Annotated in this window: 43 protein-coding genes, 4 tRNA genes, 1 pseudogene and 1 riboswitch (2 of these 49 cut by a window edge); of the genes and pseudogenes, 30 read left to right on the forward strand and 18 right to left on the reverse strand. The window is 74.7% G+C overall.

Annotated features, from left to right (window positions below; all coding sequences use genetic code 11):
• A protein-coding gene (locus ACF9IK_RS18350; protein WP_395295273.1) for a DNA sulfur modification protein DndB crosses the window boundary here: on the forward strand, positions 1 to 642 show its 3' portion. The gene continues 648 nt to the left of window position 1, outside the view; 642 of the gene's 1,290 nt are visible here — the last part of the coding sequence; its start codon lies beyond the left edge, outside the window; its stop codon occupies positions 640 to 642.
• A gap of 159 nt (positions 643 to 801) precedes the next feature.
• On the opposite strand, the pseudogene ACF9IK_RS18355 reads toward ACF9IK_RS18350, so the two are convergent.
• Positions 802 to 1,380: pseudogene (locus tag ACF9IK_RS18355) on the reverse strand (pirin family protein); the annotation flags it as partial.
• 350 nt (positions 1,381 to 1,730) lie between these two features.
• Between ACF9IK_RS18355 and ACF9IK_RS18360 the strand changes: the two are divergent.
• The 4 genes from ACF9IK_RS18360 to ACF9IK_RS18375 all read left to right on the forward strand — a co-directional run bounded on the left by ACF9IK_RS18360 (position 1,731) and on the right by ACF9IK_RS18375 (position 5,078).
• Positions 1,731 to 2,456 carry a WHG domain-containing protein gene (locus ACF9IK_RS18360; RefSeq protein ID WP_395295274.1) on the forward strand — a complete coding sequence of 242 codons (726 nt, stop codon included), beginning with the start codon at positions 1,731 to 1,733 and terminating at the stop codon, positions 2,454 to 2,456.
• 44 nt (positions 2,457 to 2,500) lie between these two features.
• Positions 2,501 to 3,685, forward strand: coding sequence for an MAB_1171c family putative transporter (locus tag ACF9IK_RS18365; protein WP_395295275.1), 1,185 nt, complete (start codon positions 2,501 to 2,503; stop codon positions 3,683 to 3,685).
• A 395-nt stretch (positions 3,686 to 4,080) separates the two neighbouring features.
• On the forward strand, positions 4,081 to 4,521 hold the full coding sequence (locus ACF9IK_RS18370) for a helix-turn-helix domain-containing protein (RefSeq protein WP_238860277.1): 441 nt from the start codon (positions 4,081 to 4,083) through the stop codon (positions 4,519 to 4,521).
• Entirely contained in the window at positions 4,518 to 5,078 is a 561-nt protein-coding gene (locus ACF9IK_RS18375; protein ID WP_395295276.1) for a toxin, read from the forward strand. The genes ACF9IK_RS18370 and ACF9IK_RS18375 overlap by 4 nt, the downstream gene beginning before the upstream one ends.
• A gap of 74 nt (positions 5,079 to 5,152) precedes the next feature.
• Here ACF9IK_RS18375 and ACF9IK_RS18380 read toward each other — a convergent pair whose 3' ends face one another.
• The 4 genes from ACF9IK_RS18380 to ACF9IK_RS18395 all read right to left on the reverse strand — a co-directional run bounded on the left by ACF9IK_RS18380 (position 5,153) and on the right by ACF9IK_RS18395 (position 11,468).
• On the reverse strand, positions 5,153 to 8,752 hold the full coding sequence (locus tag ACF9IK_RS18380; RefSeq protein ID WP_395295277.1) for an aminotransferase class I/II-fold pyridoxal phosphate-dependent enzyme: 3,600 nt from the start codon (positions 8,750 to 8,752) through the stop codon (positions 5,153 to 5,155).
• Positions 8,749 to 9,690, reverse strand: coding sequence for an NAD-dependent epimerase/dehydratase family protein (locus ACF9IK_RS18385; RefSeq protein WP_395295278.1), 942 nt, complete (start codon positions 9,688 to 9,690; stop codon positions 8,749 to 8,751). The genes ACF9IK_RS18380 and ACF9IK_RS18385 overlap by 4 nt, the downstream gene beginning before the upstream one ends.
• Positions 9,691 to 9,820: 130 nt before the next feature.
• Positions 9,821 to 10,600, reverse strand: coding sequence for an alpha/beta fold hydrolase (locus ACF9IK_RS18390; protein WP_395295279.1), 780 nt, complete (start codon positions 10,598 to 10,600; stop codon positions 9,821 to 9,823).
• Between the two features lie 265 nt (positions 10,601 to 10,865).
• On the reverse strand, positions 10,866 to 11,468 hold the full coding sequence (locus ACF9IK_RS18395; protein ID WP_395295280.1) for a TetR/AcrR family transcriptional regulator: 603 nt from the start codon (positions 11,466 to 11,468) through the stop codon (positions 10,866 to 10,868).
• A 260-nt stretch (positions 11,469 to 11,728) separates the two neighbouring features.
• Between ACF9IK_RS18395 and ACF9IK_RS18400 the strand changes: the two genes are divergently transcribed.
• Positions 11,729 to 12,337, forward strand: coding sequence for a hypothetical protein (locus tag ACF9IK_RS18400; protein ID WP_395295281.1), 609 nt, complete (start codon positions 11,729 to 11,731; stop codon positions 12,335 to 12,337).
• Positions 12,338 to 12,394: 57 nt separating this feature from the next.
• Here the strand turns inward: ACF9IK_RS18400 and ACF9IK_RS18405 are convergent, their stop codons facing one another.
• Positions 12,395 to 13,039, reverse strand: a complete 645-nt coding sequence (locus ACF9IK_RS18405) for a response regulator (protein WP_395295282.1) — start codon at positions 13,037 to 13,039, stop codon at positions 12,395 to 12,397.
• Positions 13,036 to 14,304 carry a sensor histidine kinase gene (locus tag ACF9IK_RS18410; RefSeq protein ID WP_395295283.1) on the reverse strand — a complete coding sequence of 423 codons (1,269 nt, stop codon included), beginning with the start codon at positions 14,302 to 14,304 and terminating at the stop codon, positions 13,036 to 13,038. Before ACF9IK_RS18410 ends, ACF9IK_RS18405 begins: the two co-directional genes overlap by 4 nt.
• Before the next feature lie 359 nt (positions 14,305 to 14,663).
• On the opposite strand from ACF9IK_RS18410, the gene ACF9IK_RS18415 reads away from it, so the two are divergent.
• The 4 genes from ACF9IK_RS18415 to ACF9IK_RS18430 all read left to right on the forward strand — a co-directional run bounded on the left by ACF9IK_RS18415 (position 14,664) and on the right by ACF9IK_RS18430 (position 17,968).
• Positions 14,664 to 15,224: a GlcG/HbpS family heme-binding protein gene (locus ACF9IK_RS18415; RefSeq protein WP_395295284.1), complete on the forward strand. Its 561-nt coding sequence runs from the start codon at positions 14,664 to 14,666 to the stop codon at positions 15,222 to 15,224.
• Positions 15,225 to 15,474: 250 nt separating this feature from the next.
• A complete protein-coding gene (locus ACF9IK_RS18420) occupies positions 15,475 to 15,891 on the forward strand; it encodes a PPOX class F420-dependent oxidoreductase (RefSeq protein ID WP_395298611.1) in 417 nt (138 codons plus the stop codon).
• A 42-nt stretch (positions 15,892 to 15,933) separates the two neighbouring features.
• Positions 15,934 to 16,365, forward strand: a complete 432-nt coding sequence (locus ACF9IK_RS18425; protein WP_395295285.1) for a YunG family protein — start codon at positions 15,934 to 15,936, stop codon at positions 16,363 to 16,365.
• 397 nt (positions 16,366 to 16,762) lie between these two features.
• On the forward strand, positions 16,763 to 17,968 hold the full coding sequence (locus ACF9IK_RS18430; protein WP_395295286.1) for an LPXTG cell wall anchor domain-containing protein: 1,206 nt from the start codon (positions 16,763 to 16,765) through the stop codon (positions 17,966 to 17,968).
• 189 nt (positions 17,969 to 18,157) lie between these two features.
• Here ACF9IK_RS18430 and ACF9IK_RS18435 read toward each other — a convergent pair whose 3' ends face one another.
• A complete protein-coding gene (locus ACF9IK_RS18435) occupies positions 18,158 to 18,898 on the reverse strand; it encodes an aquaporin (protein ID WP_395295287.1) in 741 nt (246 codons plus the stop codon).
• 221 nt (positions 18,899 to 19,119) lie between these two features.
• On the opposite strand from ACF9IK_RS18435, the gene ACF9IK_RS18440 reads away from it, so the two are divergent.
• Entirely contained in the window at positions 19,120 to 19,896 is a 777-nt protein-coding gene (locus tag ACF9IK_RS18440) for a MerR family transcriptional regulator (RefSeq protein WP_395295288.1), read from the forward strand.
• A gap of 49 nt (positions 19,897 to 19,945) precedes the next feature.
• Here ACF9IK_RS18440 and ACF9IK_RS18445 read toward each other — a convergent pair whose 3' ends face one another.
• On the reverse strand, positions 19,946 to 21,013 hold the full coding sequence (locus ACF9IK_RS18445; RefSeq protein WP_395295289.1) for a helix-turn-helix domain-containing protein: 1,068 nt from the start codon (positions 21,011 to 21,013) through the stop codon (positions 19,946 to 19,948).
• A gap of 234 nt (positions 21,014 to 21,247) precedes the next feature.
• Between ACF9IK_RS18445 and ACF9IK_RS18450 the strand changes: the two genes are divergently transcribed.
• Complete coding sequence (locus ACF9IK_RS18450; RefSeq protein WP_395295290.1) at positions 21,248 to 21,922, forward strand: RNA polymerase sigma factor; 675 nt, start codon at positions 21,248 to 21,250, stop codon at positions 21,920 to 21,922.
• Positions 21,919 to 23,373 carry a hypothetical protein gene (locus ACF9IK_RS18455; RefSeq protein ID WP_395295291.1) on the forward strand — a complete coding sequence of 485 codons (1,455 nt, stop codon included), beginning with the start codon at positions 21,919 to 21,921 and terminating at the stop codon, positions 23,371 to 23,373. Before ACF9IK_RS18450 ends, ACF9IK_RS18455 begins: the two co-directional genes overlap by 4 nt.
• A gap of 100 nt (positions 23,374 to 23,473) precedes the next feature.
• On the opposite strand, the gene ACF9IK_RS18460 is transcribed toward ACF9IK_RS18455, so the two are convergent.
• Complete coding sequence (locus ACF9IK_RS18460; RefSeq protein WP_395295292.1) at positions 23,474 to 24,973, reverse strand: aminopeptidase P family protein; 1,500 nt, start codon at positions 24,971 to 24,973, stop codon at positions 23,474 to 23,476.
• 218 nt (positions 24,974 to 25,191) lie between these two features.
• On the reverse strand, positions 25,192 to 26,673 hold the full coding sequence (locus tag ACF9IK_RS18465) for a PP2C family protein-serine/threonine phosphatase (protein ID WP_395295293.1): 1,482 nt from the start codon (positions 26,671 to 26,673) through the stop codon (positions 25,192 to 25,194).
• Positions 26,674 to 27,367: 694 nt separating this feature from the next.
• On the opposite strand from ACF9IK_RS18465, the gene ACF9IK_RS18470 reads away from it, so the two are divergent.
• Positions 27,368 to 28,003 (forward strand): bifunctional DNA primase/polymerase, encoded by a 636-nt coding sequence (locus ACF9IK_RS18470; RefSeq protein ID WP_395295294.1) that lies wholly within the window; start codon positions 27,368 to 27,370, stop codon positions 28,001 to 28,003.
• A gap of 259 nt (positions 28,004 to 28,262) precedes the next feature.
• Here ACF9IK_RS18470 and ACF9IK_RS18475 read toward each other — a convergent pair whose 3' ends face one another.
• The 4 genes from ACF9IK_RS18475 to ACF9IK_RS18490 all read right to left on the reverse strand — a co-directional run bounded on the left by ACF9IK_RS18475 (position 28,263) and on the right by ACF9IK_RS18490 (position 32,839).
• Positions 28,263 to 29,249 (reverse strand): DUF5926 family protein, encoded by a 987-nt coding sequence (locus ACF9IK_RS18475; protein ID WP_395295295.1) that lies wholly within the window; start codon positions 29,247 to 29,249, stop codon positions 28,263 to 28,265.
• A 209-nt stretch (positions 29,250 to 29,458) separates the two neighbouring features.
• Positions 29,459 to 29,917: an ATP-binding protein gene (locus ACF9IK_RS18480; RefSeq protein ID WP_395295296.1), complete on the reverse strand. Its 459-nt coding sequence runs from the start codon at positions 29,915 to 29,917 to the stop codon at positions 29,459 to 29,461.
• 483 nt (positions 29,918 to 30,400) lie between these two features.
• Positions 30,401 to 31,303, reverse strand: a complete 903-nt coding sequence (locus ACF9IK_RS18485) for a glycerophosphodiester phosphodiesterase (protein ID WP_395295297.1) — start codon at positions 31,301 to 31,303, stop codon at positions 30,401 to 30,403.
• 84 nt (positions 31,304 to 31,387) lie between these two features.
• Positions 31,388 to 32,839, reverse strand: a complete 1,452-nt coding sequence (locus ACF9IK_RS18490) for a purine-cytosine permease family protein (protein WP_395295298.1) — start codon at positions 32,837 to 32,839, stop codon at positions 31,388 to 31,390.
• A riboswitch (TPP riboswitch) is annotated at positions 32,832 to 32,980 on the reverse strand. Its footprint overlaps the gene before it by 8 nt.
• Positions 32,981 to 33,230: 250 nt before the next feature.
• Here ACF9IK_RS18490 and ACF9IK_RS18495 point away from each other — a divergent pair.
• The 7 genes from ACF9IK_RS18495 (at position 33,231) to ACF9IK_RS18525 (ending at position 41,213) form a co-directional block, all read left to right on the forward strand.
• Positions 33,231 to 34,925 (forward strand): S1C family serine protease, encoded by a 1,695-nt coding sequence (locus ACF9IK_RS18495; protein WP_395295299.1) that lies wholly within the window; start codon positions 33,231 to 33,233, stop codon positions 34,923 to 34,925.
• 62 nt (positions 34,926 to 34,987) lie between these two features.
• Positions 34,988 to 35,075 (forward strand) — tRNA-Ser (locus tag ACF9IK_RS18500).
• Positions 35,076 to 35,271: 196 nt separating this feature from the next.
• The gene (locus ACF9IK_RS18505; protein WP_395295300.1) at positions 35,272 to 36,393 is read left to right on the forward strand and encodes a peptidoglycan-binding protein; all 1,122 of its coding nucleotides are present in this window, start codon (positions 35,272 to 35,274) and stop codon (positions 36,391 to 36,393) included.
• A 79-nt stretch (positions 36,394 to 36,472) separates the two neighbouring features.
• Positions 36,473 to 37,306, forward strand: a complete 834-nt coding sequence (locus ACF9IK_RS18510; protein WP_395295301.1) for a MerR family transcriptional regulator — start codon at positions 36,473 to 36,475, stop codon at positions 37,304 to 37,306.
• A 582-nt stretch (positions 37,307 to 37,888) separates the two neighbouring features.
• Positions 37,889 to 39,253, forward strand: a complete 1,365-nt coding sequence (locus tag ACF9IK_RS18515; RefSeq protein ID WP_395295302.1) for an FAD-binding oxidoreductase — start codon at positions 37,889 to 37,891, stop codon at positions 39,251 to 39,253.
• Positions 39,254 to 39,706: 453 nt separating this feature from the next.
• Complete coding sequence (locus ACF9IK_RS18520) at positions 39,707 to 40,036, forward strand: hypothetical protein (RefSeq protein ID WP_395295303.1); 330 nt, start codon at positions 39,707 to 39,709, stop codon at positions 40,034 to 40,036.
• A gap of 418 nt (positions 40,037 to 40,454) precedes the next feature.
• The gene (locus ACF9IK_RS18525) at positions 40,455 to 41,213 is read left to right on the forward strand and encodes a pyridoxine/pyridoxamine 5'-phosphate oxidase (RefSeq protein ID WP_395295304.1); all 759 of its coding nucleotides are present in this window, start codon (positions 40,455 to 40,457) and stop codon (positions 41,211 to 41,213) included.
• A 59-nt stretch (positions 41,214 to 41,272) separates the two neighbouring features.
• Here ACF9IK_RS18525 and ACF9IK_RS18530 read toward each other — a convergent pair whose 3' ends face one another.
• Positions 41,273 to 42,337 (reverse strand): EamA family transporter, encoded by a 1,065-nt coding sequence (locus ACF9IK_RS18530; RefSeq protein WP_395295305.1) that lies wholly within the window; start codon positions 42,335 to 42,337, stop codon positions 41,273 to 41,275.
• Positions 42,338 to 42,489: 152 nt separating this feature from the next.
• Between ACF9IK_RS18530 and ACF9IK_RS18535 the strand changes: the two genes are divergently transcribed.
• Both ACF9IK_RS18535 and ACF9IK_RS18540 read left to right on the forward strand, forming a co-directional pair.
• Positions 42,490 to 43,359, forward strand: a complete 870-nt coding sequence (locus tag ACF9IK_RS18535) for a DUF1906 domain-containing protein (protein ID WP_395295306.1) — start codon at positions 42,490 to 42,492, stop codon at positions 43,357 to 43,359.
• Positions 43,360 to 43,469: 110 nt separating this feature from the next.
• On the forward strand, positions 43,470 to 44,723 hold the full coding sequence (locus ACF9IK_RS18540) for a hypothetical protein (RefSeq protein ID WP_395295307.1): 1,254 nt from the start codon (positions 43,470 to 43,472) through the stop codon (positions 44,721 to 44,723).
• 112 nt (positions 44,724 to 44,835) lie between these two features.
• Here ACF9IK_RS18540 and ACF9IK_RS18545 read toward each other — a convergent pair whose 3' ends face one another.
• Positions 44,836 to 45,033, reverse strand: a complete 198-nt coding sequence (locus ACF9IK_RS18545; RefSeq protein ID WP_395295308.1) for a hypothetical protein — start codon at positions 45,031 to 45,033, stop codon at positions 44,836 to 44,838.
• Positions 45,034 to 45,216: 183 nt separating this feature from the next.
• Between ACF9IK_RS18545 and ACF9IK_RS18550 the strand changes: the two genes are divergently transcribed.
• On the forward strand, positions 45,217 to 46,878 hold the full coding sequence (locus ACF9IK_RS18550) for a long-chain fatty acid--CoA ligase (protein WP_395295309.1): 1,662 nt from the start codon (positions 45,217 to 45,219) through the stop codon (positions 46,876 to 46,878).
• Positions 46,879 to 46,957: 79 nt separating this feature from the next.
• Here the strand turns inward: ACF9IK_RS18550 and ACF9IK_RS18555 are convergent, their stop codons facing one another.
• A complete protein-coding gene (locus ACF9IK_RS18555; protein WP_395295310.1) occupies positions 46,958 to 50,758 on the reverse strand; it encodes a hybrid sensor histidine kinase/response regulator in 3,801 nt (1,266 codons plus the stop codon).
• A 176-nt stretch (positions 50,759 to 50,934) separates the two neighbouring features.
• Here ACF9IK_RS18555 and ACF9IK_RS18560 point away from each other — a divergent pair.
• The 6 genes from ACF9IK_RS18560 to ACF9IK_RS18585 all read left to right on the forward strand — a co-directional run.
• Positions 50,935 to 51,028 (forward strand) — tRNA-Ser (locus tag ACF9IK_RS18560).
• Between the two features lie 240 nt (positions 51,029 to 51,268).
• Positions 51,269 to 51,344, forward strand: a tRNA-Arg gene (locus ACF9IK_RS18565).
• 33 nt (positions 51,345 to 51,377) lie between these two features.
• Positions 51,378 to 51,453, forward strand: a tRNA-Arg gene (locus tag ACF9IK_RS18570).
• Positions 51,454 to 51,954: 501 nt separating this feature from the next.
• Entirely contained in the window at positions 51,955 to 54,936 is a 2,982-nt protein-coding gene (locus ACF9IK_RS18575) for an Ig-like domain-containing protein (protein WP_395295311.1), read from the forward strand.
• A gap of 185 nt (positions 54,937 to 55,121) precedes the next feature.
• Complete coding sequence (locus ACF9IK_RS18580; RefSeq protein WP_395295312.1) at positions 55,122 to 56,405, forward strand: SPFH domain-containing protein; 1,284 nt, start codon at positions 55,122 to 55,124, stop codon at positions 56,403 to 56,405.
• Positions 56,402 to 56,901: the 5' end (the start) of a C40 family peptidase gene (locus ACF9IK_RS18585; RefSeq protein ID WP_395295313.1), read on the forward strand. It continues 613 nt past the right edge of the window; the window shows 500 of its 1,113 coding nt (coding positions 1-500); the start codon lies at positions 56,402 to 56,404; the stop codon falls past the right edge of the window. Before ACF9IK_RS18580 ends, ACF9IK_RS18585 begins: the two co-directional genes overlap by 4 nt.

The raw sequence follows: 56,901 nt of genomic DNA on the forward strand, positions 1-56,901 counted from the left end.
CAGGACGGGGAGCTCGTGCTGGCCCAGCGCTCCATTACAGCGTCAAGCCCCGCGTGGAGCACGATTGGCGTGCTCTATGACGTCGTCAAGGAGATCGGCTACGACCTCCCCTGCACCAGTGACCAGTCCAACCAGCGAGCAACCGACGACCTCCTCGACCAGAGCTACGAACTCCTCACCGTTCGTCTCCGAGAGTTCCTTGACGCGTGCGGCAACCTGCGTCAGCGCTACCTCGCCTCTGTGTCGCCGAAGGACCTGCGGGCGCCTAAGGGACGGGATGGTGCTGGCCACCCGTTCATGCGGCCGGCGATCCAGGTTCAGGTGGCCAGGGTCGTGCGGCACATCCTGGAGCAGGAGTTGCTGGAGTGGCCGGAGGTCCTGAAGCGCCTGTCGGCCCTCGACTGGAAGATGACCTCGGCGCCGTTCTCGTCGATGTGGATCGAGACGCCCGAAGGCAAGAGCAAGGGCAAGATGGCCAGCGGCAACAACCAGCTCCTGTATGACCTCTTGCAGGTGCACCTCGCGCCGCGTTCCAAGGCCCAGATCACCAGGGCTCTGCGTGCCTATGCCGATGTGATGAAGACCAAGTACCCCGTGCCGGTCGAGGAGCTCTTCGCACTGCTCCCGGTCGACGCAGACTGAGTGAGCGCCTTCTCGGCGGATATCCGTTCAGACGGACGGCGGGGGGGGGGGGGGGGGGGGGACCCACACCCCCCCCCCCCCCCCCCCCCCCCCCCACCCCCCCCCCCCCCCCCCCCCCTCCCCCTCCCCCCCCCCCCCCCCCCCCCCCGGGGTCCGGACCTACTTGGCGTCCGCGGGGATGGTGCCGAGGCGGCCGGCCTGGAAGTCCTCCATGGCCTGCTGGAGCTCGCGGTGGCTGTTCATGACGAACGGGCCGTAGTGGGCGACGGGTTCGCGGATCGGGAGGCCGCCGAGGAGGACGACCTCGAAGTTGTTGTCGCGGGAGTCCTGCTTCTCGTCCGCGCGGATGGTGATCGAGTCGCCGTCGCCGAAGACGACCGCCTGGCCCCGGTGGAACGGACGGTGGTCGGTGCCGGCCGAGCCGCTGCCGGCGAGGTCGTAGGCGAGGGCGTTGAAGTCGGCGCGCCAGGGCAGGGTGATCTGGGCGCCGGGGCTGATCGAGGCGTGGATCATGGTGATCGGGGTGAAGGTGGTGCCCGGGCCCTGGTGGCCGTCCAGCTCGCCGGCGATGACCCGCAGCAGCGCGCCGCCGTCCTCGGTGCTGAGCAGCTTGACGCTGCCGCCGCGGATGTCCTGGTACTTCGGGGTGATCATCTTGTCCGAGGCGGGCAGGCTCACCCAGAGCTGGAGGCCGTGGAAGAGGCCGCTGGACTTCACCAGCGGCTCTGGTCTCCGCTCAGACGGCTCCGGTGCGTGCCAGATCTGTGCCAGAACGGGTGGTGAACGACGGGCAGTAGCGGTCTGCGTCGGGCGTCTGGTGGGTCGACTACGTGGGCATCCGTGCAGGTCAGGGGTGCTTTTCGGCCCGGAGGCCCATAGATTCCCAAGCTTAGAGCGCGAGTTCGATTCTCGTCGCCCGCTCCAGTGGTAGAGCCCCAGGTCGGAGACCTGGGGCTTCTGCGTTTGCCGGGGGCGGTGCAGGCCCTGTGGCGCGTCCGGCGAGCCGGTGGCCGGGATCACAGCGGGCGGCCGGGGCGGCTTCGCCGTCGGCCTTCTGGGGGAGCCGACCGCCGGGTACGGTTTGGCCCATGGATGTTTCCGGAGCAAGCGCCGCCGACCAGGACGGGCTGGCGGCGGCCATCAAGGCCAGTGCGCGTGAACTGCTCGTGAAACTGGGGGCCGGGGGGCTTTCCCTCGACGGCGTCGCCAGAGCGGGCGGCTTCGCCGCCGCCGAGGTGTCGGCCGTCTTCCCGGAGCGGGACGACCTGCTGACCGCGCTGATCATCGACGCCTACAACGAGTCGGCCGCCGCGATGGAACGGGCCGACCAGGACGCCCGGGAGGCGGGCGCGTCGTCGGGTGCGCGGTTCCTCGCGGTCACCCGGGCGCTGCGCGAGTGGTCCTTCGCGAACACCGGTGAGTTCACGCTGATCTACGGTTCGCCCGTGCCGGGGTACCACGCCCCGCAGGACACCGTTCCGGCCGCCGCGCGGACCCCCGCGGTGATGGCCGGCATCGTGCGCTCGGCGCTGGAGGCCGGTGAGCTCACCCCGCCGCGCCGCCCGCTGCCCGGGCCGTCGCTGCTGCTGCCGGAGGCCGTGCAGCTCTTCGGGGGCGCGCCCGGGGCTCCGTTCGCGGACGTCATCGAGCGCGGCATCGTGCTGTGGAGCAACCTCATCGGGCTCCTGGTGTTCCAGGTCTTCAGCCGCACCCACGACAGCGTCCGGGACGAACCGGCGTTCTTCGACTTCGCCATCGCCGTGGCGGCCGAGAGCATCGGGCTCGACGTGCCGCTGGGTGACCACAACGACTAGACCGTCCGTCGGCCGCGGGTGCGGCAGTGGCGGGGAATCAGGCCGTGAATACCACTAGAACCCTCTGTTTCGTCATCGCGGCGCTCTCCTCCTACGCCGCGCTCGCCTACCGGTTGGGCCAGGTCCGGCGCAGCTGGCGGGACGCCGGCTACCGCGTCCTGGTGATCACGCTGCTGCTGCAGTGCCTCACCTTCACGATGGGTGCCGTCGCCATGGGGGGCGGGAGCTTCCTCGGCGTCGGCAACCTCGCGATCCTGTTGATGCACCTGTCGGCGGTCGCCTACTGCGTCTGCGCGCAGATCATCCTGCTGGGGTGGGCGGAGACGGTCGCCGAGGCGGCGGCCCGGAAGACCCGCTACTGGGTGGTCGCGGGCATCGCCCTCAACGTGCTGCTGGTGGTGCTCTTCCTGGTCGCCGACGGCACCCGGCGGCCGGCCACTGACTTCAACACCGGCAGCGGCCAGCCGCTGGTGCTGACCTACCTCCTGGTGTTCATCGTCTCCCAGGCGGTTCCGTGCGTCACCATCTTCCTGCAGTGCGGCCCGTACGCCCGGATGACGGACAACGCGTCCCTGCGGCAGGCCCTGCAGACGCTCTCCGTCGCCACCGTGATCCTGTTCCTCTACTGCACGGCGCGGACGGTCAACATCCTCACCGCCGCGGCGGGGGTCGACATCGGTGTCTGGCAGCTCGCCTCCAACGTCTTCAGCGCGCTGGGCATCGTCACCCTCTCGCTCGGCCTGACCATCACCTCCTGGGGGGCGTCGGCGGCCAAGCTGCTTGATTGGGCCAGGAGTTACCGTTCCTACCGGGTGCTGTACCCGCTCTGGCGGGACCTCTACGAGTCCTCGCCGGACATCGCCCTGGAGCCGCCGCGGCCGGGCGCCACGGTCTCCGACCTCAACTACCGGCTGCACCGGCGGGTGGTCGAGATCCGCGACGGCTGGCGGGAGTTGCGGCCCTACATCGACCGCGCCGTCGGCGGCCCCGACCGCGCCGCCGGCGGCCCCGACCGCGCCGGCACGGGTACGACCGAGGAGGCCCGGCAGGCCCTCGCCGAGGCGGCCCAGATCCGCCAGGCGCTGCGGGCGAAGAGCACCGGCACCATCCCCGCCGACAACAAGGACGCGGGCGACTTCGAGGACCGGGACACCGTCAGTTTCACCGCGGAAGTGGCCTGGCTCACCAAGGTGGCATCCGCCTACAGTAGACTCCGCACCGCGGACTGAGAGCTCCCGCCCGGCCTGAACCCCCGTCAGGCCGGGCGGGTTTCTTCTTCGTTGCCCCCGTTTCGACGGCTCCCCGCACCCCCCGCGGTCGGCCGTCTCCCCCTCGACCGGCTTCCCCGTCCCCAGGTTCCCCCCTGGCGGATCGGCCGCTCGTCCTGTCCGGCCCGGCGGGGACGTCTCCCCCGCCGGGCCGCGCCTGGTCCGGCCCGTCCCCCGAGGGTCGGACCAGGTGGCAGGCCGCAGCCAACTCGGCTACCCCCGTGAGCAAAGTTAGCTGGCAGCTATCTGCGAGGTACACGTTGGCGGAGTCTCGGCCGATTGTCAACTAGCGGCTAATCTGCGAAACTGACGGATAGCTGAGAGCAATACTGGGAGGTGACGGGGGGAGAATCGCAATGTCCGAGACCGACGACCGGCCCGTGTTGGCGGTGCGTCTGGACGACCTCTTCAGAACGGTGCGGCCCAAGGGCCGGCACTGGACCAACGCCGAGGTGGCCGAGGAGCTGAAGCGGGTCAACCCCGAACTCAAGGTCGGGGGTGTCTATCTGTCGCAGCTTCGGACGGGCAAGCGCTCCAACCCCTCACCGGACCTCCTGGCCGCCCTGGCGAAGTTCTTCGGGGTCTCGGTCGCGTACTTCTTCGACGAGCAGGTCGCCGAGTCGGTGCTCAGCCAGGTCGCCGCCATCGAGGCGCTGCGGCAGGCGGGGGTCCGTGCGGTGGCGATGCGGGCCGCCGGGATGAAGAAGGAGAACCTCCAGGCCATCACGGCCATCATGGACCAGTACCGGCAGCTGCAGGGCCTGCCGCCGGTCACCGACCCCGCCAATCCGGAGTGAGGGCCGGCAGGAAGGCCTCGGGGGCGGGGCCGGACCGCCGCAGTCAGCTCAAGCGGCTCCGGAAGGCGGGCGCCGAGAAGATCGCCGAGCTCGGCCTCCCCGAGGTGGCCGACGTGGCCGAACTCTGCCACTACCTCGGGGAGATCCGCGAACGCCCGATCACACTGGTCCCGATGCACATGCCGGCCTCGCACCCGTGCGGCATGTGGGTCGCCGCACGCGACGAAGACCTCATCTTCTACGACGCCAACACGACCAGCACGCATCAGGAGCACATCATCTTGCACGAGCTGGGTCACATCATCTGCTGTCACCGCGGGGCGGGTTGGCTGGACGAGGCGACCGCCCGCCTCCTCTTCCCCAACCTCGACCCCGACCTCGTACGGGACATGCTCCTGCGCGCGACCTACGACGACGTCCAGGAGCAGGAGGCGGAGATCATCGCCTATCTGCTCTCCCAGCGGGTGGGCGGTGTCGCGGAGCCGAGCAGCTCCACGCCGGCCGCCGGGGGCGGGCCGAGCGCGGTGCTCAGCCGGATCGAGCGCACGCTGATCTGAACCCGCGTCGGTCGGACGTCACCCCGCCTGGAACGCCGCTGTTCCGGAACGGACTTGACCCCGAGTCGGGCCGGTCAGGCGTGCACGGCCGCCACCTCCTCGGCGAGGATCGCCACGGCGCGCCGGACGTCGTCCTCGCGGTGCTCGCTGGTGACGAAGAACCGCAGCCTGGAGAGCCCCTCCTCCACGGCGGGGTGGAAGATCGGATCGGCGATGAGGCCCCGCGCGAAGAGCCGGTCCGCGACGCGGAGGGTGTGCGCCGAGTCGCCCAGGATGCACGGCACGATCGGGGTGTGCGCGCTGGAGCCCGTCGCCAGGCCGGCCGCGCGGGCCAGGCCGAGGAACAGCTCGGCGTTGCGCCGCAGGGAGCCGACCCGGCGGGGTTCCGCAGTGATCAGCTCGGTGGCGGCCAGCGCCGCGGCCGCGTTGGCCGGGGTGAGGCCCACGCTGTAGACGAAGCCCGGCAGCGTGTGCCGCAGCCACCGCACCATCCGGGCCGAGCCGCCGAGGTAGCCGCCGCAGCTGGCGAAGGCCTTGGAGAGCGTGCCCATCCACAGGTCCACGTCGGCCCGGTCGACGCCGAAGAACTCGCCCACGCCGCGGCCGCCCGCCCCCACCGTCCCGATGCTGTGCGCTTCGTCGACCAGCAGCAGGGCGCCGTACCGTTTCTTCAGCTCGATCACGGCGGGCAGGTCCACGAGGTCGCCGTCCATGCTGTAGGCGCCCTCGACGGCGATCAGGACCCGCCGGAACCGCGAGCGGTTGAGCCGGAGCATGTGCTCCAGCTGCCCCGTGTCGTTGTGCGCGAACGGGCGCCGTGCGGCCCCGGAGAGCGTGCAGCCCTGCAGGATGCTGTCGTGGGCGAGCGCGTCGTGGATGACGAGGTCACCCGGCCCGACGAGGTGCCCGATCGCGGTGACGTTGGTGGCGTGGCCGCTCACCAGCGTCAGGCAGTCCTGGACGCCGAGGAAGTCGGCCAGCGCCTGCTCCAGCGTCACGGTCAGGTCCCGTTCGCCGGAGAGCACCCGGCTGGCCGAGACCGAGGTGCCGTACCGCTCCACCGCCTCGTGCACGGCCCGGTTGACCGCCGGGTGGCCGGACAGGCCCAGGTAGTTGTAGCTGCCGAAGGACAGGTACGGCCGGCCGCCGATCACCGTGGTGTCGCGGATGTTGCCCTGGTGGACGCGGAAGTACGGCCACTCCGCGCCGCTCGCGGTGATCGTGCCCAGTCGCTCCTCGAACTGCCGCACCTCGGGGAAGTCGTCGACGCTCGCCGTTCCCGGCGACCAGGCCTGCTGAGCCGGCGGTTCCGGCTGCCGGGGCTGGGGCACGTGCATCAGCCGCGGTCGCGGCAGCGGCTCCGGCGGCGGCTCGGACAGTGGCGCCGGCATTGGCCCGCCCGCGGGCGCCGGCAGGTCGGGGTACGGCCGGGTCTCCGGCGTCACGGCCTCCTGCGGCCGGGCCTCCTGCGGACCGTCCAGGTGCGGGCCGACCAGCGCGGACAGGCCCTCGACGGTGACGCCGGGCCCGTAGAGCTCCTCGCTGCGGAAGCCCGGGACGCGCTTGCCGATGTTGACCTCCAGCTCCTGGAGCATCAGGGAGTCGAAGCCGAGGTCGGTCACCAGCGTCATCCGCCCGTCCAGGTCGGAGAGCGGGAAGACGCCGGTCCGCGACACCTCCTCCAGCACGATGGCCGCGGCGGTGGCGTCGGTGGCCCGCACCGGGGCACCGGCCGCCGCAGCCGCGGACCGGGCCACAGGCGCGAGCGGCTCCGCCACGTCGCGCCCCGTCTCCGCCACCACCCAGTGGTGGCGCGGGGCGAGCGGGCTCGGCGGCAGGGTGCTCGGGGGCGTGCGCGCCGTCAGCGGACGGAACCCGGGGCCGGTGACCGCCTGCTCGGCGAGCCCGGCCAGCGCCGCCGTCCGCGCTTCGGCCGGGAGCGAGCCCGGCGCCGGGACGGCCGCCTCGGCCGGCGCGCCGTCCGCGACCGTGCCAGCCAGCTGTCCGGGCCCGAACCTCCCGCTCCGGCCCGACGCCACGGCCTCGGCCGCCGCTACCAGCTTGGCGACGGCGTCCTCGGTGTCCTGCGCCACCAGCGCCAGCCGCTCCGTGAGCGGCGTGCGGCGGGCCAGGGTGTCCGCCACGGCGGCCAGTGGCGGCCGGTCGGCGGTCAGGGTGTCCGCCAGCTCGCGCGCGTAGCGGGCCAGTCCGGCCCGGTCGCGGCCGCTGAGCACCAGCAGCTGCGGCTCGCGGTCCGGCACCGCGGGGGCCGGGGCGGGGGTGCACTCCTCCACCACCAGGTGCACGCCGGTGCCGCCGAAGCCGAAGGCGCTCACGCCCGCCCGGCGCGGCCCACCGGTCGCGGGCCAGCTGCTCGGGACCGTCGCGACGCTCAGCCCCGCGGCGTCCAGCGCGGAGCGGTCGGCCAGGCCGAACTCCGGCTGCGGCGGAACCACTCCGCGGTGCACCGCCAGCACGGTCTTGATCAGCCCGGCGATCCCGGCCGCGTTGAGCGAGTGGCCGAGTACGGCCTTGACCGCGCCGAGGTAGGCGGGTCCGCCGGCGTCGCCGCGAAGTTCGCGCAGGACGCCGATCTCGACCGGGTCGCCGACCGCGGTGCCGGTGCCGTGCGCCTCCAGGTAGCCCACCGAGTCCGGGGTGAGGCCCGCGTCGCGGTAGGCCCGGCGCAGCGCGCGCAGCTGGCCGGCGGCCTGCGGGTGCAGACCGCCCTGCACGGTGCCGTCGTTGGCCGTGCCGACCCCGCGGACCACCGCGTAGACGCGGTCGCCGGCCGCCAGCGCGTCGGCCAGTGGTCGCAGCACCAGGACTCCGGCGCCCTCGCCGAGCACGAAGCCGTCGGCCTCGGCGCCGAACGGCAGGCACTGCCCGCTGCGCGAGACGGCGCCGATCCGGCAGAGCCCGATCAGGAGGTCGGGAGTGAGCATCAGCTGGGCGCCGCCCGCGAGGGCGATCCGGCTGCGGCCCGCGCGCAGGGCGTGCACCGCGTTGGCCACGGCCATCAGCCCGCCGGAGCAGGCGGAGTCCAGCGCGTAGCTCTCGCCGTGCAGGTCGAAGACCGAACTGACGGTGTTGGGGCCCATGTTGAGCAGCAGGCCGGCCACCGAGGAGCCGTGCAGGCCGTCGACCGCGCGGACCGCCTCGCGCAGCCCGGGGTCGGTCGCCCGCGCCCCGAACTCGCCGCCGGCCAGCTGGCGCATCCGGATCTGCATCGCGCTGATGTCGCGGTAGCCGCTCTCGGTGAGCGAGGTGATCACCGAGGTCTCCTCGCGGTCGAAGCCCTCGGCCTCCCACCCCGCGTCCTGGAGCGCCTCGCGGGCGAGGTCGATCAGCAGCCGGTGCTGCGGGTCCATCGACCGGGCGCGGCGCGGCGGGATGCCGTAGTGCGCCGCGTCGAAGTGGCCCACGTCCGGCAGCAGCGCCATCCGGTCGGTGTAGGCCGACGAAGCGTCACGGAAGTTGTCGCTGAGGAAGGCGCCGGCGCGCCACCGGCTGTCCGGCACGGTGGTGAACTGCGCCTGCGGGGCGGTGAGCAACCGCCAGTACTGGTTCAGGTTCCGCGCACCGGGGAACCGGCAGGCCATCCCGACGATCGCGACGTCGTCCCGCCGTGCCGGCCCGGCGCCCGCCGCCTCGTTCGCCGTCGCGCTGCTCATCGGGCGCCGGCCAGGTGCTCTCGCCACCACGCCACGGTCGCCTCGACCTGCTCGGCGACGGGGGTGGGCCGGACCGCGAACTCGGCCTGGTAGGCGGTGGATTCGACGACGAAGGGCGCGTCGAACTGGTAGCGGATCTCCTTGAGTTCGCGCAGCAGCGGGGAGACGAGCCCGGCGAGGCCGAGGACGGCCGGCGGCAGCCGGCGGACGGCCACCGGTCCGGTGCCCGCCTCCGCGGCCAGGCGGTCGACCATCTCCCGGGTGGAGAGCGGGGGTTCGGTCGGGACGTGCCAGGCCCGGCCCCAGGCCCGTTCCTCGCCCGCTATCTCGACCAGGGCGGCGGCGACGTCGGGGAGGTAGGTCCAGCTGTGCGGGGCGTCCGGATCCCCGAGCGTGGAGACCGGCTTGCCGTTCAGCAGCCGGGGCACGACCCGCGCGGCCAGGTGGCCGCCGTCGGTCACGCCGGGCCCGAAGAAGTCGGAGGCCCGTACCTCGACGGCCTTGATCCGGCCCTGTTCGTGCAGACTGCGCGCCTGCTCCCAGACGGCGGTGCGCACCCGGCCCTTGGTGCCGGTGGCCGCGAGCGGCAGTTGCTCGGTGATCGGGCCGGTCACCGGACCGTAGCCGTAGAGGTTGCCGAGCATGACCAGGACGGCCCCGGTCCGCTCGGCCGCCGTGCAGAGGGAGGCGGCCAGCGCCGGCCACTCGTCCGCCCAGCGGTGGTAGGGGGGCGCGGCGCAGCTGTGGATGGCGGTCGCACCCTGCGCGGCCGCGACCAGCCGCTCGGTGTCGGCCGCGTCCACCGCGACGTGTTCGATTCCGGGCTCGGCGCTGCGGCCCGACCTGGTGACGACCCGTACCGAATGACCCTGTTCGGCCAGCAGCCGAGCGGTGGCCGCTCCGGCGGGCCCGAATCCAATGACGACATGAAGGCTCACGCCCGCACACTAACCCGACCGTGTGCAGCTCGTGTCGCAGATGCGTCGGGGCTGTGTGACGGGCTGTCCGGCCGGCGGGGCGGCGGCCGGTGGGGCGGCGGCGCCGGTCGGGGGCGCCGCCCGGCCCGGTTCACGCCGCGGTGAGGAAGTCGCGAACGGTGCTGGCGAAGGCCTCGGCCTGTTCGAACACGACGACGTGGCCGGTGTCGAACTCGGCGTACTCGCTGCCGGCGATGGCCGCGTGCAGGCAGCGGGTGTTCTCCACCGGGATGGTGGCGTCCTGGCGGCAGCCGATCACCAGGGTCGGGGCCTGGACGAGGGGGAGCAGATCGGTGATGTCCAGGCTGAGGTCCAGCGCGATGTGCCGCAGGGTCCCGGGGGTGGGCTGCATGAAGGCGGCGTTGGCCTCGACCGCCTCGCGGCCGATCCGGTTGAGGAAGCCGCGGCTGAAGGCGGTGAGGGTGGCGTAGCGGCCGAAGGCGGCCGGGTCGTCGGCGATGGCCAGCCAGACGGTCATCATGTTGCGCAGGTACTCGTCGGCCGCGTTGATCCAGCCCGCGGCGGCGACCAGCCGGCGGACCTGCTCGGGGCGGCGGGCCGCGGCGGCGGTGGCGACGACCGCGCCCAGCGAGAAGCCGACCAGGTGGACGGGGCCGCGGCCGGCGTCCTCGATGACGGCGTTGACCTGGGCGGCGAGGGTGTCGACGGTCAGCTCGGCGCCGTCGTCCTCGGCGGTCTCGCTGCCGGACAGCTCGGGGAGCAGCACGGTGTAGCGGTCGGTGAAACCGTCCAGCAGGTGGTCCCACATGCCGGAGCCGGGTCCGGTGCCGTGGACGAGGAGCAGGGTCTCGGGGCCGTCGCCCACGATGCGGTAGGGGATGCGGGCGGTGTCGACGGTGACGGCGGGCATGGCGGGTCCTCCGGGAAGGTGGGGCGGGGGGTTCGGCGCGGTCTCGCCGACAAAAGGTAAACTACACGGTGCAGGTTATGGAAGCAACTACACCGTGCAGTGCATGTTTGGTTGCGGCGACCGTCCCGGCATCGAGGGTCGTCGTCGCCGAGGGGCGGGGTGGCCGACCGTCGGGGTGGCGGGGCCCGGATGTGCGGCGAGGGCCGGCCCCGGGGTGGGGTCGGCCCTCGCGGTGGGCGCTGCGGCGCGCGGTCGCGGGTGGGACTCAGCCGTAGAGGCGCAGGAAGGCCTTGATGCCGGCCTTGATGCCGCCCCTCAGGTCCTCCTCGGCGATCGGGACGGCCCCGAAGAAGGTGGCGTCGGCGGCGCCGCTGAAGGTCAGCAGGGTGAACTGGGTCGCGGCCAGGGTGGCGTCCTCGATGTGCAGCAGGCCCTGGTCGGCGAGCCGGCCGAAGTGTGCGGCGAGGTCGCGTTGGGAGGCGAGCGGCCCGGCGTCCAGCCACGCCCGCAGGACGTCCGGGGGGATGTTCGCGGCCTCGGCGCGGATCGTCCGCCCCAGGGCGTAGTGGTCGCCGGCCGTCAGGACGGCCCGGGCGCGGTCGACGGCGAAGGCGGTGAGGTCGGTCTCCAGGTCGACGATCTTGTGCAGGTGCCGGTCGGCCAGGCCGGCGATGACCTCGGTCAGCTCGTCGGCGGTCTCCAGGGCGACGGAGAGGAAGAGCTTCTCCTTGTCGCCGAAGTGGTTGTAGATGGTGCGCTTGGACACCCCGGCCTCGGCGGCGATCGCGTCCACGCTGGCTCGGGTGTAGCCCTCGCGGCCGAAGACCGTGCTCGCGGCGCGGGTGATCGCCTGCCGCTTCGCCGGCATGCGGCGGGAGCCCGCGGCCGGCGCCGGTGCGGTGGGGGTGGTCGGGGCCGCTGAGGTCCCTGAGGTCCCTGGGGTCATCCGGGGGTCGCTCCTTCGCCATTGATTGCACTACCCGGTGCAGTTTACTCTCGGGTCCGGCCGCGGGCGGGTCACGCGTCTGCGCGGGCGGTGGAACTGGCGCCGGGTGCGGTGCCGTCCAGGGAGCAGAAGAAACCGCATGCGGCCCGGGGGTGAACGCCGGGAGAACCACGGAGGTCCCGGTGCAGCCAGGTGGCGCCGAAGCGAACGTCGAGATCCACGCCGGCCGGCCGCGGCGGCCGCTGCGGGCGGCCCCCGTGCCGCCCGCGGAGCCGGTCCACGGCGGGCAGGCCGAGCGGGCCGAGGCCGCCGACCGCTGCGACCGCCTGCTCCGGGACACCCTGGACGCGGTCCGGCCCGAGCTGGCCTGGCGGCAGGGGCCCACCCGGACGGGCACGCGGCTGCTCGCACCCGGATCCGGCCCGGACGACGGAGCCGTGCACTGGTACGTCGCCCGCAGCCTGGACATCGTCACGGTCATCTCGCCCGCGCGCCGGCCGGAGCTGCCGGGCCTGGTGGCGGCGGCCTGGCAGCGCCGGGGCTGGCGGCTCACCTCGGTGAACGCCGGCCGCCCGCTGCCCGGCCTGGCCGCGGTGACCCCGGACGGCTACCGGCTCGGTCTGGAGTTCGGCCCGCTGGGCCGGGCCCGGCTGACGGCGGTCTCGCCGGGGAAGGCCGCCCGGCCGGGCTGGTCCGCCGAGGCCGCCTCCGGTGCTCCGCTCCCGGGAGCCGGCAGTGGCACGGCGGCGCTGCCGCGGATCCGCTGCGCGTTCTGGAGCGCCCTGGGGTGAGCCGGGCGGTACGGCGAGCACGACGCGGGGAGGCGGCGGGAGGTGGCGTCCGCGCGGTCAGCGCAGCAGCCGGCGCTCCTTGGCCACCGCCACCGCGCCCGCGCGGGTGTCGACGCCCAACTTGTCGTAGATCCGCCCCAGATGGGTCTTCACCGTCGCCTCGCTGATGAACAGCGCCCGGGCGATCTCGCGGTTGCCCAGCCCCTGGGCCAGCTGCGCCAGGATGTCCTGCTCCCGATCGGTGAGCTGCGGCAGGGGGGCCCGCATCTGGGCCATCACCCGGGAGGCGACCGGCGGCGAGAGCACGGTACGGCCGCGCGCCGCCGCGTGCACCGCCGCGAACAGTTCCTCCGGCCGCTCGGCCTTGAGCAGGTAACCGGTCGCACCGGCGCCGATCGCGCGCGTGATGTCGGCGTCGGTGTCGTAGGTGGTGAGGACCAGGACGTGCGGGGCGTCGGGGGCCGCGGTGATCCGCCGGGTCGCCTCCACGCCGTCGATGCCCCCGCCGAGCTGCAGGTCCATCAGCACGACCTGGGGAGCCAGCCGGGCGGCCAGCGACACGGCCTCCTCGCCGCTGCTGGCCTCGCCGACCACCTCGATGTCGCCGGCGCTGGCCAGCAGCGCGAGCAGGCCCGCCCGGACGACGGCGTGGTCGTCGCAGACCAGCAGGCGGACGGGCACGGTCACGGGAGCGGTGCTCATCGGGGCTCCAGGGGTTCTCGTCGGGGCTCCAGCGGGACGGCGGCGGAGACCACGGTGCCCTCGCCGGGGGTGCTCTCCACCGTCAGGGTGCCGCCGAGCTGGCGCAGCCGGGCCCGCATCGCGGGCAGCCCGTGGCCGCGCCCGGTCGCGCCGGGCCGGGAGCCGGCCCCGGCTCCCGCTCCTCCGGCGAGTCGGAACCCCCGGCCGTCGTCGGCGATGTCCAGGACGGCCTGGTCGCCGAGGAAGGAGAGGGTCAGCGCGGCCGCCGAGGCGTCCGCGTGCTCCCGGACGTTGGCCAGCGCCCCCTGGGCGATCCGCAGCAGCGCGGACTGCGCGGCGGCGGGCAGCGGCACCGGGGCGCCGTCCAGGTGGAAGCGGACCGGCAGGCCGCTCTCGGCGGACTCCCGTTCGGCGAGCGAGCGCAGCGCCTGGTCCAGCGTCCGGCCGTCGGCGAGCTCGGCCGGGGCGAGGTCGTGGACGAAGCGGCGCGCCTCGGCGAGGTTCCGGGCCGCGACGTCGGCGGCGGTGCGGACGTGCGTGCGGGCCGTCGCCGGGTCGGCGTCCCAGGTCCGGTCCGCCGCCTGGAGCAGCATCTGCTGGCTGGAGAGCCCCTGCGCCAGGGTGTCGTGGATCTCCATCGCCAGCCGCTCGCGCTCGGCCAGGGTGCCCTCCCGCCGCTCGGTCGCGGCGAGTTCGCGCCGGGTGCGGCGCAGGTCGGTGATCAGTGCGCGCTGCCGCTCGGACTGCCGTTCCATGTACAGGAAGACGGCGGTGGCCAGCGCGGCCACCGCGGGCGGCAGCAGCACCAGGTTGGCGTCCACCGGGCCGGGCAGCCGGATCTCGCCGACCACCACCAGCAGGGTCAGCGCCGCCACCAGGGGGATGGCCGCCCGGGCCGGCAGGGTGCGCAGACCCGTGTAGACCAGCGGGACGGCGCACCACGCGAAGCTGGGTGCGAGCAGGACCAGCACCCCCCAGAGCCCGACCACCAGGGCCAGCGGCCAGAGCCGCCGGCGCTGCCCGGGAGCGGGCGGGCGGCGGTGGGCCAGCCAGGAGCCGGCCGGCTGGGCGAGGGCCAGGGCGAGGCTCAGCCCGAGCACCCAGGGGATGCGCGGGTTGTCGGGGTGGTGGCTGAGGAAACGGCTCAGCGAGGTGGCGAGCAGCAGCAGGAAGGCGGAGTCGAGCAGCACGGCCAGCCGGCCCGCGTCCGGGTCGGCGGCGGGCACGTCACCGCTCGCGGCGGCGGTGCGGGGCGGCTGCTCCACGAGGTCGTTCCTCACTCTGCTTCCGGTGCTGCGCGGCCTGGGTGGCCGCTACCGCGGCGGCGTCCGGCGGCTCGGGCGCGTCCGGCCGACGGTGCTCCGCCGGCCGTACCGGCGGCGACGCCGACCTCGCCCGACCCTGCGCCGACCTGCGCCGATCCCTCGATGGTGACCCGGTCGGCCGGGCCGCGCATCAGCCGATCGGTTGACGGGACCGTCATCCATCATGCGCGCCGGCGGCGGCCGGACCGTCGATGCGGCCGAGGGGGCACCGGCCGGAGGATCGACACCGAAGCCGCCGAGCCCGACCCGGCCCCCTGGTTCCGGCCGTGGCCCCGACCGATCCGACGAGGAGCAGGACCATGAAGAAGACCTCCGTGCGCACCCGTGTGCTGACCGGTACCGTCGCCGCCGCCGCGCTGGCCGCCGCCACCGTCGGCGCCGTCTCGGCCAGCGCCGACACCGCGGAGACCCCGGCCGCGGCCTCCGCGGTCAAGGCCGACACCCGGAACGGGAACCTCGCCCAGACCACCGGTCTGACCATCGAGGCCGCCACCAGGGCCGCCCAGGCCACCCTGGACGCGGCCGCCAAGGCCGGCCAGCACGTCTCGGTCGCCGTGGTGGACCGCGACGGCGTGACCCGGGTCCTGCTCAAGGGCGACGGCGCCGGCCCGCAGTCGCCGGAGTCCGCGCAGCGCAAGGCCTTCACCGCCGTCTCCTGGAACGCCCCGACCTCCGAGCTGGCCAGGCGCCTGGCGCAGGCGCCGAACCTCAAGGACATCCCGGGCACGCTCTTCCTGGCCGGCGGTGCGCCGGTGCAGTCGAAGGGCGCTCCGGTCGCCGGGATCGGCGTCGCCGGCGCGCCCGGCGGGGACCTGGACGAGCAGTTCGCGCAGGCCGGCGTCGAGGCGCTCGCGAAGTAGCCGTTCGTCGGGCGGCCGGGCGGTCCGGGACACCCGGTCCTGCCCGGCCGCTTCCGGGTCCGGCTCCGCCCGAGGCGTTCCGGCGGACGGGACCTGGCGAACGGGCGGCGACGAGCGCCGGGACGGGCCCGACCGCCCCGGCGCTCGGGCCCGGCCGGCGGCGCGCAAGAACGCCGCGCTCCGGCGCGCCGCGCCGCTCCGGATCCTGCCGCCGGAGCGCCGCAGCGGCCAGGATGACCCCATGGCACACATGACCGAGGCCGAGTGGCGATCCTTCCTCTCCGCCGGCACCCGCACCGCCAAGATCGCCACCACCCGGGCCGACGGCCGCCCGCACGTCGCGCCGGTCTGGTTCCTGCTGGACGGCGACGAGATCGTCTTCAACACCGGTGCCGCCACCGTGAAGGGCCGCACGCTGGCCCGTGACGGCCGGGTGATGCTCTGCGTGGACGACGACCGACCGCCGTTCTCCTTCGCCCTGGTGCAGGGCACCGCGCGGCTCAGCGACGACCTCACCGAGGTGCGTGCCTGGGCGACCCGGATCGCCGCCCGCTACATGGGCGAGGACCTCGCCGAGCAGTACGGCGCCCGCAACGGCGTCCCGGGCGAACTGCTGGTCCGGGTCGGGATCGAGAAGGTCACCGCGGAACACGGAGTCGCGGACTGAAAACCCGTGCCGCTGTCGGTGGCGCGTGGCAGGCTTCCCGGTATGACGGCGTGGACCCTCAACGACATCGAACGTGCGATCCGCTCCTCCTGGGGCGTCGACACCTGTGCGCCCGAGGACCTGGCCCACTGGCGTCCCGACAATCCCGCCCGCGGACAGTGCGGGGTGACGGCGATGGTGCTGCACGACCTGCTCGGCGGCGAGCTGATGATGGGCGAGGTGCACGTCGGCGGGGTCCGGACGGACCTGCACTGGTGGAACCGGTTCGCGACCGGCTTCGAGGTCGACCTGACCCGGGAGCAGTTCGGCCCGGAGGAACGCGTCGGTCCGGGCCGTCCGGTCGCCCGCCCGCAGCGCCCCGGCCGGCTCCAGGCCCAGTACGAGCTGCTGCGCCGCCGGGTGGTCGCCCAGTTGGAGGCCGACCGGCGTGGCGACGCCCCCGCCGTCGCGCTCGCCCAGCGGGCCTGCGCCTGAGCCGGTGAGCCGGTGAGCCGGGGTCGGCCCCTGGGCCGCGACCGCGACCGGCCCCGGCGGGCCGCGACCGGGCCTGCCGCACGGGCACCGCACCCCGGGCCGAAAGTGCCCGGGTCGGGATCGCGCCACCGGCCGGAGTTCGCGTACTGTTCCGCGGACGTGTACCGGTCATGCCAGGTGCCTGGCGGTCGTGATCAAAAGCCCTTTCTGGTAACAGAGTTGGACCAAACGGACGGGCGTGGGGGTGCGGGCGGGAAACAAGAGGGGTACCCGCCTTCCGGAGTGGCCGATTCCTTCGGTAGTCTCCGTCGGACTTTCAGCTCGCGGGGGGTTTGCTGTTCGGACAGCCGTGCCCGCCGCTTCCCGGGCCGCGCCCGGACTCTCTCGTGAGGTCTCCTTGTCCAAGTCCATACGCCGCAGTTTCGCCCTCGCCGGCGCCGCCGCGCTCGCCTCCTCGATGGTGCTGGCCGGCGCCCAGGGCGCCGTGGCCGCCGGCACCACGGGTTCGTCGGCCGCCGCCGCACCGCAGGCTGACAAGGCCGCGCACAACGCGCTCGACCTGTCCGTCGCCGGGGTGCCGAGCACCTTCATCGCGGGCGGCGAGTCCAAGCAGTTCACCTTCAAGGTCGACAACGCGACCAAGCACGACGTCGTGTTCTACCCCTTCCTCAAGTTCAAGAACCGTCCGGGCAGCCTGGAGGCCGACCACCTCAAGGTCGAGTACCAGCTGCCCGGCGGCTCGTGGCTGCCGGCCGGTGTCGCTCCCGGTGGCGGCGACACCGACGACGACGCGGTGCTCATCATGCTCGCCGGCGTGGACGGCGACGGCAACGTGGACGGCGGCTCCCTGCTCGCGGTCAACCGCGGCAAGAGCCTGAACATCACCGTCCGCGTCTCCTTCACCGACGACGCGCCGCTCGGCAAGGCCGGCGTGGTGCCGGTGGTCTTCTCCGAGCAGCTCGACGACGAGACCGGCGAGGCGGTCGGCAACGGCCACTTCAGCTGCGACGGCATCAAGGGCGCCGGCTTCACCATCAAGTCCGGCGGCGGCAAGCCGAGCCCGACCGGCAAGCCCACCACGGCGAAGCCCACCACCGCCAAGCCGAGCCCGACCGCGACCAAGCCGACCGGCAGCCCGACGGCGAGCCAGTCGCCGACCGCGACCGCCACGCCGAGCGCGTCCACGTCGCCGACCGCCACCGCGACCGCCACGGCGACCACGTCGGCCACCCCGTCGGCCACGGCGACCCCGTCCACCACGGCCTCGCCGTCGGCGACCACCTCGCCGACCACCGCGCCGACCGAGACCGGCCCGGCGACCTCGGCGCCGGCGACCTCCCCGGCCGCCACCGCCCCGGGCGCCACCACCTCGGCCGGCCCGCAGGAGCCGATCGACTTCCCGGTCGCCGTGCCGAACGTGACGCCTCCGAAACTCACCCCGGCCGCCGTCTCCGGGGCCAAGGCCGCCGCGGACAAGGCGCTGGCGACCACCGGTGGCGGTGACAACACCACCGCCATCGCGATCGCCGGCGGTGCCGTCCTCGCGGCCGGTGCCGGCACCCTCCTGGTGCTCCGCCGCCGCAAGTCGACCCAGCAGGGCTGAGCCCGGGCCGCCGCAACCACGGCGGCCCCGGCCCGGGGCCGAGCCCCGTCCCGACCCGCGTGCCCCTGGTGCGTCCGTTCGCCGGACGCGCCAGGGGCACGGTCGTTCCTCCACCGGGCGGACGGCGGGAGTTCCACGACCTGGCCTAGGATGACCGGCCGGGCCGCCCCGCGGGCCGCCGGCGCGCGGCTACCGGGGGCCGGGGACCAGGTCGCGCGCGCCCTCCCGGACGGAGGCCGTCCGGTCGGACCGGCCGAACAGGAGCGCGGCCAGCGCCACACCGGCCGCCGCACCGGCCGCCTGGGCGAGCACGAACCCGGGGACGGAGCCGGCGGCGATCCCGGTGTAGCTGTCGGTCAGGGCCCGCCCCACGGTGACCGCCGGATTGGCGAACCCGCCCGAGGAGGTGGCCCAGCAGGCGGCACCGGCCCAGAGGCCGACCGCGGCCGGCACCGGCCCGCCGCGCCTGCTGCGGTCGAGGCCGGACACCACCAGGAGCAGGGTGCCGGTGGCCACCACCTCGCCGAGCCAGAGCGCACCGCCGTCCCGGGCCTGCCCGGACGGCTCGGCGAACGGCCGCTCGAACATCACGTTGGCCAGGCCCGTCCCGAGCACCGCGCCGGCGGTCTGCGCGGCGGTGTAGGCGCCGAGCTCGCGCAGGCCCGGCCCCTCGCCGGCACGCCGACCGGCCCACCACGCGCCCGCCGTCACCAGCGGGTTGAAGTGCCCGCCGGAGACCGGACCGAGCAGCCCGATCAGTACCGCCAGGGCGATCGCCGAGGCGCCGACGTTGGCGAGGAACCGCACCCCGCCGTCCTCGGTGAGCGCGGCGGCCCGGACGCCCGAGCCGACCACCACGGCGGCCAGCGCCGCCGTGCCGACCGCCTCCGCGGCCAGCCGTCGCCTCAGGGGCGGAGAGATCGTGGTCATGGCGACATGGTCGCGGCCGCAGTCCGGCCCGGCAATTGGCGGCTTCGTCCAATCCGCGTCCGGCCCGGGCACCCCCGCTCGGAGACTCGCACGGGACCGTCGACCGCCGGGGCGGACGGGACCGGTGAAACTGGCTTGACCCTCACGCAGCGGGAGGGCGGAGGCTCGTGGTCAGCACGAAGGGAGCCCCACATGAGGGAGCGGATCGTCGGAGGGTGCGCATGAGCGGCGGCTACTCGGTCGGGCAGGTGGCGGGGATCGCCAGGGTGACCGTCCGGACCCTGCACCACTACGACGAGATCGGACTGCTGTCCCCCGAGGGCCGTACCCGGGCCGGCTACCGCCGGTACCGGGACGCCGACCTCGACCGGCTGCAGCAGATCCTGTTCTACCGCGAGCTCGGGTTCCCCCTGGAAGAGATCGCGGCCATCCTGGACGACCACTCGGTCAGCCCGAGCGAGCACCTGCGGCGCCAGCACCGACTGCTGAGCGAGCGCATCGCCCACCTCCAGGAACTGGCCGCGGCCGTCGAACACGCCATGGAGGCACAGAAGATGGGAATCCAGCTGACCCCGGAGGAGAAGTTCGAGGTCTTCGGCGACGCCTACCGCGAGGGGTGGGAGGCCGAGGCCGAGCAGCGCTGGGGCGACACCGCGGCCTGGGCCCAGTCCCAGCGCCGCACCGCCGGCTACGGCAAGACGGACTGGCAGCGGATCAAGGCCGAGGCGGACGCCCTGAACGACCGCCTGGCCGCCGCGTTCACCGCCGGCGAGCCCGCCGACGGCGGCCCGGCCATGGACCTCGCCGAGGTCCACCGGCAGCACATCGTCGACAACTTCTACGACTGCACCTTCGAGATCCACCGGTGCATCGCGGGGATGTACGTCGCCGACCCCCGGTTCACCGAGGTCTACGAGCAGCTCGCCCCCGGGCTCGCCCGGTGGCTGCACGACGCCATCCTCGCCAACGCGGCCTTCCGCACGGGCGAGCAGGGCTGACGCGGAAGGTCCGCCGCGGCTCGGCTGCGGGACGGGCCGGGCGGCCTGCTCAGGCGACGCCGCGGCCGAACGAGCGGCGGTAGGCGGTGGGGGAGGTCCGCATCACCCGCCCGAAGTGGTGGCGGAAGGTCGCGGCGCTCTCGAAACCGACCGCCACGGCGATCTCCTCCACCGAGCCGTCGGGCGATTCCAGCAGGGGGAGGCTGGCCGCGATGCGCTGGGTGACGACCCAGCGCATCGGGCTGGTGCCGTTGCGCGCGGTGAAGTGGCGCAGGTAGGAGCGGTCGGACATCCGTGCGGCACGGGCGAGCACGGAGACGGTCAGCGGCGACGACAGGTGGTCCAGCGCCCACTGCATCGAGCGCGCGACGCCGTCGTCCTCCTCCTCGACCGGCCGGATCGCGGCCTCGATGAACTGGGCCTGCCCGCCGTCCCGGTGCGGCGGCACGACGAAGCGGCGGGCGACGCTGTTGGCCACCTTGGCGCCGTGGTCGCGGCGGACCAGGTGCAGGCAGAGGTCGATCCCTGCGGCGCTTCCGGCGCTGGTCAGCACCGAGCCGTTGTCCACGTAGAGCACGTCGGGGTTGACCCGCACCGACGGGTACCGCTGTTGCAGCAGTTCCGCGTACCGCCAGTGGGTGGTGGCCTCGTGCCCGTCCAGCAGCCCGGCGGCGGCCAGGGCGAACGCACCCGAGCAGATCGACACGATCCGGGCGCCGCGCTCGTGCGCCGTCCGCAGGGCGGCGACCAGGCCGGGGGAGACTCCCCCGGCCGGGCGGCCGGGAGGTGCCCCCGCGCCGCCGAGGGCGATCGGAACCCCGGGGATCACCACGGTGTCGGCGGCGGCGAGTTCGTCCAGCCCGTGCCGGGCCGTCAGGGAGAAGCCGCCGACCGCGTCGAGCTCGGTGCCGGGCCGGTCGGCGCAGACCTTCAAGCCGTACCAGGGCGCCGCCAGCAGCCCGGTCAGCTCCGGCCGAGCCAGCCCGAACACCTCCACCACCACGCCGAGTTCGAACGGCGTCATGCCGGCGAAGGCGTACACCGCGACGTCGTGAACCGGCTCGGGCCGCCGGCCGATGGCGACGGCCACCGGTCCGGAGTGGCTCTGTCGGGCCATGGGAACCCCCTGCTGACGGGTGGCGGAATGCCGGTGAGTGTAGCCCTTCCGGCCGCCGCGGATTTCCTCGGAACCCGGCTGCAACCTCCGCGCCCCCCACACGTCCATCACTACGGGGGGCGGAAGCGGTCGGAGAACCTGGCGCTGGCATGATTCCGCTGATCACGAACTTGATCAAGGGTTCTGACGGGCCGACGGAAAGCCGATCACGTCCTGGGGGAAAGCAGAACGTACATGTCCATGGCCATCGGTCCGATAGCGGGACCGGGGAGAGGGCGGGGCATCCTCGCCGGAGCGGTCGGGCTGCTGTTCGGCGTCCGGGAGGCCGGCCGGGCGGCCGACCTCCCGGACGGGGAGCCGGAGGCGGCCCAGCGCCGCTCCGGCTTCCGGCTGCTGCGCGGTGGCCGGAAGCAGACCGAGGACCGGCCCACGCTGACCGACCTCTACCACGCGCACCGGCTCGGTCTGGTGCGGATGGCGGTGCTCCTGGTCGACCATCAGGACCTCGCCGAGGACGTCGTGCAGGAAGCCTTCACCCAGCTCTACCAGCGCCACGGAGAGCACCTCGACGATCTGGACAACGCCCTCGGGTACCTGCGGACCTCGGTGGTCAACGGTGCCCGGTCCATGCTGCGCCGCCGCAAGACCGCGCGTGAGTACGTTCCGCCGCACGAGGCGGACGCGCCGTCCGCCGAGGACCACGCCGTCCTCAACGACGAGCACCGGCGGGTGCTCGTGGCGATGCAGGAGCTGACCCCGCGCCAGCGGGAAGTGCTGGTGCTGCGCTACTGGTCCGACATGTCGGAGGCGCAGATCGCCGAGACCCTGGGGCTGTCCCGGGGTGCCGTGAAGTCCACCGCCAGCCGGGCTCTGGACGCCTTGGAGAAGCACCTGGAGAAGGTTCGATGACCGACAAGAATCCCCGCCTGCCCGGCGGCGGTGCCGATCCGGGCGAGAGCCCGATGGAGCGGCTGCTGCGCGAGGCGATGAACGCCCGCGCCGCGCAGATCACCGCGCACGACCTGCGCCCGGCCGATCCTCCCAGCCGAAGAATGCGCAGGCTGCGGCCGGTCTACCTGGCCGTGGTGCCGGCGTTCGCCCTGGCCGCGGCGCTGGCCGTCGGCGTGCTCGGCTTCCGCGCCGAAGACGTCGCCGACCACCGGACGCCGAACCCGGCCGCCACCCTGACCACTTCGTCCGCCAGTCCGTCCCCCACGGCGCCCGCGACCCCGTCCCCCACGGCGACCGTGACCGGTTCCCCGTCGCCGTCCGCCACGGCCGACGAGGAGCCGGACGTTCCGGCCGGCCGGCCCAGCGGCGCCCCGGCGACCGGCTCCTCGACCAGCGCGCCCGCCACCTCCGGGACGGCGACCCAGGTCACCTTCCGCGGCGTGAAGTTCAAGGCCCCGGCGGGCTGGCGGGTCCTGGAGCCGCGAGCGGGCGCCCTGAGCGTGTGCGTGCTGAGCCCGGGAGCACCGCAGCCGGGTACGGAGGACGACTGCATTCCCTACGGGGTGCTCCTGACCTCCTACAACACGGCGGACGAGGTCGACCACGCGCTCTGGCCGTCCCTGTACTTCCTCAGGTCGGACAGCGGATGGTCCCCCCAGCCGTCCTGCCCGGTCTGGGGGAAGCAGTACGTGCCCGTCCCTGCGGACAAGATCACCAGCTCCGCCACCCGCACCAGGGACATCGTGGCCGGCCGGCCCGTCTACAAGACGCAGTGGCAGGTCACCTGCAACGGCGCGGACAGGTTCACCGCCCAGATGTGGGGTCTGGACAAGGACCAGGTCTTCGTCTCCGCGATCGGCCTCAAGTCCGACTACCAGGCCGGCCTGGTCTCGATGCTCGACAGCATCGACCTGAGCGGGCGCCAGGCGCCGTCGGCGCGCGCCAACCAGAACGACATCGGCATCACCGTGGAGGGCCTCGGTACGGGCCAGCAGGTGCCCAACGACGGTACGCCGGTGACCTTCTCGGTGACGTACAAGAACACCAGCCAGACCGACTACGCCAAGGTCCAGCCGTTCGTGATCACCGAGCACTACGCGGGCACGCCGGTCTCCGACGCTCCGGTGGCCGAGAACTCCGGCAAGCTGGAGCGCCAGGACGGTGACACCTGGACGCAGGTGGCGATCTCCGAGGGCAGCGACACGGGCTACGCCGCCGCCGATCCGAAGTCGCTGTTCCCGCTGGCCCCCGGGCAGAGCAGGACGGTCAAGTTCCGCCTCACGATGGACCACGACGCCGGGCCCGGCGTGATGCCGGTGACGGTCAAGGCCACGCTGCCCTACAACGGCAGCGGTGCGTTCACCTCGATCGGCGAGCACAGCATCCCGGTCCGCGTGGTGGCCAAGTAGCGCACGACGCCGGAGCCCGGCCCCCCCACCACGAGGGGAGCCGGGCTCCGGCATGTCCCGGTCGGGACGGGCGACGCGTGACGGGCGACGGACGACGGGCTCAGGCGAGCGAGGCCATCCACGCCTCGACGTCCTCGGCGCGGCGCGGCAGGCCGGCCGAGAGGTTCTCGTTGCCGTCCGCGGTGACCAGGATGTCGTCCTCGATCCGGACGCCGATGCCGCGGTACTCCGCCGGCACGGTCAGGTCGTCCTCCTGGAAGTACAGACCGGGCTCGACGGTGAGCACCATGCCCGGCACCAGCAGGGCGTCGACGTGCTCCTCCCGGCGGGAGTGGGCGCAGTCGTGAACGTCCAGGCCGAGCATGTGGCCGGTGCCGTGCAGGGTCCAGCGGCGCTGCAGGCCGAGCTCCAGCACCTTCTCGACGTCGTACAGCGACGGGTCCAGGAGGCCCCAGGCGAGCAGGCGCTCGGCGAGCACGCGCTGCGAGGCGTCGTGGAAGTCGCGGAACCGGGCGCCGGGCTTCACCGCGGCGATGCCGGCCTCCTGCGCGTCGTAGACGGCCTGGTAGATCTTCCGCTGGAGCTCGGAGAAGCGCCCGTTGATCGGCAGGGTGCGGGTGACGTCGGCGGTGTAGAGGGTGTGCGTCTCCACGCCGGCGTCCAGCAGCAGCAGCTCGCCCGGGCGGACGGCGCCGTCGTTGCGGACCCAGTGCAGCGTGGTGGCGTGCGCGCCGGCCGCGCAGATGGAGCCGTAGCCGACGTCGTTGCCCTCGACCCGCGCGCGGCGCCAGAAGGTGCCCTCGATCCAGCGCTCGGACGTGGCGACGGCCTGGCCCAGCTCGCGGACCACGTCGGTGAAGCCGTTGACGGTGGCGGCGCAGGCGGCACGCAGCTCGCCGATCTCCCACTCGTCCTTGACCAGCCGCAGGCCGCTCAGGAACTCCTTGAACTCGGCGTCCTTGTCGGCGTCCAGCACGTCGGCGAGCGCGGCCTCCAGGCCGGCGTCGTGGCCGCGCACGATCCGGGTCGGGACGGTGCCGGACTTCGCTCGGTCGGCCAGCTCCTCGGCGGCCCGGCGGACGTCGCGGGCCGGCAGGCCGAGCAGCTGTTCCTGCTCGGCGAGGCTGTGCCGGCGGCCGACCCAGAGCTCGCCGTAGCCGTCCAGCCAGAACTCGCCGTTCTCGCGGTCGGAACGCGGCAGCAGGTAGAGGCCGAAGACGTGGCCGGCGTCGCCCGTGGGTTCGGCGACCAGCACCGCGTCCTCGGTCTGGTCGCCGGTGAGGTGCACGTACTCGCTGGCGGCGCGGAAGCTGTAGTCGGAGTCGTTGGCGCGGACCTTCAGGTTGCCGGCCGGGACCACCAGGCGCTCGCCGGGGTAGGCGGCGGAGAGCCGGGCGCGGCGCTCGGCCGCGTACGGGGCCTGGGCGACCGGCTCCAGGCCGTGCAGCTCGGTGTCGGCCCAGCCGGACTTCATCGAGGCGGCCAGTTCGTCGGAGACCCCGGAGTACAGGCCGTTCTTGCGGCCCTTGAACTCCTGCGGCTGCTCCTCGCCCCCGGCCTCGGGGTTCTCGGCCACTGCCGGGGTGCGGTCCTCGGTCACGTACGTCGCCTCCTTGCGCGTGCGGCTGCCCCATGGGGGTGTCCCGGGGGCCGGAGCCCTGGGGCGCGTCGGATCGCGACACGCACGGGCGGCCGTGCGTCCATGGTACGGACGTCCGCCGGCGCGCCCCGGCGGGGGAGCGGCGGGCGCCGGGGCGGACGGCCCGCGCGGGAGCCGAGCCGGGGCGCCCGGGGGCCGCGCACCGCCCGCCAGGAGGACTACCCGAAGCGGGCGGCCAGCAGCATCAGGTCGTCGGTGGCGGCTCCGGTGGCCGGGTCCGGGCAGACGGCCAGCAGGTGGGCGCAGAGCCGGTCCGGGTCGATCCGCACGTCGCGCGGGGCGTCGGCGGCGGCCCGGCGCAGGTTGGCCTGCCCGGCGTGCAGGGTGGGCCCGCAGCGGCGGGCCAGTCCCTCGGTGTAGAGCACCAGGGTGTCGCCGTGGTCGGCGGTGAACTCGACCCCGGGCGCCTCCCAGCAGGCCAGCATGCCGAGCGGGGCGGAGAGCGAGGTCTCCACGAACTCGGCGCCGTGCCGGGTGACCAGCACCGGCGGGCAGTGCCCGGCCCCGGCCAGGGTGATCCGGCGGTCCTCCGGCTCCACCCAGGCGTACACGGCGGTGGCGCTGCGGGTCGGCTCCGTGGTCTTGAGCAGCAGTTCGAGGTCGCCGAGGACGGAGACCGGGTCCTCGCCCTCCAGCACCGCGTACGCCCGCAGCGCCGCCCGGACCCGGCCCATCGCGGCCGCCGCGCCGGGTGCCGAGCCGGGCCCGGCACCGGGCCCGTCGCCGGAGACGCTGCCCACGGTGAGGCCGACGGTGCCGTCCGGCAGCGGGATGGCGTCGTACCAGTCGCTGCCGACGGAGTGGTCCAGGCCGGCCGGGACCAGCCGGGCGGCGAGCCGCAGACCGGCCGGCTGGGGGAGCCGGTCGGGCAGCAGGCCGCGGCGAAGCGCCTCGGTGGTGCGGCGGACCCTGTCGGCGTCCAGCTGCTTGGCGAGCAGCGGGGCGGCGACCTCGCAGTAGCGGTGGGCCAGCTCGCGCTGGCGCTCGGTGGGAGCGGCGGGCTCGTCGTAGAACCAGAGCGCGGCGGCCAGCGGGCCGTCCTCCTCGGTGGCGAGCGGCAGGCCGTAGCAGCCGCCGAGGCCGAGGGAGACGGCGAGCTCGCGCAGCCGGGCGCCGATCGCAGGGTCGTGGGCGAGGTCGCGGCACTCCAGCCGGTCCGGCCGGTCGCGCTCGCGCAGCAGCCGGGCGACCGGGCTCTGGTCGGTCGGCACCGTCTCCAGGGAGCCGAGGCTGGCGCGGTCCAGGCCGTGGCCGACCGGCCGACCGGGGCCGCCGCCGGGTGCGGCGGTGACCAGCAGGGCACGGCTGGCGCCGAGCAGCGCGGTGCCGGAGGCCAGGAGGGCGTCGACCGTGGCGTCCAGGCCGCGGGCGCGGGCGAGCCGTCCGGTGTGCTCGTGCAGGCTGGTGAAATCGGACAGCCGTCCGGCCAAACGGTCCTGCAGCCCGGCCGGGGGCGTGCTCCGGTCGCCGGTGGGGGCCGGCCCGCCGGCGGCCGAGGGCCGGCCGTCGCCGGCTCCGGCCGGGTCGGCCGGGTCCTCGGCCGGGCCGGGGAAGCCCGGATGGTCGAGCACCGAGAGGCCGCTGGCGCTGCCGGGCTCGCCCGGCTCGGCGGACGTCGACGATGCGTGGGACTCGGTCATGCCGCCACTCCTGACGCGGTACGTGTCATACGGAACCCCCCAGGTACGGCCGATTGGAGCGAGGACGGCCAAAAGGCGCGTTCCGCCTCGATTCGCTACTTCTCGTCATTGATCGTCAGCAATGCTACCACTTCTACACAGGCCATTCGGGGCATGTCCAGATCCCTTCCGGTGCCGGTGTCCGGTCCCGCCGCCCCCGGAGCCGGTACCCGTCGGGGTCCGGCGCCGGACCCCGACGGGGTGGCCGGAGTGCGCCCGGGAACCCGCGCGGGGGCGCGTTCCGTTCGAGCGCGCGCCGGGTACTGCTGCGGCCCGACCGGGGGTGTTCCGGCGGCCCGCCGGTGCCGGGCGGAGAGCATGGACCGGCCGGAGAACGGGCAGAACCGTCTGGACGGCCCGGATGGCCTCCGGATCGTATGCTTTCGCCGCCCGGAGGACCGGGCCGGTCGGAAGTCACTCACTCGTACGGTGGAACCAACCGCGCCCGGGCGGCGTCCATCCGGTCGCATGCGGGATTCTCGTTCCAAGGGATGTTCTAGTCCGCGGCCCTTCTCAGGTCGTGCTCCACACCGTGCTCCACCCCTGCCCACGCCGTTCGCCATGCCCACCGCCCCGATCCGGGCCGGTGCGGCGCTCCCCGACGCGGGGCGCGGGCCGGGAGCGAACCGAGCGGTCACGGAAAGGAACGAGTGCCATGCGCGAGAACCCGAGCAACCGTCCGGCGGCCCGTTCGGCCCGGCTGGCCGCGGCCCTGGCGGCCGCCGTCGACCACCGTTGGCCCGTGGTGCCCGGGACGCTGCTCCGCGGCGGGCGGTGTTCCTGCGGGGACCGCGACTGCCCCGTCCCCGGTGCCCATCCGCACGATCCGCCGCTGCTCGCGGCCACCACCGATGCCCGGATGGTGCGTTGGTGGTGGGAGCGGCAGCCGGACGCTCCCGTGCTGGCCGCGACCGGCCGGACCGTCTCGGCGGTCAGCCTGCCCGCGGCGGCCGGCGCCCGGGCGCTCGCCCACCTCGCCGCGCTGCGGCTGCCGCTCGGCCCGGTGCTGGCGATGCCCGGCCGCTACGCGCTGATGGTCGCCCCGTACTCGCTGGAGGTGTTGGGTGAGATGCTCGCCCAACTGCCTTGGGTGCCGGGTTCGTTGCGTTACCACGGGCCGGGCGGCTTCCTGCCGCTGCCGCCCGGCGGCGGGACGGGCATCCGGGTGCGCTGGGTGCTCGCGCCCCACCCGGCGGCCGACGGCGGGGTCTGGCTGCCCCCGGTCGGGCCGCTGCTCGGCGAACTGGTCGAGGCGGCGGTCCGGTTGGACAGCGGTCGCTCGGCGCACTGACGGCCGCGGACGGTCGGGCCGGGGCGCGGCGCACGGGCTGCCGCCGCGGTGCCCGGAACTGATCGGGCACGGTGCAACCGGGGCGCCCCGGCGGAAAACAAAAGATCCGGCCGCTGGCGACGGGGGATGCACCAGCGACCGGACTCTTTAGACAGTAACAAGGATCCGCGGCTACGCCAATTTCCAAGATGCCCTGGCAGTCCGGAAATTGCCGTTCTGACGGGCAATGTGACGCGTATCACCCGGATCCCGGTCGCCTTTAGTTCAAGGTGACCTGACGGTTCACCAGGTTCGCGCGGGCGCGGCGCTCCTCGGCGGTCAGCGGACGCTCGTCGGCGAGGGTCTCGGCGAGCCGCTCGGCGAACTCGGCGGCCGGCTTCTCGCAGTCGGCGGCCGTCATGGCGAGCGGCAGGTCCCAGACCGGCACGGTCAGGCCGTGCGCGCGGAACGAGCCGACCAGGCGGGTGTCCGGTCCGAGCGAGGACCGGTCGGCGGCGGTGAGCCGGGCCAGCGCGTCCAGCAGCTGCTCCTCCGGCACGGTCATCACCCAGCGGAGGTGGTTCTTGTCCGGGGTGCCGCACCAGTACGCGGAGTCGACGCCGCTCAGCTTCTCGGTCGGGATGGCCGAGGCGTTGGCGCGCTCCAGGGAGGCGGCCACCTCGCCGGTGGCGGTCTCGGCGTCCTCCAGCCAGAACTCGAAGCCGGTGTGCACGGCGGGCGCGAACTCGGCCTGCAGGTCCAGCAGGTCCTGCAGGCGGCGGCCGCCCGGGACGGTGCGGCGGGCGGGCACCGGCGAGCCCGGCTCGGCGGCCAGCGCCAGCTCCAGGGCGTCGGCCAGGTCGCGGCTGAGGTCGCCGGAGGAGGACTGGGTCTGCAGGCCGAGCAGGATCGAACCGTCCTGACGGCGCAGGGCCGGCCAGGCCAGCGGCAGCACGGTGGCCAGCGTCACCGACGGCACCTCGCCGGTGGCGGTCTCGGCGACCCCGGTGGCCAGCGTCAGCGGGACGGTCGCGGCCGGCACCAGCTCGCGCAGCGCCACCCAGTCGGCCTCACCCGGCAGGCCCTCGAACGGGCGGTGCACCAGCTCCTGCACGGCGTGCGAGGCCTCGCGGCCGTGGCACGCCTTGTAACGACGGCCCGAACCGCAGGGGCAGTTCTCGCGGGCCCCGACCACGGGGATCTCGCCCGTGACGGCGGTGGTGGACTGGCTGCGCTGCGGCGCCTTCTTGGCGGCCTTCTTGCCCATGGTGCGGCTCTCCCGGGGACGGTGGTGTTGTGCTCCGGGCAGCCTACTGACGTTCCACCGGCGCGTGGGCACACGCCGGGGCACGGGGCGGTGGAGGCTCCCCCGGGCCCGCTCGCCTGCGGCCCGCGGGTCCGCGGCCTTCGGCGTGGCCTGCGGATCGCCCTGACCGCGGGCCGTGGTCGGCCCCGGGTCGGCGAACCGGTCGGCCGTCAGGCGCTGCGGGCATCACCGCCGGTGCGCCGGGCGTGGCGGGCCCGGGCGGGCAGCGCCGCCCACACCGTCACCTCGCCGGGCGCGTCGCGCACGCCCCAGTCACTCGCCAGCTGGTCCACGATGCTCAGGCCGCGGCCGCCGCGCGAGGTCAGCGACGGGCTGGCCGGGGACGGCCGGGTCTGCGCCCCGCCGTCGGTCACCTCCAGGGTGAGGACGCCGTCCGCGTGCATCTGCCAGCGGACGAGGATGCCGCCGTCGTCGGCGCCCGCGTCCTCGCCGTCCCGGGACCGGTCCTGCGGGCGGCCGTCGGATCTGCCCGGTCGGGCCGCGCCGCCGGGCGCGGCCGCCCCGGACGGGACACCGACCAGGACCTGGCCGACGACCTCGGAGCGGGCGCTGCGGCCGAGCACGGGCAGCGGCCCGAGCGGCCGGGCGTAGCGACAGGCGTTGCTCAACAGTTCGGAAAGGATCAGAACAGCATCGTCAATGACCGGTTCCGGTATCTGCCGGTCACCCAGATCTCGACGCAGTCGGCGCCGTGCGACCCCGACACTCGCTGGGCCGTGCGGCACTGCCATGGTCGATGAAGTCGGCACTTCACGCGCCACCATCAACGCCACCCCCGGACCTCCTTCAGCGTATGCCGAGGGATGGATGCCCCTTGGTAATGCGTCGGAAACGACCGCACGGCGATCCCGGCCGGACATTTCGAGCCGCACGACACACGGTGCGCGACAGGTGATTCGCCGCTCACCCTCTGTCGTGAAACGCAAAAACCACGGCAGAAAGCGACGGCGGAAGGTTTGAGTCCCTACCAAGACGATCAACCGACGGGCCTCGTGATGCCGATCGGACGACGGCCCGGGGCGCCCGGGGCGCGCGTGGCGGATGGGGCGCCCGTGGTGCCCCGAGCACCCGGGCGCCCGTCGGCCGGGGCGTCACCGGCCGAGCTGGGCCAGTACCTCCGCCGGGCGGTTGGTGATGATCGCCGACACGCCGAGCTCCAGGCAGAGCTCCACGTCGGCCGGCTCGTCGACGGTCCAGACGTGCACCTCGTGGCCCAGCTCGCGCAGCCGGGTGACCAGCCGGGGCTTGGCCCGCACCAGGTCGATGCCGGGACCGGCGATCCGCGCGCCGCCCGGCAGCGCCGCACCCGGCCGCAGCCGGCCCTGCAGCGGCAGCATCCGCTCGAACAGGAACACCCGCGGGTACTGCGGCGCGGCGGCGGCCACCCGGGCCAGGGCCAGCGAGGAGAAGCTCATGATGCGGGCCCGCGGGCCGTCGGCGGCTCCCTGCGTACTGGCTCTGTGCGTACCGGCCCCCGGCGTACCGGCTCCGTGCGTACCGGCCCCCGGCGTACCGGCTCCGTGGGCGCCGCCGATCCCGAACCGGTCGAGCATCCGCAGCAGCTCGCTCTCGACCCGGCCCCGGAACCGGACCGGGTGCTTGGTCTCGATCGCCAGGTCCACCGGCCGGCCGCAGTCCGCGACCAGCTCCAGCAGGCTCTCCAGCCGCAGCACCTCGCGCAGCTCCGGGTCCCGGCTCGGCACGCCGGTCTTCCAGGCGCCGAAGTCGTGCGCCTCCAGCTGTGCCAGCGTCATCGCGGAGACCGTGCCGCGGCCGTCCGAGACCCGGCCGATCCGGCGGTCGTGGACGCAGACCAGCTGACCGTCGGCGGTCACCCGGACGTCGCACTCGACCGCGTCCGCGCCCTCCTCCAGCGCCCGGCGGTAGGCCGCAAGGGTGTGCTCGGGCAGGGCGTGCGAGGAACCGCGGTGCGCGATCACCTGGACGGGCGGCGCGGTGCGCGCCGCCGCAGGCGAGAGATCAGGGCTGGTCACAGCGTCAACGATAAGCGGCGGAAGTGAAGCGGAAGCGAAGACGGCCCCAATCCGCGGGGCCGTCTTCGGGGTGCGGGCGGGCGGTCAGCGCCGGCCGCGGGTCAGCGGGGCGAGCGCCCAGGTGGCCAGGGCGGGCACCAGGAAGCCGAACAGCGAGGCCGAGGTCCACTCCTGCGGGGTGAAGTGCAGGGCCTCCTGGACGGAGGTCCAGAAGTCCGTCCACCAGCCGGCGATCGCGGTCGGCGCGATCAGCTGGTAGACGGCGAAGCCGAGCGCCCACGGCAGCAGCATCAGCCAGCGGGACGGCGCGTCGGCGGCGAGGTTCCAGCCGCGCCGGCCCGCGCCGAGGAAGTAGTCCACCGCCAGCACCGCGAACATCGGCACGAAGACCGAGCCGATCAGGCCGAGGAAGGCGTAGTACGAGTCGGTGAACTCGGTGATCTGCAGCGCCAGGACGGTGATCAGCAGGCCGGTCGCGCCGGTCAGGACCCGGCGGTCGACCTTCGGCAGCAGGTTGTGGACCGACATCGCGGTCGAGTAGACGTTGGCGAAGGACTGGTCGGTCTCGCGCAGCACCAGCACCAGCAGGAAGAGCCAGCCGGCCCAGACACCCAGGAACGAGTCGAAGATCCTCGTCGCGTCGCCGTCGGCCTGCAGCAGTGCGAACAGGCCGAGCACGTAGCACCAGACCTGGGCGATCGTGTAGCCGGAGAAGCTGCCCCAGAACGCCGCCCGCGGGGTGCGCGAGTGGCGGGTGTAGTCGGCGGCCAGCGGCACGAAGGAGATCGAGACGGCGATCATCGCGTCGGTGGCCCTGAGGAACCCGTGCCAGTTGCCCGCGCCCGGGTCCGGGACGCCGTGGCGGCCCAGCTGGACGGTGAAGTACACCATCGCGACCGCCACCGCCGCGGCGACGAAGCGGCGCAGCACCGCGATCGCGCCCAGCGGCCAGATGGTCAGGGCGGTGGTCACCGCGCCCGCCAGCACGACGAACACCCAGCGGTAGCCCTCGGTGTGCGCCACGGTCTGCGCGCCCATCGCGATGACCAGCAGCTCGTACACGCCCCAGCCGATGCACTGGACGATGTTCAGCACCGTGGGCACGTACGAGAGCCTCGTCCCGAAGAGCCCGCGCAGGTTGGCCATCGCGGGCGCGCCGGTGCGGGCCCCGATCAGCGCGGCGACGCCGAGCATCGCGGTGCCGACCACCGTGCCGACCACGATCGCGGTCACCGCGGCGGCCAGCGACAGCTCGCTGCCGGGCGCGCCGAGCACGGTGGCGGCGGTGGTGAAGCCGATCAGGCTGACGCCGAGGTTCATCCAGAGCGCGAAGTGGTCCCGGAAGCGCAGGGTGCGCGGCGGCTCGGTGTCGAGTACGAGCGGCGCCTCGACCCGCTCGTCCCGCCCCGGACGGTCCAGCACCGCGGTGGAACCGGCGGCGGGGGCCGTGGCGTCGGAGTGAACGGTCGTGGACGACTCGGGGAGATCCTTGGACGCGGGCGCGCCCGAAGAAGAGGATGGCGAAGCAGACGGCATGGCCGATACTCCCTACGCCGGCATTACCCGGACAGGTTCCGGCGGTCTGCGCCCCCTCGACGGTCCGTCCACGGATCCCGTGGCGTACGGTCGACCGGCGCACTCTCAGCCTGGTGGGTCCAAGCTCCCGCGTGTCAGTTTGGAGCGACAGGCTAACCGCCCAGGTGGGGAACGCCAAGGCCGTGGTCCCGGCGGTCCGCATCGCGGGACGGCGCACCGTCGGGGCGGGGGCGCGGCAGGGGGCCGTGCGGGGGCGCCGCGGGTGGCCCCGGCACGTGCTGTTGGGCCGGGCTAAGGATTCTTATGAGTTCTTCAGAAGGGTCCTTACGACAATCGAATCGGGTGTGCGAAAAACTATGGTTGTTGGTCCTGTCAGCTATGGAGGTCGTCCGTGAGCACCGAGCGCGAGGTTGGGTCCACCGGGCCGCAGGGGGAGCCCTCCGGCCAGGGGGTGGGCGGTCCCGCTCCTGACGGTTCGGCGCAGTCCGCGCCCACCCCCGCAGCGGCGCCCGAGGCCGACTACACGCTGGCCGAGGCGGCGCCCGCCGCGCCGGCGGCCGGCGGGTCCACGCCGACGCTGGCGTTCGGCAAGGTCAGCGCCCCCGAGCCGGCCGCTCCGGTCGCCCCGGCCGCTCCCGCCGCCGCCCCGACCGCGGCGGACACCGGGTACATCGACGCCCCGCCCCCGGTCCTGCCGCCCGCCGCGCCGGCCGCCCAGGCCGCGCCCGCCGGCTACCCGTACGCGGCGCCCGCCGTCGCGGCCCACGACCCCTACGCCGCCCCGGGTGCGCCCGGCGCCACCGGCCAGCACCACCCGTTCGGCGCCGGTCAGCCGCTGGGCGGCTGGGGTGCGCACGACGTCACCCCCGGAGCCCCCGGAGCCCCCGGTGGCCCCGGCTACCCGGGCGGCCCGCTCGGCTACCCCGCCGACCACCCCGGCACCCCCGGGCACGGCGCCCCGCGCAAGAAGCGCGGCGGCCTGTTCGCCCTGATCGCCGCGGTCGCCCTCGTCGCCGGTGTGGCCGGCGGCGCGGTGGGCGTGACCGTCGCCGACCGCGACGGCAAGAGCGTCGCCTCCGCGGACGACCACCGGAGCACCACCGTCCAGGCCAGCAGCCCGCAGAAGAACGAGCCCGCCCCCGGCTCGGTGGCCGGCATCGCGCAGAAGGCGCTGCCCAGCGTCGTCACCATCAAGGCCCAGGGCAACGGCGAGTCCGGCACCGGCACCGGCTTCGTCTTCGACACCGAGGGCCACATCCTCACCAACAACCACGTCGTCGCGCCCGCCTCCAACGGCGGCAAGCTGACGGTCAAGTTCGCGGACGGCAGCTCCTACGCCGCCTCCGTGCTCGGCCGCGCCGAGGGCTACGACGTCGCCGTGGTGAAGCTGGACACGCCGCCCAAGGGCAAGCTGACGCCGCTTCCGCTGGCCGACTCCGACAAGGTCAACGTCGGCGACTCCACCATCGCCATCGGTGCCCCGTACGGCCTTGAGTCCACCGTCACCACCGGCATCATCAGCGCCAAGGACCGTCCGGTCGCCTCCGGCGACGAAACCGGGGCCCAGTCCTCGTACATGAACGCCCTTCAGACCGACGCGTCGATCAACCCCGGCAACTCCGGCGGCCCGCTGCTCGACTCCACCGGTGCGGTGGTCGGCATCAACTCGGCGATCCAGTCCAACACCTCCAGCACCGGCCGGGCCGGCAGCATCGGCCTCGGCTTCGCCATCCCGATCAACCAGGCCAAGTGGGTCGGCGAGACCCTGATCAAGACCGGCAAGCCCGTCTACGCCAGGCTCGACGTGCTGCGCAACGACGACTACAAGGGCGAGGGTGCGCAGATCCAGACCCGCGACATCCAGGGCACGCCCGCCGTCACCCCCGGCGGCGCGGCCGACAAGGCCGGCCTCAAGCCGGGCGACGTCATCACCAAGCTCGGCGGCGTCCCGATCGACAACGGCCCCGCCCTGGTGAGCCGCATCTGGACCCACAAGCCCAACGAGACCGTCGACGTCGAGTACACCCGCAACGGCCAGACCTTCAACACCAAGGTCACCCTCAGCGAGCGCGTCGGCGACAACTGACGGCGGCCTCCGGAAACCGTGTGCACCGAATCCCGCCGGAACCGTTAGGCTGACCTCCGCCTGGAGAGCTGCCCGAGCGGCCTAAGGGAACAGTCTTGAAAACTGTCGTGCGGTGACCCCGTACCGTGGGTTCGAATCCCACGCTCTCCGCTGGTAGGAGAACCACCTGCTCAGGGCGGGTGCCGGAAGGATCCGGCACCCGCCTTTTGCGTTCGGTGGGGCCGGAGCGGAGGGCGGAATTCACCTGAACGGGGGGTTTGGGGCCGAGGTGTCCTCGGGGTGGAGCCGGTGTCTCGTGTGTCGGGGGTAAGGGGCGGACTGCCCTGGGCCCGGCGAGGAGAGACAGATGGCCTGGTACCCCGGCGCGGAGAAGATGGAGCTCCAGCCCGAGTCGGACGCGCAGCCGGCGATCGTGCCGACGCAGGTGATCTTCCACAGCATCGCGGCGCCGTGGACGCCGCGGCGGATGTACGAGTACTGGCGGGACTCCACGAACCTGGAGTCGCACTTCGGGGTCGGCTACGACGGGACGGTCGGCCAGTTCATCGGTACGCAGACGCGGGCCGACGCCAACTACCGGGCCAACCGGCGGGCGGACGGGACCGGGGCGGTGAGCGTCGAGTCGGCCAGCAACGACCGGCACACCGATCCGTGGACGGACGCGCAGCTGGCGGCCCTGGTCGCGCTCGGCGCCTGGCTGCACCGGCAGCACGGTATCCCGGTGCGGGTCTGCCGCAGCACGGACGACCCCGGCTTCGGCTACCACCGGCTCTTCCCGGACTGGTCGGACAGCGGTACCGCCTGCCCCGGTGACGCCCGGGTGGGGCAGTTCCACGACGTGGTGCTGCCCGGCATCGCCGCCCTCGTGAGCGGCGGCGGGACGGGCACGCCGCTGCCGCCGCCGCGGGCCGGCGATGCGCCGGCCCGGTACCGGGTGACCGTCAACGGGCTGGAGTACGGGTACGGCGCGCACGGTCCGCAGGTGCAGGAGGTGGGCGAGGCACTGGTGGCGTCGGGGCACGGCTCGCACTACACGGCCGGTCCGGACGAGGAGTGGCGCGACGCCGACACCCTCAACTACCGGGAATACCAGCGCAGTCTGGGCTACACCGGGTCCGACGCGGACGGCGTTCCGGGGGAGGACTCGCTGCGCCGGCTGCTCGGGCGGCTGCCCTCGCCGCGCCGCGTCTCCCTGGCCCACGTCGTCGCGGCGGCCCGGACCGACCCCGGCGCCGAGCAGGGGCACCGGACCTACGGCGGCGAGGTCCGGATCGTCGAGCAGGCGCTGGCCGACGAGGGCTTCCTGGAGCAGCGCTGGGTCGACGGTTCGCTCGGCACCAGGACGGTGCAGGCGTACGCGGCCTTCCAGCGCAGCCTCGGCTACTCGGGCACGGACGCGAACGGCATCCCCGGACAGCGCAGCCTGCGGGAGCTGGGTCAGCGCCGGGGGTTCGACGTGACCGACTGAGCCTGCCCCGGGGCCCGGGGCCGGGCGCGGATCCGGTGCTTGACCATGACACCGTGTGAGGCGCTGCACTGGAGGCATCATGTTCAACATCGGAGACTTCGCCAAGCACGGCCGGGTGTCGGTCCGCATGCTGCGCCACTACGACGCGATCGGGCTGCTGCGCCCGGCCCGGGTCGACCCGGTCAGCGGCTACCGCTCCTACGAGGCCGCCCAACTCGCCCGGCTCAACCGCGTCATCGCGCTCAAGGACCTCGGCCTCACGCTGCAGCAGGTGCTGGACGTCCTGGACGAGCGGGTGGACGCGGGTGAGCTGCGCGGGATGCTGCGGCTGCGGCGGGCCGAGCTCGCCGCAGCGATGGCGGCCGACGCCCAGCGGCTGGCCCGGGTCGAGGCGAGGCTCCGGACGATCGAGAGTGAGGGAAGCATGCCCGAGCAGGATGTCGTGGTGAAGCGGGTGCCGCCGGTCCGGGTGGCGGAGCTGACGGCCGTGGCGGCCAGCTACGAGCCGGAGGACGTCACGCCGGTGATCGGCCCGCTGTTCGCGGAGCTCTGCCGGCGAGTGGAGGAGGCCGGGGTGGCCGGGACCGGCCCGTCGGTGGCCCGGTACGAGGACACGCCGGAGGGGGACGGTTCGGTGCTGGTCCGGGTGGCGGTCCCGATCGGTGCGTCGGTGGAGCCCTCGGCGGAGCACGGCTTCGCCGTCGTCGACCTGCCGGAGATCGAGGAGGCGGCGACCGTCGTCCACCGCGGCTCGATGGACGACGCGCTGGGCGCCTTCCAGACGCTCGCCCGGTTCATCGACGAGAACGGCTACCGCTCGACGGGGTACGCGCGGGAGCTGTACCTGGAGTGCCCGGAGTCCACGGCGGACTGGGTGACCGAGCTCCAGGAGCCGGTGGTCCGCGCCGGGTAGGGCTCGGGCGGGCCGCGCCGGTGCTCGGCGGCGCGGTGCCGGGTGCGGCGGTGGCGGTCGCGGGAGGGGTGGTGCTCGGCGCGGGCGCGGGTCTGCTCGCCTGCACCCGGGTCCGCTGGTGCTGGGGGCCGCGCCGATCACCCACCTCTCCCGGGTGCAGGCCCTGTTGACGCTGGTGCAGAGCGGAGCGCTGGTGCTCTCCACCGGTCTGCTCGGGGTCCTCGCGGACGCGGCGGGTGCCCGTCCGCCGGTCCTGTTCTACGCGCTGGCCACCGGCGCGGCGGGCCTGGGGGAGCTCGCCTCCCCGACGCTGCGCCGGGCCCGAACCGCGGCCCGGTGGGCCCTGCGGTCCGTCCGGGGCGGAGCACCGGTCGCCGGCGGGGCACCCTTCCCGGGCGCCCCGTCCGGGACGGCGTACTTGCCGGTCGTGCACCTGCCGGGCAGAGTGCCACCGAAGGCGATGGGCCGCGTACGACCGGGCCGCGCACGCGTGGCGCGCCCGCGGCCCGACGGCGTACGGACTGGGCGGCGCCGGCCCGGGCGACCACCGGGCGCCGCGGCGCCGGACGAGCGGAGGCGGCGATGAGTGATCTGACGGACCGGCTGGCACAGGGCCTCCCGCCCGGTGCGCTGGTGGTGGACCCGGACGTGACGGCCGCCTACAGCCACGACATGGCCGGCTTCTGCACGGCCGGGACCCCGGCGGTGGTGGTGTTCCCGGAGACGGTCGAGCAGGTGCAGCACATCCTGCGGACGGCGACCGACCTGCGCGTCCCGGTGGTGCCGCAGGGCGCCCGGACCGGTCTCTCCGGCGCGGCCAACGCCGTGGACGGCTGCATCGTGCTGTCCATGGTGAAGATGAACCGCATCCTGGAGCTCGACCCCGTGAACCGGATCGCGGTCGTCGAGCCCGGGGTGGTGAACGCCGAACTCTCGCGGGCCGCGGCAGGCCTGGGTCTCTCCTACCCGCCGGACCCGTCCAGCTGGGAGTCCTGCACGATCGGGGGCAACATCGGTACCGGCGCGGGCGGGCTCTGCTGCGTCAAGTACGGCGTCACCGCCGAGTACGTGCTCGGGCTGGACGTGGTGCTGGCGGACGGGCGGCTGCTCTCCACCGGCCGCCGGACGGCGAAGGGCGTGGCGGGCTACGACCTGACCCGGTTGCTGGTCGGCTCGGAGGGCACGCTGGGCGTGGTGGTCCGGGCGGTGGTGGCCCTGCGGCCCGCACCCGCGCCCCAGCTGGCGCTGGCCGCGGAGTTCCCGAGCGCGGACGCGGCCGGGGCGGCGGTCTGCGAGGTGATGGCGCGGGGCCTGACGCCGTCGCTGATGGAGCTGATGGACGCGGTGACCGTCCGGGCCGTCAACGAGCTCGGGCAGATGGGCCTGCCGGAGTCGACCCAGGCGCTGCTGCTGGTCGCCTTCGACGGGCCTGACCCTGCGGGCGAGCTGGCCGCGGTGGGGGAGATCTGCCGGGCGGCCGGGGCGACCGAGGTGGTGCCGGCCGAGGACCAGGCGGAGTCGGAGCTCCTCCTGGAGGCGCGCCGGCTGGCGCTGCCGGCGCTGGACCGGCTGGGCACCACGATGATCGACGACGTGGCGGTGCCGCGCTCCCGGCTGGCCGAGATGCTGGCCGGAGTGGCGGAGATCGCCGAACGGCACGCGCTGACCATCGGTGTGGTGAGCCACGCCGGCGACGGCAACACCCACCCGATCGTCATCTTCGACGCGGACGACCCCGCGGAGTCGGCCCGGGCCCAGCGCTCCTTCGACGAGATCATGGCGCTGGGGCTGGAGCTCGGCGGCACGATCACCGGGGAGCACGGGGTCGGCCTGCTGAAGCGGGAGTGGCTGGCGCGCGAGCTGGGGCCGGTGGCCCTGGAGCTCCAGAGGCAGCTGAAGGCGGTCTTCGACCCGCTGGGCATCCTCAACCCGGGCAAGGCGGTCTGAGGCCCTTTCTCCAAGTGAGCTAAATAGGATTGTGGAACAGTCATGGAATGGCTGGACCTATCGACACGGGAAGGTGACCCTCCCCCGAGGGGGAGCTTTCGTCGCGGTGCCGCGCCAGGGTGGTGCGCCCGGTCGTGCGTGTGCCTTTCGTGCGCCCCGCCCAAAGCTCGTGCGGACCCGGCCGTCCAGACGGAATCCCTGGTCAGCGCCAGCATGGTGCGCGCTTTCCGCTGCGGGGCCGTTATTCGCCGGCGCCCTGGATATCACGCTAAAGGGCGAAAGCGCTGCGACGTGGTGGCGCTTTGTCGATTTGTTGCGGAAGTCTGTCCCTCGGCGTCGCAGCCCGCAGGTGTTCGTCTGGCCGGCGAACTCCCGCACCGCATACCGGAACGCATCACCTTGCACGATCGAACGATCACGCAATCACGATTGACAGCTTCTTGGAGGACATCCATGGCTCGCATCCGCACCCGCCGGTCGGCCGGTCTCCTGTGCGCCGCTCCGCTCGCGGTCGGTCTGCTGCTCGCGGGGGCCGGCTCGGCCGCCGCCGACAACGGCGCGGCGGCCAACGACGGCTCCACCAGCAGCGTGGTGTCGAACGTCGGGACGGGCAACGTCTTCGGCTCGGTCGACGGCAACTACGTCTCCACCCAGCAGACGGCCACCGGCTCCGGTGCCTCGAACCAGGCCAACACCCTCGCGGTGAAGGACAACTCGGGTGCCCTCCTGGTGGGCCAGGCCAACAAGAACGTCAACGTCGTCTTCGCCCCGGTCTTCAACTGACCGGAACGGGTCCCACCGACGGCGGGGGCGCCTGAGGTGGAACGGCCGCGGGTGGGCTGAACATCCGCGGCGGGCTCGTGGCGGCTCCGAGCGGCCGGAAGGCGCTCGCGGAACCGCGGCAGGGGGCGATCCGACGCAGGGAACGATCCGGGGCGGCGGAAAGGGTCACCGCGAAACCGGCCTCGTGGGCGGTGCCGTCGACGGCACCGCCCACGAGTGCGTCCGGGGTCCGTGCGTTCGGGCGGAACGCCCGGTGCCGCCGGGCAGGTGCGCCGCCCGTGGCCGACCGGCCAGGGTGGACGCGGCGCCGTCACCCCGCGGCGGTACGGTTGCGCTCCGACAGCGCAAAACCCGCGCCCGGGCCCGACGGTCGGGCCGTCGCGGGGCTGCGGCCGCGGCAACCGGAAGGAAGGGCGCGATGGCAGCGGAGGAGGCGGGCCTGAACGGCCCGGGCGAGGCCAGGCCTGAGCCGGGGCCCGGGGCGAGGTCCGAGGCCGCACCCGCAGCCAGGTCCGTGCCCGAGCTGTTGCTCGGCCGCCCGCCGATGGCCCGTCCGCTGCCCTCCTTCGACGCCGAGGCGGCGCCCGGCGAGCCCGGCCCGCTCTTCGTCGACTGGCTGGCCACCGCCCTCGTGGCCGGTGTGCTGGACCCGCAGGTCGCCACGCTCTCCACGGTCGACGCCGACGGCATGCCGGACGCCCGCGTCCTGGTGCTGCGCGACGTGGACGCCGCCGGCACGGGCTGGGTCTTCTCGGCCGCCGCCGACAGCCCGAAGGGACGGCAGCTCGCCGATCACCCGGCCGCCGCGCTCACCCTCTACTGGCCCCAGCTCGGCCGCCAGGTGCGGGTCCGGGGGACGGTCGAGCGGGCCGCGGACCAGGTCGCCGGGGCGGAGTTCGCCACCCGCTCCCCGGCCGCCCGGGTCGGTGCACTGGTCGGCCGGCAGAGCGAGCCGCTGGGCTCGCTGGCCGAGTACGACGACGCGGTCGCGGTCGCCCGCCGCCGTCTGGAGGCCACCCCGGACGCCGTGGCGGCCGGGCACGCGGTGTACACGCTCTGGGCGAACGAGGTGGAGTTCTGGCAGGGCGACGCGGACCGCCGCCACGTCCGGCTCCGCTTCACCCGGACGGGCCCGGTGCGTGCCCCGGAGTGGTCGCGCACGCTGCTCTGGCCGTAGGACACCGGGGCGGGCGCGTTCCCGCGGACCACCCGCCCCCGTCCCGCCCCGACCGGGCGTCAGCGCCGCCCGGTCAGCGTGGCGCCCACGCTGGCGGCCACCACGCAGCCGATCCCGGCCAGCTGGGCCGCGCCCAGCAGCTGGCCCAGCACGACCAGGCCGACCAGCGCGCTGACCGCCGGCTCCAGGCTGACCAGCACGCTGAACACCCGCTGCGGCATCCGCCGCAGCGCCGTCATCTCCAGCGCGTACGGGATCACCGGCACCAGCAGCGAGACGCCCGCGACCGAGAGCAACAGCACCAGCGGTGAGGCGCCCGGCGCGGTCAGCCCGCCCCAGGCCTGGCCGAGCCCGAACGGCGCCAGCGCGAGCGCACCCACCGTCATCGACACCGCCAGCCCCTGGAAGCCCTGGAACGCGGCGCCGACCTTGTCGGTGAACAGGATGTACGCGGCGTAGCAGGCGGCCGCCCCGAAGGCGTAGGCCAGGCCGACCGGGTCGAGCGACGACCCGCCGCCGTCCTCGCCGAGCAGCGTCAGCAGCGCCACGCCGCCGGCAGCCAGCAGGGCCCAGACCAGGTGGCTGGCCCGCCGGGCGAAGACCAGTGCCACGGCGAGCGGGCCGAGGAACTCGATGGTCGCGGCGGTGCCCATGGGCAGCCGGTCGATCGCCCCGGCGAACAGCAACGTCATCCCCGCGGAGGCCACACCGAGCAGGGCGGCGGCGGCCAGGTCGCGCGGGCGGCGCCCGCGCAGCGTCGGCCGGGTGGCGGCGAGCAGCACCACCGCGGCGAAGCCCAGCCGGAGGAAGGTCGTTCCGCTGACGCCGAGCGGGCCGAACAGCGGCTTGGACAGCGCGATCCCGAGCTGGACCAGCAGCATCGCGGCCAGACAGAGAAGCGGCGCCGGGATCCGCTCCGGGCGCCGCAGGAACTTCGGGGACCGCCGGCCGGTCGGCCCGGCGGGCGGTGCTTCCGGCGGCGGCTCGGAGCCGGGCGCCCCGCCTCGTCGCCAGCCACCGCGCTCGCCGGCGGGCTCGCCCTTGGGGGCGGGCGGCATGGCAAGAGCCTCGGCGGCGGAGGCCGGCGCCGGGGCGGTGGTTTCGCTGAGGTGGGGCGTGGGCATGCTGGCGAGTCTGCCGTAAGGAGTGAGCCAGGGGCAAGCTCGTTACAAGCGTCGGGACGAATCCGGACGGGTGCCCCCGAAAGGGTGAGCCTCTCCGGCGGGCTCGGCGCGGCTGCCGCAATCGTCGGACGGTCCGTCAGTATCAAGGCCGGGTGCGCTATCTCCGCTCGACGGCCATGGCCGCCGCCTCCCTCGTCCTGCTGCTCGCCGTCGACGGAGCGGGCGCAGGCGCCGCGGAGACCGTCGCGGTCGCCGTCGTCCCCCGCATCCGGACCACCGTCCTGCCGGACCGGGCCGGTCCCCCCGCCGCCCGCGACACCTACCGCGGCGCCGCCTTCGACGCGTGCACCGCACCGCCGCTGGAGACCCTGCGGGCCTGGTACGGAGCCTCCCCGTACGGGGCGCTCGGCATCTACACCAGCGGGAGCCGGCGCGCCTGCCCCCAGCCGCAGCTGACCGCGGGGTGGGTCCGCCAGGCGCGCGCGATGGGCTGGCGGTTCCTCCCGGTGCACGTCGGGCTGCAGGCGCCGTGCGGTGATCTCGGGAGCAAGCCGCCGCGGATCGACCCGGCCCGCGCCGTTTGGCAGGGGCGCCAGGAGGCCGCCGAGGCGGTTCGCGGCCTGCGCGCCGTCGGTCTGGGCGCGGGCAGCCCGGTCTTCCTCGACATCGAGGCCTACCCTCGGCACGATCCGGCCTGTGGCCAGGCCGTCGTCGACTTCGCGCTCGGCTGGACCCAGGGTCTGCACGCCGAGGGCTTCCGGTCCGGCTTCTACTCCAGCCTCGACTCCGGCATCGCCGATCTCGCCGCAGGGGCCCGCGCCGGGAGCTCCCCGCTGCCGGACACGCTCTGGTACGCGCGCTGGAACGACCGCGCCGACACGGCCGGCGAGGGCCCGCTCACCCCGGACCTCTGGGCGAACCGCCGGCGCGTCCACCAGTACCGCGGCAACGTCGAGGAGACGTACGGCGGCGCCACGCTCGTCATCGACCGGAACGAGGTCGACGCCCCGCTGGCGAGTTGACGGGCCGACGGGCCGGGGCGGGTCCCGGCGGGGCGGATAGGGTGGCCCGTCGACTCGGTCGGGGTCGACTCGGTCGGGGACGAGGACGGGGACGGGGACGGGGGACGGGCATGACGGACCAGGGGTACGGCGGAAGGACAGGCGGGCACGGCGGCGCGCCGCAACCGAACCCGTACGACCGGTCCGACCCCTACGCCCAGCGGGCGCCGAACCCCTACGCCCGGCCGGCGCCGGCCCCGTACCCGGCCGACCCTCACGCGCAGCCGGTCCCCTCGCAGCGGGTCCCACCGCAGGCGGCCCCCTCGCAGCCGGTGCCTCTCGCCGGGTCCGCGCCGCAAGGCCCGGCCCCGGGCGGCTCCGGCGGCCACCCCGGCCCGGCGCCGCGGCGCAACCCGGTCGCCGTGCTGCTGCAGTTCACCCTGCAGTGGATCTACGCGCCGCTCTGGATCGCCGCCCTGGTGGCGCTGTTCGCGCTCCTGCTCTGGAGCGGGAGCAGCGGCCCGTCCGCGCCCTCCTCGGACGCCTGGCTGAAGGTCAACCGCACCTTCATCCCGCCGCGCCGGCTCAAGGCCGAACTCACCGGCAGGCCGGAGGACTGGGAGCGCTACGTTACCCCGATCGTGGAGCGTCGGATCCGCGACGCCGAGCAGAAGCACGCGTTCGGCGACGGCTCGGTCGGGGAGGACTTCTCCCGCGTGATGCACGTCGGGCTCCCGCTGCGCCTCTACCGGGGGCTCGGGGCGGCCGGTGTGGTGCGGATCGCCGAGCGCTACGGCTGGCAGGGCGGGGCGAGCGACGAGGGCAGGGTCCGGCTCCGCCGGGTCTTCCCGGCACCGGCCCCGGTGGCCGCGCCCGGTCCGCCGGACCCGCCGGCGGCCCCCGGTACGCCGTGGGGACCGCAGCCGAGCCGGCCGGCGGTGCTGCTGCCCTTCATGCTGGTACTGCAGATCGCCTACGTGCCGCTCTGCGGCCTGCTCGGCCTGCTGTTCTTCCCGGGGAGCCGCGCCCGGCCGGACTACTGGGACCGCTGGGGTGCGCGCTGGGCGGTCGGCCCGCGGGCCTTCTGGGCGGAGCTGACCGGCGGCTCCGCGGCCTGGGAGCGCCACATCCGGCGCATCCTGAAGCCGGGCCGGGGCGCGAGCACGAAGAAGGCCGACGGGCCCGGGGCGCCCTCACCCGCCGTCCGGCCGGTCGGGCCGGCCCGGACCCGGGTCAACCTCGCCACCTACCGCGGCGCCGGCGCCCAGGCGGTGCTGCGGATCGCCGCTGAGCAGGGCTGGGTGCTCGACCCGGCGTACACGCCCGAGCCGGAGGCCTGCGTCCGCCTCTACCGGCCGCACCGGGCGCCTGACCGGGCGGCCTGACCGGGCCGCCGCACCAGGCCGTGACCGGGCGGCCCGACCGGCCGCCGAGCCGGTCCCGCCCGGGGCCCGGCGGACGAATCCGGCAGGGCCCCGGACCGCTGCCGGAGGGGAGTCAGCCCCGGAGGCCGAGGGAGAGCCAGCCGCTCCCCGCGCAGTCCCGGCAGGTCTCCGGGATGTGGCCGGTCCCCGACCGGTCCGACCGCACACCCAGCCGGGCCCGGGTCCGCACGCCGCCGGAGCAGCACGGGCAGGGCACCTTGAACCCGGTCGGCCCCGGGTCGACCCGACGGTCGTCACGACTGTCACTCATGCGGCCCAGTATTCCGTGCCGCCGCCCGGCCGAGGGCGCCGCAGCGAATCCGTGATCGGCCCAACGGGACCGGGATGCTGACAGCGGCGAGGTGGGAGGGGCAGAATCGGGCTCGACTGCCCGCGTTACCCATCAGTAGCAGGTGCCGTCGCAGCCGCAGTGCCGCCCGGTCAAGGAGGACCCGTGTTCAGCACGATGCAGGACGTACCGCTCACCGTCGCCAGGATCCTCACCCACGGCACGACCGTCCACGGGCGCTCGACCGTCACGACCTGGGACGGGACGGGGCCGGCGGTCCGGACGTACGCCGAGGTCGGGGCGCGCGCCGCGCAGCTGGCGTACGCCCTGCGGGACGAGCTCGGCGTCACCGGGGACGACCGGGTGGCCACGTTGATGTGGAACAACGCCGAGCACCTGGAGGCGTACCTCGCGGTGCCGTCGATGGGCGCGGTGCTGCACACGCTGAACCTGCGGCTGCCGGGGCACCAGCTGTCGTTCATCGTGAACCACGCCGCCGACCGCGTGATCATCGTCAACGGCACGGTGCTCCCGCTGCTGGCCGCGGTGCTGCCCCGGCTCAAGCCGACGCTGAAGCACATCGTGGTCACCGGCCCCGGCGACCGGTCCGTCCTGGACGGTTTCGCGGGCACCGTGCACGACTACGAGGAGCTCATCGCCGACCGGCCGACCGAGTACCCCTGGGCGACCGACATCGACGAGCGCCGGGCTGCCGCGCTCTGCTACACCTCCGGCACCACCGGCGACCCGAAGGGCGTGCTCTACAGTCACCGGTCGGTCTACCTGCACTGCCTGCAGGTCAACACCGGCGACAACTTCGCCCTCACCCCGCGCGACACCGCGCTGCCGGTGGTCCCGATGTTCCACGTCAACGCCTGGGGCCTGCCGCACGCCGCCTTCATGTCCGGCGCCAACCTGCTCATGCCGGACCGCTTCCTCCAGCCCAAGCCGATGGCGGAGATGATCTCCGCGCTCAAGCCCACCGTCAGTGCCGCCGTGCCGACCATCTGGAGCGGCCTGCTGGACGAGCTGGACGCGGGCGACTACGACGCCTCCAGCCTGCGGATGGTGGTCATCGGCGGCTCGGCCTGCCCGCCGTCGCTGATGAAGGGCTTCGAGGAGCGCCACGGCATCCGGGTCGTGCACGCCTGGGGCATGACCGAGACCTCGCCGCTCGGCTCCTTCGCCCAGCCGCCCGGCGGCCTCACGCCGGAGGAGGAGTGGCCGTACCGGGTCACCCAGGGCATCTTCCCGGCGTCCGTCGAGGCCCGGCTGATCGGCCCGGCGGGCGAGCGGATGCCGCACGACGGGGTCGCGGCGGGCGAGCTGGAGGTGCGCGGGCCGTGGATCGCCGGGGCGTACTACGGCGGCGCCGGCAACGACCCGGAGCGCCCGGACGACAAGTTCTCCGAGGACGGCTGGCTCCGCACCGGAGACGTCGGCACGATCACCCCGGACGGCTACCTCACCCTCACCGACCGGGCCAAGGACGTGATCAAGTCCGGCGGTGAGTGGATCTCCTCGGTGGACCTGGAGAACCACCTGATGGCACATCCGGAGGTCGCCGAGGCGGCCGTGGTGGCGGTGCCGGACGAGAAGTGGGGCGAGCGCCCGCTGGCCACCGTGGTGCTGCGGCCGGGTGCCACGGCCGGGCTGGCGGAGCTGCGCGCCTTCCTGGCCGGGCGGGTCGCCTCCTGGCAGCTGCCGGAGCGTTGGTCGATCGTCGAGTCGGTGCCGAAGACCTCGGTGGGCAAGTTCGACAAGAAGGTGATCCGCGCCAGCTACGCGGCGGACGAGCTGACCGTCACGCTGCTCGGCAAGGAGTAGCCCGCAGGACGGGCCCGAGGGCCGGCCACCCCGGGAGGGGCGGCCGGCCCTCGGCCTTTCCGCATCCGTGCCGCGACCGTCAGCCCGCGGCGACGACGCCCGCCTCGCCCATGGCGCCGATCCGCCCGAGCAGGTCCACGATCCGTGACTGCACGTCCGCCGTGGTCGAGCGCTCGGCGAGGAACAGCACCGTCTCGCCGGTGCGCAGCCGGGGCAGCTCGCGCGGGTCGAGGTCCACCGAGGTGTAGACGACCAGCGGAGTGCGGTGCAGCCGGTCGTTGGCGCGCAGCCAGTCCAGCAGGCCGACCCGGCGGCGGCGGATCTGGAACAGGTCCATCACCACCAGGTTGGGCTGCACGCTGCTGGCGCGGGCGACGGCGTCGTTCTCGTCCGCCGCGTGCTCGACGTGCATGCCGCGCCGCTCCAGGCTGCTGATCATGGCGGCGGCGATGTCCGGGTCGCCCTCGACCAGCAGCACGCGCGGGGCGTGGTTCTCGCCGTCGCGCGGGGCGAGCGCGCGCAGCAGGACGGCCGGGTCCGCGCCGTACGCGGCGTCCCGGGTGGCCTGGCCGAGGCCGGCGGTGACCAGCACCGGGACCCGGCTGTTGAGTGCGGCCGTGCGCAGCGACTGCAGCGCGGTCCGGGTGATCGGTCCGGTCAGCGGGTCGACGAAGAGCGCGGCGGGGAAGCCGGCCACCTGGGCGTCGACCTCCTCGCGGGAGCGGACGATCACCGGGTGGTAGCCGCGCTCCTGCAGCGCCTGCCGGGTGGCCGGGTCGGGCTCGGGCCAGACCAGCAGCCGGCGCCCGCCGTCCTCGGTGGCGGTCGCGGCGGGCGCCGTCGCGGGGTGTTCCGGGGCCTCGCTGCGGCCGGCGGCGGGCAGCTCGGCCACCGGGCGCGGCGCCGTACGGGCCTCCTGCCCGGTGGACGGCTGCGGCACGCCGGCCGCGGGCACCGGCAGGGGCGCGCCGGTGCCCTGGAGCGGGACCGGTGCGGGCGGCAGCGGTGCGGGCGGGAGCGCGGCCGGGAAGCCCGCCTGGTCGGGCCCGCCGTGCCGGTCGCGGCCGGCGCCGTCCTGCTGGTCGCCCGGGACGGCGGGCGAGTGCAGCGGGCGCGGCGGCACCAGCTCGGCCAGCCCGCTGGCGACCGGCTGCGGACCGGCCTCGCGGCCGTCCGGCACCGCACCGGGGGCGGGCAGTGCGGGGCGCGCGGGTGCCAGCGCGGTGCCGGAGCCCGCGGAGGCTTCCTGCGGTTCGGCGCCGGGGCCGGGCGGGACGGCCAGTCGTCGGCGGCGACCGGTCGGTGCGGCGGCCGGCTCGGGCGGGGCCGGGGCCGGCCCGGCGGGCAGGGCGTGCTCCAGACCGGGGTAGTGCGGGGCACCGGCGTCCGGAACGCCGGGGAGCGCGAACCCGCCGGACGAGTCCTCGGCGTCGGGCAGCGCACGGCGGCGCCGCGAGGGCTTGGCCTCCGGTGCGCCGGCCGCCTCCGGGCCGGTCTCGACGCCGGCCTGCGTGCCGCCCGCGGGAGTGCCGTCGGCCGGCGTGCCCTCGGCGGGGATCTCGGGTGCCGGGGCGCCGCCGGCGGGGGCGTCGGAGGGGGCGGGGCCCAGTGCGAGCGGGCCGCGCGGGGCCGGGCGCGCCTCGGCGGCGGCCCGGTCCTCCGGGAGACCGTCGACGGGGACGGCGTACGCGGTGCCGGACCGGCCGTCGTCCTTGCCCCACGGGTCGGCCGCCTGCGGGGTGGGGCCACCGAGGCCCCGGCGCCCGTAGGCGGCGTCGTTGCCGGTGCCGTTCCACTGCTCGGGGACGGCGCGCTCGACCCGGGCCGGCGCATGCGGCCACTGCTCGGCGGCATCGAGGGTGGCCGCGGCACCGGCGGCGACCGGGGCCGGGCCGAGTGCGATCGGGGCGCCCGCGTCGCCGGCGCCGTCCGTCGCACCCGCGCCGCTCGGGCTGCTCGGGCCGTCCGCAGGGCCCGTGCCGTCGCCGGACGGCCGGGCCTCCGGCGACTGCTGCTCGGAGGCCGGCCGGCCGCGGCGCCCGCGGCGCTCGCCGGCCGGCTTCTCGGCGGGGTCGCCGTCCGCGGGCCGGTCCGCGGGATCGGCGGCCGAGGCCGCACCGTCCGACGGTCCCTCGGCACCGTCCTCGGGCCGCTGCGCGGTGGGCAGCTGCGGGATCCCGGGCAGCTCGGGCAGGACGGCGGAGTCGCTCTCCTTGGGCCGGTCCGACCGGCCCTCGGCGCCGGCACGCTCGGCGGCGGCCTTCGCCGCGGCCGGGTCGAGCGGCAGCTCGACGACGTACGTGGTGCCGGCCTTGCCGGGCAGCTCGTGCGGCTGGAGCACGCCGCCGTGCCGCTCGACCACCGCGCGGGCGATCGGCAGGTGGACCGGACTGCCGCCGCGGCCGGGGCCGCGGATCTCCACCCGGGCGACGTCGCCGCGCTGGGCGGCGGCGAGCACCACCATCGGAACCTCCGCCTCGGCCGGCGCCTGCGCGGCCCCGCCGGTGGCGGGCAGACCCGGGGTCAGGCCGGGAGACGGCAGGCCGGGGGCGGCGTCCAGAGAGAGGGTGACGCCGCTGACGTCGGCCACCAGGTGGGCCAGCGCCTGGGCGAGCCGCGGCTCGTCGGCGATCACCTCGACGGCGGCGGCGTGCACCGAGAACCGCACCCGCCCGGCGCCGACCAGCTCGCCCGCGTGCTCGACCGCCCGCCGGACCACCTTGTCCAGGGCGACCGGGACGCGCTCGGCGGACTTCCTGCCGGTCCGCCCCTCGCCCGCGTCCCCGCCGGGGCCCCCGGACGCCCCCTCTCCGGCCTCGGACCGCTGGTGGGCGAGCACCCCGTCGATCAGCTTGCCGAACCGGCGGCATTCGTCGGCCAGTCGCCGCAGCGTCCAGTTGGCCTCGGGCCAGAGCTGGCCGGCCGGGTCGGCGGCGAGCGCGTCGATCCGCCGGTGCAGTGCGGTCAGGGCACCGCCCAGCTCGCTCTCCAGGACGGCGGTGAGGTGCTCGTTGCGGGCGACCAGTGCCAGCTCGCGGCTGCGGTCGGTGAAGGTCATCACGGCGCCGACCAACTGGTCGCCGTCCCGGACCGGGGCGGTGGTGAGGTCGACGGTGACCGGCCGGCCGTCCTTGCGCCAGAGCACGGTGCCGCGCACCCGGTGCTTGCGACCGGAGGTCAGGGTGTCCAGCAGCGCGGACTCCTCCAGCGCCAGCGGGGTGCCGTCGGCCCGGGAGTGCTGGATCAGCGGGTGCAGCTCGCGCCCGCCGAGCTCGCTGGCCCGGTACTCCAGGATGTGCGCGGCGGCCGGGTTGACCAGCACGCAGCGGCCTTCCAGGTCGACGCCGAGGACACCCTCGGCGGCGGCCCGCAGGATCATCTCGGTCTGCTTGTGCTGGCGGCGCAGCTCCGCCTCGACGCCGAGCCGGCTGGAGAGGTCGCGGACCAGCAGCAGGAGCAGGTCGCTCGCGGAGGACCGGGAGCCCTCGCGGTAGGGGTCGTAGGGGACGAGCGGTGAGAGCGCGTAGCCGCGGCCGTCACTGGAGGACGCCCCGTCGTCGGCGAAGTCGTTGCCGGAGACCTCGACCGGGAAGGTGGTGCCGTCCGTGCGGCAGGCGGTCATCCGGACCGGGCGGTCCAGCGCGTCGTCCTCGCGGGCCGCCGGGCGCATCGAGCCGGGGATCCGGCTCGGATCGAACTCGGGTAGGAGGTCCAGTACGCCCATGCCGACCAGCGAGGTGCCGGGCGCCTGAAGGGCGTGGACGGCGGCATTGTTGGCATCGACGACGGTGCCGTTGCTGTTCACCAGCAGCAACGCGTCGGGCAGGGCGTCGAGTATGGCGGCGAGGCGAGCAGCGCCTCGGATCGGCCTGCTGCTCACGTCGACAGGTCTCCTCGGCTCAGGGCAGCTCCTCCGGAGACGGCAGTATCTCATTCTTCTTTGCGGTGGGGACGACCCGCCTAGTAACGTGGTCGGTGGTTGGTGCCGAGCCCGCGGGTTGTGGCATCATCACAGGCACACGGAACGGGTCCGCCCTGCGGGTCCGATCTTTGTGGGGAGGCTTCGCCTAGTCCGGTCTATGGCGCCGCACTGCTAATGCGGTTTGGGTCTTAAAGCCCATCGAGGGTTCAAATCCCTCAGCCTCCGCCAACCGGGAGCCCCGTCGACGATCTTGTCGGCGGGGCTTCTCGCATGTCCGGGCCGGTTCCGCGGCCGCCGGCGGGACCGGCCGCGCGAGCGGGCCGGGGCGCGAACCGGCCCGCGGTGGGGCCGGATCCGGGCGGGGTCGGCGGGCGGGCGGGCAAGGCCCGGATCAATCGATTTCGCCCCGCGTCGCAGGTCATGTAATGTTGTCCCCGCACCGCCCCGGTGGCACGTTCACCAGGGCGAGCGCTCATAGCTCAACGGATAGAGCACTTGACTACGGATCAAGAGGTTGCAGGTTCGAATCCTGCTGAGCGCACCAAAACCCCGCAAGACCGGGCCCAGCCCGGCACTTGCGCTCATAGCTCAACGGATAGAGCACTTGACTACGGATCAAGAGGTTGCAGGTTCGAATCCTGCTGAGCGCACCAACGAGAAGCCCCCGGCCAGCCGCCGGGGGCTTCTCCCGTTCCCGGGTGGCGGAGGTCACCCCGGCGGCCGGCCGTCCCGGGCCGGTGGCGCCGGGCACCCCCGGCGCTGAGGGTGCCGGTCGGCGGCGTCGGTACCGCCGCCGAGCGCGCGGGCCTTTCGAGCCGGTCCGCCCGAGCCGGTCCGCCCGAGCCGGTCCGCCCGAGCCGGTCCGCCCGAGCCGGTCCGCCCGATGAGTGATCAGGTGCCTTACTGCGGCATTCGTTTGCATTCGAGGGGATTCTCGGTGATTCCCGACGTTACGCCGCCCAATGGATGAAATGCGTCTCTTTCGGGTACGTCCCGGCCTGCCGGTCGGATGCCCGCCAATCGGGTGGGAGACGGTCGTCCGCGCAGGTGTCGCGGTATGACCGGCCCAGGATCGTGATTCCGTTTTGTCGGATCTTGTGCCCAGACTGCCCGGCCGTCGGCCGCCCCGGCAGCCGATACCGAAGGAGAGCCGGATGAGCCGACAGTTCTCCCGCGAGGCCGCCCCGTCCGCTCCGGCCCCGGACCGGCACGCTGCCCCGGCAGCCCGGGGGCGACGGCTGCGCCCGGCGGCCGCCGGCGCCTCGGCGGCGCTGGCCGCCGGGCTGCTGATCGGCTGGAATCCGCCGCCGTCGGCGGCCCAGCAGTCGCCCGGCGGCTGGTCCGGGGAACACCGTGCGGTCCTTCCCTCCGGTCTCACCGTGCAGCTCGACTTCGCCGCCGCGCCGGGCACGGCCGTCATCGCCGAACCGGGGGGACTGGCCGACCGTGCCGGAGGCGGCCGGGCGGCCGCGCTCTACACCGACGGAGTGCGGCCCGGAGATCCCGCGCAGGTTTTCCGGATCACCCCCGAGCGCCCTCAGGCGGACGGCTCCTGGCGCACGGTGGGGACGCTCCAGCTCACCTTCTCCCGGGCCGTCCGGAATCCCCGGCTCCACCTCTCCGGGCTCGCCGCAACGGTCACCGGGAAGGGCGGCGGTACGAGCACCGCGACCCGGCTGACCCTGACCGGTGGCTCGCCGAGTGCCCCCACCCTGGTCAACCGGACCGACTGGCCCGGCTGGACGGTCGACGGCAACGCCCTCGCCCCGGCCGGCGCCGACGACCCCTCGGCCGGCTCCGCCGCGGAGGGCAGCCTGGAGCTGGTCGGCACCTTCCGCACCGCCGTCTTCCGGGTCGAGCTGCGCTCCACCGCCCGGGCCGGCAGCAGCACCGCGCCTGAGCCCCTGGACCAGGCGTACACCGTGACCCTGGACGAGGGCGTCAGCACCGCCCCGCAGGGCTACGGCAACGCCTCCCACCTGCTCTCCGACCTCTTCCTCGGTGCGGACGCGGGCTCCTCGGGCCCGAACGGCCGGCGGCCCGCGACCGGCGACGGGACGGCGCCGACGGCGGTCCCCGCCGGGATGCCGGCGGGAGCCGGCGGTGAACCGCTGGTCCAGCTCGACCACGGGGCCGGCCGGCACAGCGTCTGGTCCAGCCCCGCGCCCCCGCAGCTCCAGCCCGGACACGGCGACTACCAGGGTGCCGATCCGGCCGTCAGCTACCCCGCCGAGGCGGCGATCGGCAGCTACTACCGGCTCAGCGTCCCGGTCTCGGTCGGCGGCGCGCCGGCGACTCTGGCCGGCTGGATCGACTTCGACCGCAACGGACGCTTCGACGCCACCGAGCGGGTGCAGGCCGAGATCCAGCCCGGGGCGGACAGCGCGACCCTGGAGTGGACCGTCCCCTCCAGCGCCTCGTCCGGGGAGACCTGGGCCCGGCTGCGGATCGGGCGGGACGCCGCCCAGCTGGTGCCGGCCGGCGGCTTCGCCGACTCCGGACAGGTCTCCGACCAGCGGATCCGTCTGACGGTGGGCGCGGCCCGCCCGGAGATCGTCGCCCCGGTCGACGGCGCCGTGGTCGCCGACGCCCGCCCACAGGTGCGCGGCGAGGGCGCGGTCACGGGTGCGACGGTCGAGGTCCGGGAGGGCGACGCGGTGCTCTGCCGGACCCGGGGCGAGCGGAGCGGTGACTGGTCCTGTCGGCCGGGCGGCCCGCTCGGGGCGGGGCCGCACAGCCTGACCCCGGTCGAGACCACCGGCGGCGGCCTCGTGCTGCGCGGCGAGCCGGTCCGGATCACGGTGAAGACCGCGCCGCCCGCCGCCCCGGTGCTCACCGTCCCCGAGTTCACCAACGACCCCGGCCTCCAGCTGACCGGGACCGGCGAGCCGGGCAGCACCGTGTCGGTGGTCGACGAGCCGGCAGGCGCCCGCAGCGGCCCCGCCGTCGAGCTCTGCAGCACGGCGGTGGGCGCCGACGGCGCGTGGTCCTGCCTGCCGGTGGAGAACCTGCCGGACGGGCGCCACCGGCTCACCCCGACCGCGGTGGACGCGGCGGGCAACCGGACGGCCGGCCGGGCCGTGGGGCTGGTGGTCGACACCGTTCCGCCGGACAGGCCGGTGCTGACCGTGCCGGCCGCGGGGGAGACCGTCCGGGTGGCCCGGCCGAAGCTGGCCGGGCGCGCGGAACCGGGGGCCACGGTGATCGTCACCGCCCGCTCGGGCAGTGCGGCCTCGGCCGAGCGGATCGTGGCCTGCGGGGCCACCGCCGCGATCGACGGCAGCTGGGTCTGCACGGCCAACCGGGATCTGGTGGACGGCGAGCAGTGGCTGATCGTCACGGCGACCGACCAGGCGGGCAACGGGACGGCGGCCGACGCGGTGACCGTCGCGGTCCGGGCGGCGGTCCCGGTGGTCCCGGCGGTCCCGGCGGCCACCGATCCGGCCGAGACCGCGGCGCCGGCCACCCCGGCCGGGGAGCCGGTGCCGGTACCCGTGCCCGTGCCGCCGGGGCTGCTGCCGGTCACGGTCCCCCCGGCCACCGGACCCGCCAGCCCTGTGGCCTCCGCCCCCGCGGCGCCCGCCGGCGGGAGCACCCCCTCGCCGCTGCCGTCCCGGCCGCCGTCGGCCGCCGCCCCCTCCCCGTCGGCCTCCCCGTCCGCCGTGTCGTCGCCGTCCGTATCCTCGTCGGCCTCCCCGTCCGCTGTGTCGTCGCCGTCCGTATCCTCGTCGGCCTCACCGTCCGCCGTGTCGTCGCTGTCCGTATCCCCGTCGGCGACTCCGTCCGTCGGCCCGGTCTCGTCGTCCGCCTTCCCGTCGGCGACCCCGTCCGGGTCGCGGTCCGCGGCTCCGTCCACGGCTCCGGCCGCCGTCACCACCCATTCGGTCACTCCCGCCGCCTCCGGGACGGCGGCAGTGGCGGCCGGCCGGACGGCGGCCGATCCCTCCCGGGCACTGGCCGCGCCGCCCGCCGATCGGCCCACCCGACCGGGGGTGGAGGCGACGCAGACGGCGTCCGACCACTTCCGGTCGGACGGCTGGCGCGGTGGCCTCGCCGGTGTCCTGCTGCTGCTCGCCGGGGCCGGGCTGATCGCCCGCCGGGTCTTCGCCCGGGGCCCCGGCCGGCGGCGGCGCTGAACAACTCCGACCATCCGCTCATGTGTCTGTGTGTTAGGTACGGCTTCGGATGATTCGTCAGTAAATGTCGACACGCACTGTCGTAAATGTCGCATTTGATGACGTATGAACTTAGCCTGACTCTGGCACTGCCCGTCAGATCCGGGCCGCCCGTTGCGCGACACACTGAACCCGAGGATCCGTGCATGGACGTCACCCGCGACTCATCGCAGCGACCCGACAACCCGTCCAAGGCGTTGGCCCCGGCCCTGCCGGAACGTTCCGCCTCGGGCTCCAGCCCGATGGCCAAGGTGGCCGCCGCCGCCCTGAACGGCACGGCGCGCCGGGTGGCCGAGCCGCTCGACGGCGGGCCGGCCACCACCCCGCTGGCCTTGGTCACCGGCTCGGCGGTCACCCCCCTCGACCTGCGCGATCCGCTGGAAGCGGCGAGCCCGGAGACGGTGGAGCCGCCGGAGGCCACCCCGGGAGGTGTCGTCATCGCCGCCACCTCCCGCCGTCCCCCGCGCGCCGACCAGGCGCTGCGTGAGCACGCCGCCGCCACGCTTCCCGGCTGGATCGCCCTGGTGGCGGTGCTGCTCGGGGCGGCCGCCGTACTGCTGGTGCTGCTGCACGACGGCGTCATCCCGTACTGGGGCGCGCTGCCCGACCTGCGCGGCGTCACCGTCCGGGCCGGCGGCAGAGCGGGGATGGACGCGAGGTCGATCGCCTCGGTCTCCGCCGCAGGCCTGCTGGTCGTCGGCGCACTGGCCGGTCTGCTGGCCAACGCGGGCGGCGAGACCCGGGTGCTCACCCGTTGGGGCCGCTACCGCGGCACCGTCCGCCGGACCGGCCTGGTCTGGGTCAATCCGCTGCTGCGCCGCAGCCGGGCGGACGTCCGGCTGCGGCACTGGCGCAGCGAGCCGGTCAAGGTGGTCGACCGGACCGGTACGCCGATCGTGGTCCGGCTGCTGATCGTCTGGCGGGTCAAGGACACCGCCCGGGCGCTGCTGGCGATCGAGGACCACGAGAGCTACCTGCGCGAGCAGGTGCAGGCGGTGCTGACCCGGACGGCCTCCACCCTGCCGTGCGACAGCAATGCGGCGCCCGGCCCCGCACTGCGCGACGGCCAGTGGTTCGCCGACGAGCTGACCCGGGCGCTGGCCGCCGAGGTCGCCCCGGCCGGTCTGGAGGTCTACTCGGCACAGCCGCTGGCGCTGGACTACGCGCCGGAGGTGGCCGAGTCGATGCGCCGCCGCCGGCTGGCCGATCTGGACGCGGGCCTGCGCACCGTGCTGGTGGACGACGCGGTGGAGGCCGCCGCGCTCGCCGTCCGGCGGCTGGAGCGGGCCACCGCGCACGAACTGGACGAGGCCGCCCGCAGCGCCCTGATGGAGCAGCTGCTGGTCGCCTTCGTCGCCCCGGCCGGAGTGACCGCTTCGGTACCGCCCCCGGCCGCCCGGGCCGGGCGGAAGGAAGGACGACCGGCATGAGGATAGCCACCGGCACGGAAGCCGACCTCGACAGCGGGATCGCGTACACGTTCGGGACGGACCCCGCGCCCGACCTCCCGGACGCGTTCGCGGAGGAGGTCGGGCGGGACATCGCCGCCCTCGACGCCGACGCCGCGCTGATCGGCTTCGAGGAGAGCCTCGGCAGCGTTCCCGCCGTCGCGGGCTGCGGCTGCCCGAACTGCGCCGCCCGGCCGCGTACCGCGCGCCCTGCGGCGGCGGCCGGTGGCGGGCGAATAAACCGCGCGGTGCGAGGTACCTGCCTGGCCACCACCGTGCTGGCCGGCGCCGGCGTGGTCGGTGTGACGGCCGGGGCCGGAACGGCACACGCCGCCCCCGGCAAGCAGGGCTGGGACGGTTCGAAGTACTGGTTCAGGAACGCCAAGGGCGAGTGGCGCTACACCAGCCACTACAGCGTCTACGCCGACCGCACCGGCAAATCCGGTACCTCCGGCGGCTCCGGGCAGCCCACCGCTGC

The sequence above is a fragment of the Kitasatospora hibisci genome, assembly GCF_043950205.1.
GTDB lineage: Bacteria > Actinomycetota > Actinomycetes > Streptomycetales > Streptomycetaceae > Kitasatospora > Kitasatospora hibisci.

What these genes read in the sequence shown, in the direction of transcription:
- ACF9IK_RS18425 (WP_395295285.1), top strand. Translation starts at nt 15,934, where the DNA reads ATGACGGCGTGGACCCTCAACGACATCGAACGTGCGATCCGCTCCTCC.
- ACF9IK_RS18445 (WP_395295289.1), bottom strand. Translation starts at nt 21,013, where the DNA reads ATGGCCCGACAGAGCCACTCCGGACCGGTGGCCGTCGCCATCGGCCGG.
- ACF9IK_RS18545 (WP_395295308.1), bottom strand. Translation starts at nt 45,033, where the DNA reads ATGAGTGACAGTCGTGACGACCGTCGGGTCGACCCGGGGCCGACCGGG.
- ACF9IK_RS18455 (WP_395295291.1), top strand. Translation starts at nt 21,919, where the DNA reads ATGACCGACAAGAATCCCCGCCTGCCCGGCGGCGGTGCCGATCCGGGC.
- ACF9IK_RS18530 (WP_395295305.1), bottom strand. Translation starts at nt 42,337, where the DNA reads ATGCCCACGCCCCACCTCAGCGAAACCACCGCCCCGGCGCCGGCCTCC.
- ACF9IK_RS18515 (WP_395295302.1), top strand. Translation starts at nt 37,889, where the DNA reads ATGAGTGATCTGACGGACCGGCTGGCACAGGGCCTCCCGCCCGGTGCG.
- ACF9IK_RS18525 (WP_395295304.1), top strand. Translation starts at nt 40,455, where the DNA reads ATGGCAGCGGAGGAGGCGGGCCTGAACGGCCCGGGCGAGGCCAGGCCT.
- ACF9IK_RS18540 (WP_395295307.1), top strand. Translation starts at nt 43,470, where the DNA reads ATGACGGACCAGGGGTACGGCGGAAGGACAGGCGGGCACGGCGGCGCG.
- ACF9IK_RS18390 (WP_395295279.1), bottom strand. Translation starts at nt 10,600, where the DNA reads ATGCCCGCCGTCACCGTCGACACCGCCCGCATCCCCTACCGCATCGTG.
- ACF9IK_RS18380 (WP_395295277.1), bottom strand. Translation starts at nt 8,752, where the DNA reads ATGAGCAGCGCGACGGCGAACGAGGCGGCGGGCGCCGGGCCGGCACGG.
- ACF9IK_RS18420 (WP_395298611.1), top strand. Translation starts at nt 15,475, where the DNA reads ATGACCGAGGCCGAGTGGCGATCCTTCCTCTCCGCCGGCACCCGCACC.
- ACF9IK_RS18450 (WP_395295290.1), top strand. Translation starts at nt 21,248, where the DNA reads ATGTCCATGGCCATCGGTCCGATAGCGGGACCGGGGAGAGGGCGGGGC.
- ACF9IK_RS18370 (WP_238860277.1), top strand. Translation starts at nt 4,081, where the DNA reads ATGTCCGAGACCGACGACCGGCCCGTGTTGGCGGTGCGTCTGGACGAC.
- ACF9IK_RS18435 (WP_395295287.1), bottom strand. Translation starts at nt 18,898, where the DNA reads ATGACCACGATCTCTCCGCCCCTGAGGCGACGGCTGGCCGCGGAGGCG.
- ACF9IK_RS18360 (WP_395295274.1), top strand. Translation starts at nt 1,731, where the DNA reads ATGGATGTTTCCGGAGCAAGCGCCGCCGACCAGGACGGGCTGGCGGCG.
- ACF9IK_RS18415 (WP_395295284.1), top strand. Translation starts at nt 14,664, where the DNA reads ATGAAGAAGACCTCCGTGCGCACCCGTGTGCTGACCGGTACCGTCGCC.
- ACF9IK_RS18465 (WP_395295293.1), bottom strand. Translation starts at nt 26,673, where the DNA reads ATGACCGAGTCCCACGCATCGTCGACGTCCGCCGAGCCGGGCGAGCCC.
- ACF9IK_RS18470 (WP_395295294.1), top strand. Translation starts at nt 27,368, where the DNA reads ATGCGCGAGAACCCGAGCAACCGTCCGGCGGCCCGTTCGGCCCGGCTG.
- ACF9IK_RS18575 (WP_395295311.1), top strand. Translation starts at nt 51,955, where the DNA reads ATGAGCCGACAGTTCTCCCGCGAGGCCGCCCCGTCCGCTCCGGCCCCG.
- ACF9IK_RS18395 (WP_395295280.1), bottom strand. Translation starts at nt 11,468, where the DNA reads ATGCCGGCGAAGCGGCAGGCGATCACCCGCGCCGCGAGCACGGTCTTC.
- ACF9IK_RS18505 (WP_395295300.1), top strand. Translation starts at nt 35,272, where the DNA reads ATGGCCTGGTACCCCGGCGCGGAGAAGATGGAGCTCCAGCCCGAGTCG.
- ACF9IK_RS18475 (WP_395295295.1), bottom strand. Translation starts at nt 29,249, where the DNA reads ATGGGCAAGAAGGCCGCCAAGAAGGCGCCGCAGCGCAGCCAGTCCACC.
- ACF9IK_RS18510 (WP_395295301.1), top strand. Translation starts at nt 36,473, where the DNA reads ATGTTCAACATCGGAGACTTCGCCAAGCACGGCCGGGTGTCGGTCCGC.
- ACF9IK_RS18440 (WP_395295288.1), top strand. Translation starts at nt 19,120, where the DNA reads ATGAGCGGCGGCTACTCGGTCGGGCAGGTGGCGGGGATCGCCAGGGTG.
- ACF9IK_RS18520 (WP_395295303.1), top strand. Translation starts at nt 39,707, where the DNA reads ATGGCTCGCATCCGCACCCGCCGGTCGGCCGGTCTCCTGTGCGCCGCT.
- ACF9IK_RS18580 (WP_395295312.1), top strand. Translation starts at nt 55,122, where the DNA reads ATGGACGTCACCCGCGACTCATCGCAGCGACCCGACAACCCGTCCAAG.
- ACF9IK_RS18490 (WP_395295298.1), bottom strand. Translation starts at nt 32,839, where the DNA reads ATGCCGTCTGCTTCGCCATCCTCTTCTTCGGGCGCGCCCGCGTCCAAG.
- ACF9IK_RS18405 (WP_395295282.1), bottom strand. Translation starts at nt 13,039, where the DNA reads ATGAGCACCGCTCCCGTGACCGTGCCCGTCCGCCTGCTGGTCTGCGAC.